This is a genomic window from Rahnella sp. RFA10(1/100) (genome assembly GCF_004195115.1).
Classification (GTDB): domain Bacteria; phylum Pseudomonadota; class Gammaproteobacteria; order Enterobacterales; family Enterobacteriaceae; genus Rahnella; species Rahnella perminowiae.
Genome location: NZ_SEWR01000006.1, coordinates 57,672 through 115,342, shown reverse-complemented (window position 1 = coordinate 115,342; position 57,671 = coordinate 57,672). Strand labels below are relative to the sequence as shown.

General features: G+C 50.4%; 54 protein-coding genes and 2 tRNA genes (2 of these 56 cut by a window edge). 19 read left to right on the top strand and 37 right to left on the bottom strand.

All coding sequences use genetic code 11. From position 1 onward, the window contains the following. The 16 genes from ETV65_RS17845 to rlmE form a co-directional block, all read right to left on the bottom strand. A protein-coding gene (locus ETV65_RS17845; protein WP_129954347.1) for a DEAD/DEAH family ATP-dependent RNA helicase crosses the window boundary here: on the bottom strand, positions 1 to 1,115 show its 5' portion. 799 nt of this gene lie to the left of the window's left edge; 1,115 of the gene's 1,914 nt are visible here — the first part of the coding sequence; its start codon is at positions 1,113 to 1,115; its stop codon lies off the left edge, out of view. 185 nt (positions 1,116 to 1,300) lie between these two features. Continuing rightward, the gene (gene nlpI, locus ETV65_RS17835; RefSeq protein ID WP_129954345.1) at positions 1,301 to 2,185 is read right to left on the bottom strand and encodes a lipoprotein NlpI; all 885 of its coding nucleotides are present in this window, start codon (positions 2,183 to 2,185) and stop codon (positions 1,301 to 1,303) included. Positions 2,186 to 2,314: 129 nt separating this feature from the next. Continuing rightward, positions 2,315 to 4,438, bottom strand: coding sequence for a polyribonucleotide nucleotidyltransferase (pnp, locus tag ETV65_RS17830; protein WP_129954343.1), 2,124 nt, complete (start codon positions 4,436 to 4,438; stop codon positions 2,315 to 2,317). A gap of 273 nt (positions 4,439 to 4,711) precedes the next feature. Further along, positions 4,712 to 4,981: a 30S ribosomal protein S15 gene (gene rpsO, locus ETV65_RS17825; RefSeq protein WP_014333706.1), complete on the bottom strand. Its 270-nt coding sequence runs from the start codon at positions 4,979 to 4,981 to the stop codon at positions 4,712 to 4,714. A gap of 122 nt (positions 4,982 to 5,103) precedes the next feature. Next, positions 5,104 to 6,048 (bottom strand): tRNA pseudouridine(55) synthase TruB, encoded by a 945-nt coding sequence (gene truB, locus ETV65_RS17820; protein WP_129954341.1) that lies wholly within the window; start codon positions 6,046 to 6,048, stop codon positions 5,104 to 5,106. Then, positions 6,048 to 6,461, bottom strand: a complete 414-nt coding sequence (gene rbfA / locus ETV65_RS17815; protein ID WP_014333704.1) for a 30S ribosome-binding factor RbfA — start codon at positions 6,459 to 6,461, stop codon at positions 6,048 to 6,050. Before rbfA ends, truB begins: the two co-directional genes overlap by 1 nt. Before the next feature lie 77 nt (positions 6,462 to 6,538). Next, positions 6,539 to 9,232: a translation initiation factor IF-2 gene (infB, locus tag ETV65_RS17810; protein ID WP_129954339.1), complete on the bottom strand. Its 2,694-nt coding sequence runs from the start codon at positions 9,230 to 9,232 to the stop codon at positions 6,539 to 6,541. Positions 9,233 to 9,256: 24 nt separating this feature from the next. After that, positions 9,257 to 10,765, bottom strand: a complete 1,509-nt coding sequence (nusA, locus tag ETV65_RS17805; RefSeq protein ID WP_013573819.1) for a transcription termination factor NusA — start codon at positions 10,763 to 10,765, stop codon at positions 9,257 to 9,259. A 23-nt stretch (positions 10,766 to 10,788) separates the two neighbouring features. Continuing rightward, entirely contained in the window at positions 10,789 to 11,241 is a 453-nt protein-coding gene (rimP, locus tag ETV65_RS17800) for a ribosome maturation factor RimP (RefSeq protein ID WP_014411570.1), read from the bottom strand. A gap of 216 nt (positions 11,242 to 11,457) precedes the next feature. Then, positions 11,458 to 11,534 (bottom strand) — tRNA-Met (locus ETV65_RS17795). Between the two features lie 59 nt (positions 11,535 to 11,593). Further along, positions 11,594 to 11,680 (bottom strand) — tRNA-Leu (locus ETV65_RS17790). 85 nt (positions 11,681 to 11,765) lie between these two features. Further along, entirely contained in the window at positions 11,766 to 12,101 is a 336-nt protein-coding gene (secG, locus tag ETV65_RS17785) for a preprotein translocase subunit SecG (RefSeq protein WP_129954337.1), read from the bottom strand. A gap of 235 nt (positions 12,102 to 12,336) precedes the next feature. Further along, positions 12,337 to 13,677 (bottom strand): phosphoglucosamine mutase, encoded by a 1,341-nt coding sequence (glmM, locus tag ETV65_RS17780; RefSeq protein WP_129954335.1) that lies wholly within the window; start codon positions 13,675 to 13,677, stop codon positions 12,337 to 12,339. A gap of 2 nt (positions 13,678 to 13,679) precedes the next feature. Beyond that, positions 13,680 to 14,519, bottom strand: coding sequence for a dihydropteroate synthase (gene folP / locus ETV65_RS17775; protein ID WP_129954333.1), 840 nt, complete (start codon positions 14,517 to 14,519; stop codon positions 13,680 to 13,682). 125 nt (positions 14,520 to 14,644) lie between these two features. Beyond that, a complete protein-coding gene (gene ftsH, locus ETV65_RS17770) occupies positions 14,645 to 16,588 on the bottom strand; it encodes an ATP-dependent zinc metalloprotease FtsH (RefSeq protein ID WP_129954331.1) in 1,944 nt (647 codons plus the stop codon). A 56-nt stretch (positions 16,589 to 16,644) separates the two neighbouring features. Then, positions 16,645 to 17,274, bottom strand: coding sequence for a 23S rRNA (uridine(2552)-2'-O)-methyltransferase RlmE (rlmE, locus tag ETV65_RS17765; RefSeq protein WP_014333696.1), 630 nt, complete (start codon positions 17,272 to 17,274; stop codon positions 16,645 to 16,647). Positions 17,275 to 17,456: 182 nt separating this feature from the next. Between rlmE and yhbY the strand changes: the two genes are divergently transcribed. Next, a complete protein-coding gene (gene yhbY / locus ETV65_RS17760) occupies positions 17,457 to 17,753 on the top strand; it encodes a ribosome assembly RNA-binding protein YhbY (protein WP_013573813.1) in 297 nt (98 codons plus the stop codon). 180 nt (positions 17,754 to 17,933) lie between these two features. Here the strand turns inward: yhbY and greA are convergent, their stop codons facing one another. Then, the gene (gene greA, locus ETV65_RS17755; RefSeq protein WP_129954329.1) at positions 17,934 to 18,410 is read right to left on the bottom strand and encodes a transcription elongation factor GreA; all 477 of its coding nucleotides are present in this window, start codon (positions 18,408 to 18,410) and stop codon (positions 17,934 to 17,936) included. Positions 18,411 to 18,693: 283 nt separating this feature from the next. On the opposite strand from greA, the gene dacB reads away from it, so the two are divergent. Genes dacB through pmrB form a run of 3 tightly spaced genes read left to right on the top strand, consistent with a single transcriptional unit; the run spans position 18,694 to position 21,886 of the window. Further along, positions 18,694 to 20,127, top strand: coding sequence for a serine-type D-Ala-D-Ala carboxypeptidase (dacB, locus tag ETV65_RS17750; protein ID WP_129954327.1), 1,434 nt, complete (start codon positions 18,694 to 18,696; stop codon positions 20,125 to 20,127). A 20-nt stretch (positions 20,128 to 20,147) separates the two neighbouring features. Continuing rightward, the gene (gene pmrA, locus ETV65_RS17745) at positions 20,148 to 20,810 is read left to right on the top strand and encodes a two-component system response regulator PmrA (RefSeq protein ID WP_129954325.1); all 663 of its coding nucleotides are present in this window, start codon (positions 20,148 to 20,150) and stop codon (positions 20,808 to 20,810) included. Beyond that, complete coding sequence (gene pmrB / locus ETV65_RS17740) at positions 20,807 to 21,886, top strand: two-component system sensor histidine kinase PmrB (RefSeq protein ID WP_129954323.1); 1,080 nt, start codon at positions 20,807 to 20,809, stop codon at positions 21,884 to 21,886. The genes pmrA and pmrB overlap by 4 nt, the downstream gene beginning before the upstream one ends. 82 nt (positions 21,887 to 21,968) lie before the next feature. Here the strand turns inward: pmrB and cgtA are convergent, their stop codons facing one another. From cgtA to rplU, 4 genes are all read right to left on the bottom strand, one after another. Next, on the bottom strand, positions 21,969 to 23,141 hold the full coding sequence (cgtA, locus tag ETV65_RS17735; RefSeq protein ID WP_129954321.1) for an Obg family GTPase CgtA: 1,173 nt from the start codon (positions 23,139 to 23,141) through the stop codon (positions 21,969 to 21,971). A gap of 33 nt (positions 23,142 to 23,174) precedes the next feature. After that, complete coding sequence (locus ETV65_RS17730; RefSeq protein ID WP_129954319.1) at positions 23,175 to 24,131, bottom strand: DMT family transporter; 957 nt, start codon at positions 24,129 to 24,131, stop codon at positions 23,175 to 23,177. A gap of 85 nt (positions 24,132 to 24,216) precedes the next feature. Beyond that, positions 24,217 to 24,474 carry a 50S ribosomal protein L27 gene (rpmA, locus tag ETV65_RS17725; RefSeq protein ID WP_013573805.1) on the bottom strand — a complete coding sequence of 86 codons (258 nt, stop codon included), beginning with the start codon at positions 24,472 to 24,474 and terminating at the stop codon, positions 24,217 to 24,219. Between the two features lie 18 nt (positions 24,475 to 24,492). After that, complete coding sequence (gene rplU / locus ETV65_RS17720; RefSeq protein ID WP_013573804.1) at positions 24,493 to 24,804, bottom strand: 50S ribosomal protein L21; 312 nt, start codon at positions 24,802 to 24,804, stop codon at positions 24,493 to 24,495. 259 nt (positions 24,805 to 25,063) lie between these two features. On the opposite strand from rplU, the gene ispB reads away from it, so the two are divergent. Further along, positions 25,064 to 26,035 (top strand): octaprenyl diphosphate synthase, encoded by a 972-nt coding sequence (gene ispB / locus ETV65_RS17715; RefSeq protein WP_129954317.1) that lies wholly within the window; start codon positions 25,064 to 25,066, stop codon positions 26,033 to 26,035. A 52-nt stretch (positions 26,036 to 26,087) separates the two neighbouring features. Here ispB and ETV65_RS17710 read toward each other — a convergent pair whose 3' ends face one another. Then, positions 26,088 to 26,447: a DNA-binding protein gene (locus ETV65_RS17710; RefSeq protein WP_129954315.1), complete on the bottom strand. Its 360-nt coding sequence runs from the start codon at positions 26,445 to 26,447 to the stop codon at positions 26,088 to 26,090. A 668-nt stretch (positions 26,448 to 27,115) separates the two neighbouring features. On the opposite strand from ETV65_RS17710, the gene ETV65_RS17705 reads away from it, so the two are divergent. After that, on the top strand, positions 27,116 to 27,388 hold the full coding sequence (locus ETV65_RS17705; protein ID WP_129954313.1) for a helix-turn-helix transcriptional regulator: 273 nt from the start codon (positions 27,116 to 27,118) through the stop codon (positions 27,386 to 27,388). 44 nt (positions 27,389 to 27,432) lie between these two features. On the opposite strand, the gene mdh is transcribed toward ETV65_RS17705, so the two are convergent. Further along, positions 27,433 to 28,371, bottom strand: a complete 939-nt coding sequence (gene mdh / locus ETV65_RS17700; protein WP_129954311.1) for a malate dehydrogenase — start codon at positions 28,369 to 28,371, stop codon at positions 27,433 to 27,435. 463 nt (positions 28,372 to 28,834) lie between these two features. On the opposite strand from mdh, the gene argR reads away from it, so the two are divergent. The 3 genes from argR (at position 28,835) to yhcN (ETV65_RS17685) (ending at position 30,486) form a co-directional block, all read left to right on the top strand. Next, positions 28,835 to 29,305: a transcriptional regulator ArgR gene (gene argR / locus ETV65_RS17695; protein ID WP_095923673.1), complete on the top strand. Its 471-nt coding sequence runs from the start codon at positions 28,835 to 28,837 to the stop codon at positions 29,303 to 29,305. Positions 29,306 to 29,757: 452 nt separating this feature from the next. Next, complete coding sequence (gene yhcN / locus ETV65_RS17690) at positions 29,758 to 30,021, top strand: peroxide/acid stress response protein YhcN (RefSeq protein ID WP_129954309.1); 264 nt, start codon at positions 29,758 to 29,760, stop codon at positions 30,019 to 30,021. A gap of 201 nt (positions 30,022 to 30,222) precedes the next feature. After that, on the top strand, positions 30,223 to 30,486 hold the full coding sequence (yhcN, locus tag ETV65_RS17685; RefSeq protein WP_129954307.1) for a peroxide/acid stress response protein YhcN: 264 nt from the start codon (positions 30,223 to 30,225) through the stop codon (positions 30,484 to 30,486). A gap of 308 nt (positions 30,487 to 30,794) precedes the next feature. Here the strand turns inward: yhcN (ETV65_RS17685) and mpl are convergent, their stop codons facing one another. Next, positions 30,795 to 32,180 (bottom strand): UDP-N-acetylmuramate:L-alanyl-gamma-D-glutamyl-meso-diaminopimelate ligase, encoded by a 1,386-nt coding sequence (gene mpl / locus ETV65_RS17680; RefSeq protein WP_129954305.1) that lies wholly within the window; start codon positions 32,178 to 32,180, stop codon positions 30,795 to 30,797. A 167-nt stretch (positions 32,181 to 32,347) separates the two neighbouring features. Here mpl and fbp point away from each other — a divergent pair, with 167 nt between their 5' ends. Then, on the top strand, positions 32,348 to 33,352 hold the full coding sequence (gene fbp / locus ETV65_RS17675; protein ID WP_129954303.1) for a class 1 fructose-bisphosphatase: 1,005 nt from the start codon (positions 32,348 to 32,350) through the stop codon (positions 33,350 to 33,352). A gap of 125 nt (positions 33,353 to 33,477) precedes the next feature. On the opposite strand, the gene ETV65_RS17670 is transcribed toward fbp, so the two are convergent. Next, positions 33,478 to 35,049 (bottom strand): methyl-accepting chemotaxis protein, encoded by a 1,572-nt coding sequence (locus ETV65_RS17670; protein WP_129954301.1) that lies wholly within the window; start codon positions 35,047 to 35,049, stop codon positions 33,478 to 33,480. Between the two features lie 316 nt (positions 35,050 to 35,365). On the opposite strand from ETV65_RS17670, the gene ppa reads away from it, so the two are divergent. Next, positions 35,366 to 35,896: an inorganic diphosphatase gene (gene ppa, locus ETV65_RS17665; protein WP_129954299.1), complete on the top strand. Its 531-nt coding sequence runs from the start codon at positions 35,366 to 35,368 to the stop codon at positions 35,894 to 35,896. A gap of 116 nt (positions 35,897 to 36,012) precedes the next feature. Here ppa and ETV65_RS17660 read toward each other — a convergent pair whose 3' ends face one another. The 3 genes from ETV65_RS17660 to ETV65_RS17650 are packed head-to-tail and all read right to left on the bottom strand — an operon-like array spanning position 36,013 to position 41,946. Then, positions 36,013 to 36,366 (bottom strand): gamma-glutamylcyclotransferase, encoded by a 354-nt coding sequence (locus ETV65_RS17660; protein ID WP_013573790.1) that lies wholly within the window; start codon positions 36,364 to 36,366, stop codon positions 36,013 to 36,015. A 31-nt stretch (positions 36,367 to 36,397) separates the two neighbouring features. Beyond that, positions 36,398 to 40,213, bottom strand: coding sequence for a translocation/assembly module TamB domain-containing protein (locus ETV65_RS17655; protein ID WP_129954297.1), 3,816 nt, complete (start codon positions 40,211 to 40,213; stop codon positions 36,398 to 36,400). Continuing rightward, positions 40,210 to 41,946, bottom strand: a complete 1,737-nt coding sequence (locus ETV65_RS17650; RefSeq protein WP_129954295.1) for an autotransporter assembly complex family protein — start codon at positions 41,944 to 41,946, stop codon at positions 40,210 to 40,212. Before ETV65_RS17650 ends, ETV65_RS17655 begins: the two co-directional genes overlap by 4 nt. Positions 41,947 to 42,214: 268 nt before the next feature. Here ETV65_RS17650 and msrA point away from each other — a divergent pair, with 268 nt between their 5' ends. Together msrA and ETV65_RS17640 are read left to right on the top strand one after the other, a co-directional pair. Further along, positions 42,215 to 42,853, top strand: a complete 639-nt coding sequence (gene msrA, locus ETV65_RS17645) for a peptide-methionine (S)-S-oxide reductase MsrA (RefSeq protein ID WP_129954293.1) — start codon at positions 42,215 to 42,217, stop codon at positions 42,851 to 42,853. 227 nt (positions 42,854 to 43,080) lie between these two features. Further along, complete coding sequence (locus ETV65_RS17640; RefSeq protein WP_129954291.1) at positions 43,081 to 44,430, top strand: hemolysin family protein; 1,350 nt, start codon at positions 43,081 to 43,083, stop codon at positions 44,428 to 44,430. A 113-nt stretch (positions 44,431 to 44,543) separates the two neighbouring features. On the opposite strand, the gene ETV65_RS17635 is transcribed toward ETV65_RS17640, so the two are convergent. Then, positions 44,544 to 44,750, bottom strand: coding sequence for a DUF1107 domain-containing protein (locus ETV65_RS17635; protein ID WP_014333674.1), 207 nt, complete (start codon positions 44,748 to 44,750; stop codon positions 44,544 to 44,546). 303 nt (positions 44,751 to 45,053) lie between these two features. Between ETV65_RS17635 and ETV65_RS17630 the strand changes: the two genes are divergently transcribed. Then, the gene (locus tag ETV65_RS17630) at positions 45,054 to 45,611 is read left to right on the top strand and encodes a YtfJ family protein (RefSeq protein ID WP_129954289.1); all 558 of its coding nucleotides are present in this window, start codon (positions 45,054 to 45,056) and stop codon (positions 45,609 to 45,611) included. 36 nt (positions 45,612 to 45,647) lie between these two features. Here the strand turns inward: ETV65_RS17630 and cysQ are convergent, their stop codons facing one another. Further along, complete coding sequence (gene cysQ, locus ETV65_RS17625) at positions 45,648 to 46,394, bottom strand: 3'(2'),5'-bisphosphate nucleotidase CysQ (protein WP_129954287.1); 747 nt, start codon at positions 46,392 to 46,394, stop codon at positions 45,648 to 45,650. Between the two features lie 198 nt (positions 46,395 to 46,592). On the opposite strand from cysQ, the gene ETV65_RS17620 reads away from it, so the two are divergent. Next, positions 46,593 to 48,542: a bifunctional 2',3'-cyclic-nucleotide 2'-phosphodiesterase/3'-nucleotidase gene (locus tag ETV65_RS17620; protein WP_129954285.1), complete on the top strand. Its 1,950-nt coding sequence runs from the start codon at positions 46,593 to 46,595 to the stop codon at positions 48,540 to 48,542. A 124-nt stretch (positions 48,543 to 48,666) separates the two neighbouring features. Further along, positions 48,667 to 49,332, top strand: coding sequence for an iron-sulfur cluster repair protein YtfE (gene ytfE / locus ETV65_RS17615; protein WP_129954283.1), 666 nt, complete (start codon positions 48,667 to 48,669; stop codon positions 49,330 to 49,332). Positions 49,333 to 49,397: 65 nt separating this feature from the next. Here ytfE and fklB read toward each other — a convergent pair whose 3' ends face one another. Next, the gene (fklB, locus tag ETV65_RS17610; protein WP_129954281.1) at positions 49,398 to 50,018 is read right to left on the bottom strand and encodes an FKBP-type peptidyl-prolyl cis-trans isomerase; all 621 of its coding nucleotides are present in this window, start codon (positions 50,016 to 50,018) and stop codon (positions 49,398 to 49,400) included. Positions 50,019 to 50,273: 255 nt separating this feature from the next. On the opposite strand from fklB, the gene ETV65_RS17605 reads away from it, so the two are divergent. After that, complete coding sequence (locus tag ETV65_RS17605) at positions 50,274 to 50,996, top strand: LysM-like peptidoglycan-binding domain-containing protein (protein ID WP_129954279.1); 723 nt, start codon at positions 50,274 to 50,276, stop codon at positions 50,994 to 50,996. A 98-nt stretch (positions 50,997 to 51,094) separates the two neighbouring features. On the opposite strand, the gene rplI is transcribed toward ETV65_RS17605, so the two are convergent. The 5 genes from rplI to yjfP form a co-directional block, all read right to left on the bottom strand. Beyond that, positions 51,095 to 51,547, bottom strand: coding sequence for a 50S ribosomal protein L9 (gene rplI, locus ETV65_RS17600; RefSeq protein WP_129954277.1), 453 nt, complete (start codon positions 51,545 to 51,547; stop codon positions 51,095 to 51,097). A gap of 39 nt (positions 51,548 to 51,586) precedes the next feature. Continuing rightward, positions 51,587 to 51,814: a 30S ribosomal protein S18 gene (gene rpsR, locus ETV65_RS17595; RefSeq protein ID WP_002210155.1), complete on the bottom strand. Its 228-nt coding sequence runs from the start codon at positions 51,812 to 51,814 to the stop codon at positions 51,587 to 51,589. Positions 51,815 to 51,818: 4 nt separating this feature from the next. Next, entirely contained in the window at positions 51,819 to 52,136 is a 318-nt protein-coding gene (gene priB / locus ETV65_RS17590; protein WP_013573777.1) for a primosomal replication protein N, read from the bottom strand. A gap of 5 nt (positions 52,137 to 52,141) precedes the next feature. Continuing rightward, positions 52,142 to 52,534, bottom strand: a complete 393-nt coding sequence (gene rpsF / locus ETV65_RS17585; protein WP_013573776.1) for a 30S ribosomal protein S6 — start codon at positions 52,532 to 52,534, stop codon at positions 52,142 to 52,144. Positions 52,535 to 52,684: 150 nt separating this feature from the next. Then, positions 52,685 to 53,434 carry an esterase gene (gene yjfP / locus ETV65_RS17575; protein WP_129954273.1) on the bottom strand — a complete coding sequence of 250 codons (750 nt, stop codon included), beginning with the start codon at positions 53,432 to 53,434 and terminating at the stop codon, positions 52,685 to 52,687. 278 nt (positions 53,435 to 53,712) lie between these two features. On the opposite strand from yjfP, the gene ETV65_RS17570 reads away from it, so the two are divergent. Together ETV65_RS17570 and bsmA are read left to right on the top strand one after the other, a co-directional pair. After that, a complete protein-coding gene (locus ETV65_RS17570) occupies positions 53,713 to 55,662 on the top strand; it encodes a methyl-accepting chemotaxis protein (RefSeq protein ID WP_129954271.1) in 1,950 nt (649 codons plus the stop codon). Between the two features lie 96 nt (positions 55,663 to 55,758). Continuing rightward, complete coding sequence (gene bsmA, locus ETV65_RS17565; protein WP_129954269.1) at positions 55,759 to 56,070, top strand: biofilm peroxide resistance protein BsmA; 312 nt, start codon at positions 55,759 to 55,761, stop codon at positions 56,068 to 56,070. A 7-nt stretch (positions 56,071 to 56,077) separates the two neighbouring features. Here bsmA and ETV65_RS17560 read toward each other — a convergent pair whose 3' ends face one another. After that, positions 56,078 to 57,671, bottom strand: partial view of an isovaleryl-CoA dehydrogenase gene (locus ETV65_RS17560; RefSeq protein WP_129954267.1) — the 3' portion only. 38 nt of this gene lie beyond the right edge of the window; 1,594 of the gene's 1,632 nt are visible here — the last part of the coding sequence; the start codon falls outside the window, past its right edge — the gene reads right to left on this strand; the stop codon is at positions 56,078 to 56,080.

Below are 57,671 nucleotides of genomic sequence, written 5' to 3'. Positions count from 1 at the left end.
ACTTCCGGAATGGTCAGCTTCATGGTGCGTTCAATGTTACGCAGCAGACGACGCTCACGGTTCTCAACGAACAACAGTGCGCGACCTGCACGGCCTGCACGGCCGGTACGACCGATACGGTGAACGTAAGATTCTGAGTCCATCGGGATGTCGTAGTTAACCACCAGGCTGATACGTTCTACGTCGAGACCACGTGCTGCCACGTCGGTTGCGATCAGAATGTCCAGACGGCCATCTTTCAGACGTTCCAGAGTCTGCTCGCGCAGGGCCTGGTTCATGTCACCGTTCAGCGCAGCGCTGCTGTAGCCGCTACGTTCAAGTGCTTCAGCCACTTCCAGCGTCGCGTTTTTGGTACGTACGAAGATAATCGCCGCATCAAAATCTTCTGCTTCCAGGAAACGTACCAATGCTTCGTTTTTACGCAGACCGTAAACAGACCAGTAACTCTGGCTGATATCAGGGCGCGTGGTCAAGCTTGACTGGATACGCACTTCCTGAGGATCTTTCATGAAGCGACGGGTAATACGACGGATAGCTTCTGGCATGGTTGCAGAGAACAACGCGGTCTGATGTTCAGCCGGGATCTGCGCCATGATGGTTTCGACGTCTTCGATGAAGCCCATACGCAGCATTTCATCAGCTTCGTCCAGCACCAGGCCGCTCAGGTTAGAGAGGTTCAGCGTGCCACGTTTCAGATGGTCCAGCAGACGACCCGGAGTACCCACAACAACTTGTGGTCCCTGACGCAGAGCGCGCAACTGGACGTCATAGCGCTGGCCGCCATAAAGGGCAACCACATTCACGCCATGCATGTGTTTAGAAAAATCGGTCATTGCTTCAGCAACCTGAACCGCCAGTTCGCGGGTCGGGGCCAGAACAAGAATTTGTGGTGCTTTCAGTGAAGCATCAATGTTATGCAGCAGCGGTAAAGAGAATGCGGCTGTTTTACCGGAACCTGTCTGAGCCATGCCCAGAACGTCGCGGCCATTTAACAGGTGAGGAATACACTCAGCCTGGATTGGTGAAGGTTTTTCGTAGCCCAAATCAGTCAGGGCAGAAATGATCGGAGCAGACAGCCCCAGGTCAGCAAAAGAGGTTTCAAGCTCAGTAGTCATGTACACGTGCCTCATTAATAATGGCAGCCAGTCTACATAACTCGTCGAGAAAATTTTCAGTCATTTTCATTGAAAAGTGTGAACCGGCTCAAATTAGATTATAAAACGAACAAAGCAACCCTCGCCCGTAAAGGCGCTAAAAAATGGTAAATACCATGATTTAAAAGGCTGATTGGTGTCGTCAGCTATTGCTGGTCCGATTCTGATAGGTCGTCTTGCTCATGGCCCAAAAGCGCCAATTCCAACAATGCATAGCGGTGCTCAACAAAGTTATGAACGTTGTTAGCTACCGTCAGTTTGAACAGTGCCGCAGCGCTGTTCTTGTCCCCCAGACTTAGGTAATGTTTACCTAAATAGAAGTCAGTTTCACTGAGATGCTCAGCGAGCGAAGTGTTATCCGTTGCTTCTGCCTTGAGGCGTTCCATCAGCGTAGATTCGCTGATTTTGCCCAGGTAGAATTCGACGATATTCCATCCCCATTGCCCTCTGTCCGCTTTGTCATAACGCTGTTGAAGCGCTACCTCGGCATCCTTCGGATTGATTTCTCGCTCCGCAAGATAAAGCCATAACGAACGGAAGGGATCATTTGGATCGTCTCGATAAAACGCCTGCAGATCATCCTGCGCTAACGAGAATCGGCCACCGTAATACAGTGCGATACCTCGGTTCAAACGCGCGTAGTTGTAAGTTGGATCAAGCTCTAGTACAGAATCAAACGCTTCATAGGCAGCATCGAAATTGCCTGCCTGCGTTAAGTAAATCCCCAGGTAGTTAAAAACTTCTGGCATATCAGGACGAATAGACAGCGCTTGTGAAAAATCATTTCGCGCCAGTGCTCTTAGCCCGAGACTATCATACAGCACACCGCGCTCATATAATAGCTGTGCTCTCTCATCATCGGTTAATGACCGACTGGCAAGTATTTGTTCCATGCGTGCCAGGATGACTTCCTGCTGCAACGTCGGTTGCAACGGAATCGCCAGAACTTCATTTTTACGCCAATCATGGTTGCTGCATCCTGCCAACATAAGTGCTGTCGCAACATAACACCAGCGCAAGAAAGGCTTCATTTCTACTCCCGGAGACAAACATTGGATGAACATCCTGTCATCCGCTTGCTTAACACAAACGCGTCCTGCGTCCGTGAGACGAACAGCTCCTTTCCAGATGGAAAGGAGCTGTAAAACTTCTGTTACAGATTATTCTGCTGCAGGTTGCTCAGTTGTTTCGTCCTGAGTAGGTGCGGTAGCTTCTTTGATGCTCAGACGCACACGACCCTGACGGTCAACTTCGAGAACTTTAACCGGAACTTCCTGGCCCATCTGCAGGTAATCAGTCACTTTCTCTACACGCTTGTCAGCGATTTGAGAAATATGCACCAGACCTTCTTTACCGCCGCCGATGGCAACAAATGCGCCAAAGTCTACGATACGGGTCACTTTACCCTGATAGATACGACCCACTTCGATTTCAGCAGTGATCTCTTCGATACGACGAATAGCGTATTTCGCTTTCTCGCCGTCGGTTGCTGCGATTTTCACAGTACCGTCATCTTCGATTTCGATCGTGGTGCCGGTTTCTTCGGTCAGCGCACGGATCACAGAACCACCTTTACCGATCACGTCCTTAATTTTGTCCGGGCTGATCTTGATGGTGTGAATACGCGGAGCAAACTGAGAGATATCGCCACGTGGAGTGCTGATAGCCTGTTCCATCACGCCCAGGATATGCAGACGCGCACCCTTAGCCTGGTTCAGAGCCACCTGCATGATTTCGCGGGTGATACCTTCGATTTTAATGTCCATCTGCAGCGCGGTAATACCGTCGCGGCTACCGGCCACTTTAAAGTCCATGTCGCCCAGATGATCTTCGTCACCCAGAATGTCGGACAGAACGATAAAGCTTTCGCCTTCTTTAACCAGACCCATTGCGATACCGGCAACAGCGGCCTTAATCGGAACACCTGCATCCATCAGGGCCAGAGATGCGCCGCAAACAGAAGCCATTGAGGATGAACCGTTGGATTCAGTGATTTCAGAAACCACACGCACGGTGTACGGGAAGTCTTCTGGTTTTGGCATCATCGCCAGCACGCCACGTTTAGCAAGACGGCCATGGCCAATCTCACGACGTTTTGGCGAGCCCACCATCCCGGTCTCACCGACTGAGTACGGAGGGAAGTTGTAATGGAACAGGAAGCTGTCAGTTTTTTCGCCCATCAGCTCATCCAGGTTCTGTGCATCACGGGCAGTACCCAGCGTTGCAGTCACCAGCGCCTGAGTTTCACCACGGGTGAACAGAGCAGAACCATGGGTACGTGGCAAAACGCCAGTACGCACATCCAGACCACGGATCATGTCTTTTTCGCGACCATCGATACGCGGCTCGCCACGCAGCACACGGCTACGAACCACATTCTTCTCGATGCTGCCCAGGATGTCAGAAATTTCGCCAGCATCCAGGGATTCGTCTTCAGCTTGCAGAGCCTGAACAACGTCAGCTTTGATGACATTGATCTGGTTGTAACGTTCTTGCTTCTCGGTGATCAGGTACGCATCACCCAGACGGGATTCAGACAGTGCAGCGACGCGAGCATGCAGCTCAGCGTTAACGGCTTCTGGCTGCCAGTCCCATTTTGGCTTACCGGCTTCAGCAACCAATGAGTTGATGTTGTCGATAACAATTTGTTGTTGTTCGTGGCCAAAGACGACCGCGCCCAGCATCTGATCTTCACTCAGTACTTCAGCTTCAGATTCAACCATCAGAACCGCGCCCTGAGTACCTGCCACAACCAGATCCAGACGGCTTGTTTTCAGCTCATCAGCGGTTGGGTTCAGAACATACTGGTCGTTGATATAACCAACGCGTGCCGCACCGATCGGGCCATTGAATGGAATACCAGACAGGCTCAGGGCAGCAGATGCACCGATCATCGCAACGATGTCAGGGTTAACTTGTGGGTTCAGGGAAACCACAGTCGCGATAACCTGAACTTCATTCAGGAAGGAGTCCGGGAACAGCGGGCGAATCGGGCGGTCAATCAGACGTGAGGTCAGTGTTTCGCCTTCGCTTGGACGGCCTTCGCGACGGAAGAAGCTGCCCGGGATACGACCAGCAGCGTAAGTACGCTCCTGATAGTTAACCGTCAGCGGGAAGAAACTCTGACCTGGTTTAGCTTTTTTCTGGCCAACAACGGTCACGAATACCGCAGTATCGTCCATGCTAACCATAACAGCGGCAGTAGCCTGACGAGCCATCATGCCGGTTTCCAGCGTAACGGTGTGCTGGCCGTATTGGAATTTACGAATAGTCGGATTAAGCAATGTAATATCCTTTTGTATGACGCGCAGCTGTTATGACAGCAGTTCACGCCGATAAATATCCGAGCTTCTCACTACATTCTCGCGACTAATGACAATCCTTATATACCTGGCAATGTGGTAATAAAGTCTCTCATTAGCCGCGCGAAAACATCTGTAACGGAAGTTCATGTTCTTAGAATAACAGTAGAAACCGCAGCCATACAGTACCCTGATTTGGCTGCGCTTCCTAGAATAAAGGGGCCTATTGGCCCCTTTACACTGAAACTCGCTTGATTAGCGACGCAGACCCAGACGTTCGATCAGGCTGGTGTAACGTGCTACATCTTTACGCTTCAGGTAGTCCAGCAGTTTACGACGCTGAGAAACCATACGCAGCAGACCACGACGGCTGTGGTGATCTTTTTTGTGTTCTGCAAAGTGACCTTGCAGATGGTTAATTTGAGCAGTCAGCAGAGCAACCTGAACTTCGGTAGAACCACTGTCGTTAGTGCCGCGACCGAAGTCGGAAACGATCTGAGCCTTAGCTTCAACGCTTAGAGACATAATCTTACTCCAAAATATTATAGATAATTAAACGGGTGCCGATCTCTAATTCAGCAACCCAATGCATAAGCTGCGCTATTCTACCCTTTGCTATATATGATCGCAAGGTAAGCAGAAAGCGCTTAATCGGTGTATTCAACAACCAGACGACGAGGCGCAATACGACCCTCATCATCAATTTCTCCTACACCGATAAACTTACGTTCTTCGCCTTCAGTGATGCGAACCATACCGCTGACGGGCGCACCTGATGCCTGAACAGGTTGGCCCTGTTTGACATATCCGGCCACCATAGGTAACAGGTTCACTTCCGGGAAGTCTTCACATGCGCTATCCATCGGCAACAACAAAGGATCCAACAGCAAGCGCGGCTCAATACCCTGCTCTTCTGCCTGAGCGATCAGCTCATGGAGTTTTTCCAGGGTGACCATTCGCTCTGAAGGATAAGTTGCCACCTGCAGACGACGCAGATAAGTCACATGCGCACCACAACCCAACTTCTCACCAAGATCATCGACGATAGTGCGGATGTAAGTGCCTTTTGAGCAATGAATCTCCAGCTCAACGTCAAAGCCTTCCCAGCGTATAAATTGCAATTCATACACCGTAATGCTGCGTGATTCTCGCGGAACTTCGATGCCCTGACGGGCATATTCGTACAGCTTTTTCCCTTCATATTTCAATGCGGAATACATGGAAGGAATTTGCTGAGTTTCCCCGCGGAAACTGTCGAGTGCGTCGTCAAGTTGTTGCCGGGTGAACGTCATTTCACGTTCACAAATGATGGCACCTTCAGCATCTGACGTATCGGTGCGTTGCCCCATGCGGGCAATCACGCGATAGCGTTTGTCCGAATCAAGCAGGAACCGGGAGAATTTAGTCGCTTCGCCTAAACACAGTGGCAGCATACCGGTGGCTAAAGGATCAAGCGCGCCGGTATGGCCTGCGCGGTTAGCGTTATAAAGGCGTTTAACCTTTTGCAGGGCATCGTTAGAAGACAAGCCTAAAGATTTGTCCAGTAGCAGAACACCGTGTATATCACGGCCGCGGCGACGTGGGCGACTCATTATGCTTCCTCGTCATCGCCTGCAGCGGAACGGCGTTCAGCATCGTTCTTCACGACATTAGTCACCAGATTGGACATACGCATACCTTCAACCAAAGAGTTGTCGTAAGCGAAAGTCAGCTCCGGTACTACACGTAAACGCATCGCTTTACCGATCAGCGTACGAATGAAACCTGACGCGTCCTGCAAGGCTTTGATGCCATTTTTGACACGATCAGGATCGTGATTATCAGTGGTCAGCACATCCAGGAAGGTGACGAACACTTTGGCATATGCCAGGTCGCGTGAGACTTCTACGCCTGAAACTGTCGCCATGCCTACGCGTGGGTCTTTGACTTCACGCTGTAAGATGATGGCGATTTCTTTTTGCATCTCCTGAGAGACGCGCTGAGTACGGCTAAATTCTTTTGCCATGAGGCTTTCTCCTTACTTGCTCCAGACAAATAAGGGGGCGCAAGGCCCCCATCTGGATATCAGCGACTTCGCAAACGTTAAGCGATAGTACGTTTGATCTCGATGATTTCGAAGACTTCGATCACATCACCAGTACGCACATCGTTGTAATTCTTAACGCCGATACCACATTCCATGCCGTTACGGACTTCAGCAACGTCATCTTTGAAGCGACGCAGGGATTCCAGTTCGCCTTCATAGATCACCACGTTTTCACGCAGCACACGGATTGGGTTGTTACGCTTGATCATACCTTCAGTCACCATACAACCTGCAATAGCGCCGAATTTAGGTGACTTGAATACGTCACGAACTTCAGCCAGGCCAATGATTTGCTGTTTGTATTCTGGCGCCAACATACCGCTCATTGCCTGTTTGACTTCATCAATCAGGTTATAGATAACGGAATAGTAACGCAGATCCAGGCTTTCACTTTCAACAACGCGGCGGGCAGACGCATCTGCACGGACGTTGAAGCCGAGGATGATCGCGTTAGAAGCAGCAGCCAGTGTCGCATCAGTTTCGGTGATACCACCGACACCCATACCAACGATCTTAACTTTAACTTCGTCGGTGGACAGGCTCTGCAATGCATCAGAGATTGCTTCACAAGAACCCTGGACATCTGACTTCAGAACGATGTTCAGTTCAGAAACTTCACCTTCGGTCATGTTCGCGAACATGTTTTCCAGTTTAGATTTCTGCTGACGAGCCAGTTTAACTTCGCGGAATTTACCCTGACGATACAGCGCAACTTCACGTGCTTTTTTCTCATCACGTACAACGGTAACTTCATCACCCGCAGCCGGCACACTGGACAGACCCAGCACTTCGACAGGGATAGAAGGACCCGCAGACGTAATGTCACGGCCCATTTCGTCACGCATCGCACGGACACGGCCGTATTCGAAGCCACACAGAATGATGTCGCCTTTGTTCAGCGTACCTTCCTGAACCAGCACGGTAGCAACCGGACCACGACCTTTGTCCAGGAAGGACTCGATCACAACACCACTTGCCATACCGCTACGCACCGCTTTCAGTTCCAGAACTTCGGCCTGCAGCAAGATAGCTTGCAGCAGATCGTCGATACCAGTACCGACTTTCGCAGAAACGTGGATGAACTGAGATTCGCCGCCCCACTCTTCCGGCATAACGCCGTACTGAGACAATTCGGTACGAACACGGTCCGGATCAGCATCTGGTTTATCAATTTTGTTTACCGCAACAACGATTGGCACGCCAGCCGCTTTCGCATGCTGAACAGCTTCGATGGTTTGCGGCATCACGCCGTCATCAGCGGAAACAACCAGAACCACGATATCTGTTGCCTGAGCACCACGAGCACGCATAGAAGTAAACGCGGCGTGTCCCGGGGTATCCAGGAAGGTAATCATGCCGTTTTCAGTTTCTACGTGATAAGCACCGATGTGCTGAGTAATACCACCGGCCTCACCTGCGGCGACTTTCGTGGAACGAATATAGTCGAGCAATGAGGTTTTACCGTGGTCAACGTGGCCCATGATGGTCACAACCGGAGCGCGAGGCTCAGCAGCTGCGGAAGCACCTGTGTCACGATCGCTCATCAGCGCTTCTTCCAGCTCGTTCTCACGACGCAGGATAACTTTATGGCCCATTTCTTCTGCAACCAGCTGAGCAGTTTCCTGATCAATAACCTGGTTGATGGTCGCCATAGCGCCCAGTTTCATCATAGTTTTGATGACCTGAGAACCTTTGACGGCCATTTTGTTTGCCAGTTCGGCAACAGTAATGGTTTCGCCCACCACGACATCACGGTTTACGGCAACCACAGGCTTGTTGAAGCTCTGCTGCAGCGTGCTTGGTTTGCGTTTGCCTTTACCATTACGGCCAACAGCACGGGCTTCTTCGCGATCCGCTTTAGATTCGGACAGCTTGTTGCCTTTTTTCTGTTTAGTCGCTTTGCCACCGCGGGTACGGCTACGACGATCGCCTTCAACTTTGGCATCATTCTCGTCTTCGGCCGCACGTGCATGCGTAGAAGTGGTGACATGGTAGTCAGCAGATTCTGATTCGCTCGGCGCAACAGTTTCAGTCCAGACGCCAGAATCAGCCATTTTACGGGCTTCTTCTGCAACGCGTTTGGCGTTCTCTTCAATCTTACGCTGGGCTTCTTCTTCCGTTTTGCGTTTCAGCTCTGCGGCTTCAGCTTCACGGCGTGCTTTATCTGCCTGAGCTGGTTTGGTTACTTCATCGGTATTTTGATTGGTCACTTTATCTTTTTCCGCTGCGTCACGCTTAGCTTTATCAGCGGCCTCACGTTTAGCTTGCTCTTCGGCGGCGCGTTTGGCTTTTTCCTGAGCTTCGCGCTGGGCTTGCTCTGCTGCTGCACGCTGTGCCTGTTCTTCCGCGTCACGCTTCGCCTGCTCTTCCGCTTCTGCCTGGGCTTGTTCTGCCTCGGTCATATCACGTTTAACATAAGTGCGTTTCTTGCGGACCTCGATTTGCACCGATTTACTCTTCCCGCCGGTGCTCGGAATATTCAGTGTACTACGCGTTTTGCGTTGTAACGTCAGTTTGTTTGTCGCACCTGGGTTTCCACCATTGAGATGCGCCAATAAAGTTTCTTTTTCTTGCTGGGTCACAGAGTCAGCTTCGGACTTCGAGATCCCTGCATCAGCAAATTGCTGTACCAGGCGATCAACCGGAGTCTGAATTTCTGCCGCCAGCGATTTTACAGTTACATCTGTCATGCTGTTCCTTCCTGCTACAGTTTATTACGCGTTGTCGCCAAACCAGCAGATATTGCGCGCGGCCATGATAAGTTCACCAGCCTGCTCGTCAGTAAGACCTTCAATATCAGCCAGATCGTCGACACCTTGCTCGGCAAGATCTTCCAGCGTACAAACCCCTTGTGCAGCCAGTTTAAATGCCATACTACGTTCCAGACCCGCCAGGTTAAGCAGATCGTCAGCAGGCTTTTTGTCACCGAGACTTTCTTCCTGAGCTAAAGCCAGCGTGGTCAGCGCTTCTTTTGCGCGTTCGCGCAGCGCATCCACGGTGTCTTCATCCAGGCCGTCGATTTCAAGCAATTCATTAACTGGCACATAAGCCAGTTCTTCAAGCGTAGAGAAACCTTCTTCAACCAGCACCGTGGCGAAATCTTCATCAATGGCCAGGTATTTGGTAAAGGTATCAATCGCAGCGTGTGCCTCAGCCTGATGTTTGGCTTGCAGGTCGTCTGCTGTCATCACGTTCAGTTCCCACTTGTCATCACCACGATGCTGTTTCAACAATTGGGAAGCCAAACGCACGTTCTGGCCATTACGGCCAATCGCCTGTGCCAGGTTGCTGGCTTCAACGGCGATATCCATGGTGCATTTATCTTCATCAACCACGATGGAAGCGACGTCTGCCGGTGCCATTGCGTTGATAACGAACTGCGCAGGATTGTCATCCCAAAGGATAATATCAATGCGCTCACCGCCCAGTTCGCTGGAAACGGCCTGAACGCGTGCACCACGCATGCCGACACAAGCACCGACAGGGTCGATACGTTTGTCGTTAGTTTTTACGGCAATTTTCGCACGGGACCCAGGATCACGGGCAGCAGCTTTAATTTCAATCAGCTCCTCGCCAATTTCCGGCACTTCGATGCGGAACAGTTCAATCAGCATCTCGTTTCGTGAACGGCTGACAAACAGCTGGGCACCACGTGCTTCAGGGCGGACATCATACAACACGCCACGAATACGGTCACCAGAGCGGAAATTTTCACGAGGAAGCATGTCTTCACGCAGGATAACAGCTTCAGCGTTGCTGCCTAAATCCAGTGCAATACTGTCGCGGTTAACTTTCTTAACGACGCCAGTAACGATTTCACCTTGCTGCTCACGGAACTGATCAACCACCATCGCGCGTTCTGCTTCACGTACTTTCTGTACGATGACTTGTTTAGCAGTCTGTGTGGTGATGCGGTCAAAAGTGACCGATTCAATTTGATCTTCAATATATCCGCCGAGGTCGATTGACGGATCTTCGTATTGTGCAGCTTCAAGGGTGATTTCGCGGGTCGGCTGGGTCACTTCGTTCACTGCCACCCAGCGACGGAAAGTATCAAAGTCGCCGGTTTTACGGTCAATGCTGACGCGGACTTCGATTTCCTGCTCGTATTTTTTCTTGGTCGCCGTTGATAATGCAATTTCCAGCGCTTCAAAAATCTTCTCGCGCGGGAGGGATTTTTCATTAGAAACTGCTTCTACAACAGCCAGAATCTCTTTGTTCATCCTAGTTGCCTCTTCCAAACTCTTTAAAAGTGGGGTACCAGGTTCGCTTTCTGGATGTTGCTCAGTGCGAACACTTCATCTTTCCCTTCCACTGTCACCGTGATCATTTCGCCTTCGACAGCTTTAATGATGCCCTGCCATTTGCGGCGGTTTTGCACTGCCATACGCAAAACAACACTGACTTCATCGCCAAGAAAACGTTGATAATGTTCAGCGGTGAACATAGGACGATCAAGGCCTGGAGAGGAAACTTCCAGGTTGTAGGCGACAGTAACTGGATCTTCAACGTCCAGCACAGCGCTCACCTGGTGGCTGACATCAGCACAATCATCAACATTGATCCCGGCGTCACTATCAATATAGATGCGCAACGTCGATTGGCGAGCCCGAACGAACTCGATGCCCACCAGCTCAAAGCCAAGTGCCTCGACTGGTGCTGTAATCAGCTCTGTTAATTTTTGTTCTAATGTGGACAAGCCCACCCCCAAGACATAAAAAAAGGGCTAAATAGCCCAGTGATTCTGTTGCCAAATAACAAAAAACCCCGATAAATCGGGGCTTTATGCAACTGGACCCTATTCGCCGCATAGCGGCTTCGGTACAACTTTCGCAAAGTGTTGTTTTCAAATTGAAGCTGCAGAACATCACAGGAAGATACTGAAAGTCTATTTGAAATAAACACTTAGGGAAAGTGGTTGCGGGGGCCGGATTTGAACCGACGACCTTCGGGTTATGAGCCCGACGAGCTACCAGGCTGCTCCACCCCGCGTCCGAAAACGTGGCAAATACTACGCCGATAACCGCTAAAAAGCAAGTTATCATAAAGATTGGTACCGAGGACGGGACTTGAACCCGTAAGCCCATTCGGGCACTACCACCTCAAGGTAGCGTGTCTACCAATTCCACCACCTCGGCACTCTTTTTTTTCACAATCGCTTATACTGTCCAAGCACAAGCCACTGTTTCAAAACCTGTCTTCTATCTTAAAGAAGTTTACTGCTTAATGAGGAACGTCACTGTTAGGCGCTGCTGGAGCTGCCGGCGTAGTGGTCTGCTCAGTTTTAGCTGGCTGACTCAGGTTCTCCCACTCACTGCCTTTTTGGCCTTTATTGGTGCTCATGTTCCCGAGAATCAAACTAATGATAAAGAACAGTGCTGCCAAAATGCCTGTCATACGGGTCATGAAGTTACCGGAACCACTCGAACCGAACAATGTGCCAGAAGCACCTGCTCCGAAAGAGGCTCCCATATCAGCGCCTTTACCTTGTTGCAGCATAACCAGAGCGACAAGCCCGATTGCTACGATAAGGAAAATCACCAGAAGAGCGTCGTACATAGTAGTACCTGTATCCTCGCGGGTTCACCGCATGCCAATTGCTTCTCACCATTTAGCAGGTCATCAAAGGACCCACTGAAGCGGGTGTGAATACTAACCAAAGCCGTATTGCCGTGCAAGGGCAATTTTCATCAAATTGTTCGTTTGCGGAAAAAAACGGCAAATCGGCATGAAACCTGCTGCCCGAACGTCCGGCAGCAAGAAATCCACCGAAAATTTACCGTTTTTTATCGGCTTACGCTTTGACCGCTTTTACGGCATCAGCAATGCGGTTGGCCAGTTTTTCCACCAGTTGTGCGTCTTCCCCTTCCACCATTACGCGCAGCAGAGGTTCGGTACCTGATTTACGTAACAGCACCCGACCGCGGCCGGCCAGCTGTTTCTCAACGTCTGCCGTCACTTGCTTGACGTCATCAGATTCCAGCGGATCATGTTCACCGGCAAAACGGACGTTGATCAGGATCTGCGGAAGCAATTTCATGCCGCTGCAGAGGTCATGCAAGCTCATGTGGTTGCGCACCATGGCGGTAAGCACTTGTAACCCTGCCACAATGCCATCACCCGTCGTGGTTTTATCCAGCAGAATGATATGGCCAGAGTTTTCAGCACCAATGCGCCAGCCTTTTTCTTGCATTTTTTCCAGCACGTATCGGTCGCCCACTTTCGCCCGCGTAAAGGGAATACCGAGCTGTTTGAGCGCCAGCTCGAGACCCATATTGCTCATCAGCGTGCCGACCGCACCGCCTTTCAACTGCCCCTGACGAAGCCCTTCACGCGCAATGATGTAAAGGATTTGGTCACCATCAACTTTGTTGCCTTCATGGTCAACCATAATCAGACGGTCACCATCGCCGTCAAATGCCAGTCCGACATCTGCTTTTTCAGCCAGAACGCGCTGCTGCAACTGACGGACATCCGTTGCGCCGCACTCTTCGTTGATGTTCATGCCATCCGGCTCACAGCCGATAGCGATAACTTTTGCCCCAAGTTCACGCAACACACTGGGTGCAATATGGTAAGTGGCCCCGTTAGCGCAATCGACCACAATTTTCAGGCCGTTCAGGCTCAACTCTGTCGGGAATGTTCCTTTACAGAATTCGATGTACCGACCAGCTGCATCCACGATTCTGCTGGCTTTACCCAGTTCGGCGGACTCAACACAGGTCAATGGTTTTTCAAGCTCTGCTTCAATCGCCTCTTCAACCTCGTCAGGCAATTTGGTCCCGTCGATAGTGAAAAACTTGATGCCGTTGTCGTAGTAAGGGTTATGCGAGGCTGAAATGACAATGCCAGCTTCTGCACGGAAAGTACGCGTCAGATAGGCAACGGCAGGCGTTGGCATCGGGCCGGTGAAAGACGCCGATAAACCTGCCGCCGCGAGACCGGCCTCTAACGCGGATTCCAGCATGTAACCCGAAATGCGGGTATCTTTACCGATGATCACTTTCCGCGAACCGTGGCGTGCTAATACTTTGCCCGCAGCCCAGCCCAGTTTCAGAACAAAATCAGGGGTAATCGGGGTATCGCCCACTTTTCCGCGGATGCCATCTGTCCCAAAGTATTTACGGTTACTCATAATTAATTTTTATCCCTTGCAGAAAGTGTCGCTTCAACGATACGCATCGCTTCAACGGTTTCTTTCACATCATGTACGCGCACGATCCTGGCACCTTGCATGGCGGCAATCACAGCACAAGCCACACTTCCTGTAACCCGTTTTTCCGGGGAGACATGCAGAAGTTGCCCCACCATGGATTTCCTCGACATCCCTACTAACAACGGTATGCCAAAGTGATGGAAATCAGCCAGCCGTGCGAGCAACTGATAGTTATGCTCTAAATTTTTACCGAAACCGAAGCCCGGGTCGAGCAGCAATTTCTCTTTTGCAATGCCAGCGTTCACACAACGTGAAATTTGTTCAACAAAATACTGTTCCACCTGTGCAACAACATTATCGTAATGCGGGGCATGCTGCATCGTTTTGGGTTCCCCCTGCATGTGCATCAGACAAACAGGCAAACCGGTTTCGGCTGCAGCCTGTAGCGCACCGGGTTCCTGAAGCGAACGAATATCATTGATCAGATGCATACCCGCATGTGCCGCTTCCCGGATCACGCAGGCTTTTGAGGTATCAACAGAGATCCAAACATCAAAACGCCGTGCAATGGCTTCAACGACCGGCACCACACGGGCCAGTTCTTCATCCTCACTGACTTCTGCTGCACCAGGACGAGTCGATTCGCCCCCAATGTCGAGAATGGATGCGCCTGCATCAACCATTGCCTGAGCATGTCTGAGGGCAAGATCAAGTGTGTTATGTCGCCCGCCATCGGAAAATGAATCCGGGGTAACATTCAGGATCCCCATGACCTGGGGGAAAGTGAGGTCCAACCTGGACTCTCTGGCTGTGAGGTGCATAAATCACGTCCCTTCTGATCAATCAATAAAGGCCTTTTCAAATTTCGTGGTAAAGAATGCACGCATAAAAAACCCCGGGCAAGCCCGGGGTTGAGTGTTATCAGCGTTATTTTCCAATCAACAGCTTATTTGCCGCTGAATTGCTCAAACATCGTGTTACCAGGATTCGGTGTACGAGGTTCGTCAACAGGCGTTGGCGCTTTCGGGGCACCGCCGTCGCTGGAATTGCTGTTACCGTTTTTGCCGTTAGCGTCGTCCCAGCCAGCTGGCGGGCGAACTTCAGTACGGTTCATCAGGTCATCAATTTGTGGTGCATCGATGGTTTCATATTTCATCAGGGCATCTTTCATTGAATGAAGGATATCCATGTTTTCCATCAGCAAAGTACGCGCACGAATGTAGTTACGTTCAACCAGAGACTTAACTTCCTGATCAATGATGCGGGCGGTTTCATCAGACATATGTTTAGCTTTCGCGACTGAACGGCCGAGGAAGACTTCACCTTCTTCTTCTGCATACAGCAACGGACCTAATTTCTCTGAGAAGCCCCACTGTGTCACCATGTTACGGGCAATCGACGTCGCTACTTTGATGTCGTTTGACGCACCGGTAGACACTTTCTCTACACCATAGATGATCTCTTCAGCAAGACGGCCACCGTATAAGGTAGAAATCTGGCTTTCCAGTTTCTGACGACTGGCGCTGATCGCATCACCTTCAGGCAGGAAGAAAGTCACACCCAATGCACGGCCACGAGGAATAATGGTCACTTTGTGCACAGGATCATGTTCCGGAACCAGGCGACCAATAATAGCGTGACCCGCTTCGTGATAGGCGGTGGATTCTTTCTGCGATTCGGTCATCACCATGGAACGGCGCTCAGCACCCATCATGATTTTGTCTTTGGCTTTTTCGAACTCGACCATTGACACCACACGTTTGTTACCCCGTGCAGAGAACAACGCGGCTTCGTTAACCAGGTTCGCGAGATCTGCACCGGAGAAACCCGGTGTACCGCGGGCGATCACCGAAGCATCAACGTCAGTTGCCAATGGCACACGACGCATATGAACTTTAAGGATTTGTTCACGGCCACGAACATCTGGCAAGCCAACAACAACCTGACGGTCAAAACGACCCGGACGCAGTAACGCAGGATCCAGGACATCCGGACGGTTGGTTGCAGCAATAACGATGATACCTTCGTTACCTTCGAAGCCATCCATCTCAACCAGCATCTGGTTCAGTGTCTGTTCACGTTCATCGTGACCTCCACCTAAACCTGCACCACGCTGACGGCCTACGGCATCAATTTCATCGATGAAGATGATACATGGAGCTGCTTTCTTCGCTTGTTCGAACATGTCACGCACACGTGATGCACCCACACCCACGAACATTTCAACGAAGTCAGAACCGGAAATGGTAAAGAACGGGACTTTGGCTTCGCCGGCAATCGCTTTAGCCAGCAAGGTCTTACCCGTACCCGGAGGACCTACCATCAGAACGCCTTTAGGAATTTTACCGCCCAGTTTCTGGAAACGGCTTGGTTCGCGCAGGTAATCTACCAGCTCGCTTACCTCTTCCTTCGCTTCGTCACAACCTGCAACGTCGGCAAAAGTCGTTTTGATTTGGTCTTCCGTCAGCATGCGGGCTTTGCTTTTACCAAAGGACATAGCCCCTTTGCCACCGCCGCCCTGCATTTGCCGCATAAAGAATATCCAGACGCCAATCAGAAGCAGCATCGGGAACCATGAAATAAAGATAGTCGCCAGGAAACTCTGCTGTTCAGGCGGTTCTCCAACAACTTTCACGTTTTTGCTCAGCAGCGTATCCAGCAATTTAGGATCATTAACCGGAATATAGGTTGTGTATTTGCTGCTGTCTTTTTTGATAACGTCAATCGCACGTCCATTGATACGTACTTCACGGACCTGGTCTTGGGCCACTTCGGTTGTAAAGGTAGTGTAATCTACCTTGTTACCATTTGATTCGCTGGGACCAAAACTCTGAAATACAGACATCAATACAACTGCGATGACTAACCAGAGGATCAGGTTCTTCGCCATGTCACTCAAGGGATTAACCTCATATTACAACTGTGTTAACAAACAGCGTTAGGGAACTACAGTTTCCGCCCTGTCGCTACGATGTACACTTCTCGCGAACGTGCTCGGGAAGCGTCTGGCTTACGAATCTTCACCTTCGTAAACAGGGAGCGAATTTCCCGCAGGTATTCATCAAAGCCATCTCCCTGAAACACCTTCACCAGGAAACTTCCGCCTGGTGCTAATACATCCCGACACATATCCAATGCTAATTCAACCAGATACATCGATTTTGGAATATCGACTGCCGGAGTACCGCTCATATTAGGGGCCATATCGGACATGACCACCTGAACCTTGTTTTCTCCCACGCGTTCAAGCAACGCTTTGAGAACTAATTCATCACGAAAATCCCCCTGAAGGAAATCGACTCCAACAATAGGATCCATAGGTAAAATATCACAGGCGATGATACGCCCTTTGTTACCGATTTGTGTCACAACATACTGTGACCAACCGCCGGGAGCTGCCCCTAAATCCACGACTGTCATACCCGGTTTAAACAGCTTATCGCCTTGCTGTATTTCATCAAGTTTAAACCAGGCACGGGAACGCAGCCCTTTTTTCTGTGCCTGCAGCACATATTTATCGCTAAAGTGTTCCTGCAACCAGCGACTGGAACTTGCAGAACGCTTTTTATTAGACATTATTTATTAACCATATAGTTTTCCAACCACCCTGAGTTAGAGCTTTTGGAACAAGCTGTTAGCATCATGACGTCTATGGCTAAGTCAGTATTATTGCCTCCCCGAAGCAGTCCGGGTTGGTGATATACATGAGATGGCGGTAGAATGACCCGTTTTCAATCCCAACTTAAGCAAAAAAGACGATGAATCTTAACAATAAACAAAAACAGTACCTGAAAGGCCTCGCGCATCCACTCAAACCGGTTGTTATGCTGGGCAACAACGGGCTGACTGAAGGTGTGCTCGCCGAAATTGAACAGGCGCTGCAACATCACGAACTGATCAAGGTTAAAGTCGCGGCAGAAGAACGCGAAACGAAGTCCCTGATCGTAGACGCGATTGTGCGTGAAACCAAGGCGTGTAATGTGCAAGTCATCGGCAATATGCTGGTACTTTATCGCCCTTCCACCGAAGACCGCAAAATTATCTTACCGCGTTAATCTATTAAGGTTTAACGAAAAGCGCTGTAGATTTTCGGAAAGGTGCCACGAAATCACGTTCAGGGGAAGGTCTGAGCAGGCCTTTTTACTTTAGTTTTCAATTTACTGTGAAGCAATTCACTGCATGAACGTGAGAATAACAGGGCGAAACGTCTCGTTTCGCCCTTTTTAATGCAGATTTTAAAGGTATTCGACCTTCAATACTTCAAACTCGACATCACCACCCGGCGTTTTGATCACAACAACATCATCCTGTTCTTTGCCGATCAAACCGCGTGCAATCGGGGAATTTACAGAAATCAGATTTTGCTTAAAATCAGCTTCATCATCTCCCACGATACGGTATTTCTGCTCTTCTTCAGTGTCCAGGTTCATGACACTCACGGTAGCACCAAAAATTACCCGGCCAGTGGCAGGCATCTTGGTCACATCAATGACCTGAGCATTCGACAGCTTAGCTTCGATTTCCTGGATACGGCCTTCACAAAAACCCTGCTGTTCGCGGGCGGCATGGTATTCAGCATTCTCTTTCAAATCGCCGTGTTCACGTGCAGTCGCGATATCAGAAATGATTTTCGGGCGGCGGACGCTCTTCAGATGGTCCAGTTCTTCACGTAATCTCTCTGCGCCACGCAATGTCATCGGAATCGGTTTCATATATTCATTACCTCTAACTTGGTCCTTTCGGTAAACACCGTCCTGATTGAATCAGGTAAGAAATTAAGTCAGTTCTTTTGACCGACTCTCTCTGGCGAAAAACAAAAAAAACCTCACCCGGAGTTGCCACCAGGCCAGGAATCATTTTGCATTTTGATTCGTATTTTAACGTAGAGTTCCTTGAGGATCATCGTTTACTTTCAGCCACGTTGCGCCTGGGTTCGTAGCATCGTAGTATGGCACCACATTTATCCTGCCGTTACTCAGAGCCTTTACCAAAATAATGCGTTTTTTACGAATTGTCAGTGGATTAGCATGCGCGTTTGTTCTGAATACAAATGCGGCTCAGATCGAAAACTACACAGAATATCTGCCTGATGGCACGAATCTGGCGGTCCTGGTACAAAAAATTGGTGCCCCTGCACCTGCGATCGATTATCACGGTACTCAGATGGCGCTGCCTGCCAGCACCATGAAGATCCTGACGGCGCTGGCTGCGCTGTTGCAGCTAGGGCCTGATTTCCGCTTCACTACCACACTCGAAACGCCAGGTTCAGTTTCTGACGGTGTGCTCAAGGGAGATCTGGTCGCGCGTTTTTCGGGCGACCCGACCCTGAAGCGTCAGAATATTCGGAATATGGTCGCTGTTTTGAAAAAACAGGGCGTCAAAGAAATCAGCGGCGATGTGATCATTAACACTTCCGTGTTCGCAAGCCATGATAAAGCTCCGGGATGGCCATGGAACGACATCACCCAATGCTTCAGCGCCCCCCCGGCAGCCGCGATTGTCGACAGAAACTGTTTCTCGGTATCACTGTATAGCGCACCTAAACCTGACGAAAACGCGTTTATCCGCGTGGCCTCATATTATCCCGTACACATGTTCAGTGAAGTCCGCACGCTGGCAAAAGGCTCACCGGATGCGCAATATTGTGAACTGGATGTCGTACCGGGTGAATTCAACCGATACACTCTTACAGGTTGTCTGACACAACGCAGCGAGCCTTTACCGCTGGCTTTCGCTATTCAGGACGGAGCCAGCTATGCCGGTGCGATTCTCAAAGACGAGCTGCTGCAGGCGGATATCCAGATTGATGGTACGCTGAAACGTCAGACCCAGCCGACGCCAGCGGGTACTGTACTGGCGCAAACCCAATCGGCACCGCTGCATGACCTGTTGCATCAGATGCTTAAGAAATCAGACAACATGATCGCCGATACGGTATTCCGTACCATTGGTCATCAGCGTTTTGGCGTACCGGGAACATGGCGGGCGGGTTCAGATGCTGTTCGTCAGGTTTTGCGCCAAAAAGCAGGCGTGGATTTAGGCAACTCTATCCAGGTGGATGGTTCCGGCCTTTCACGTCATGATTTATTGTCACCGGCCACAATGATGCAGGTGCTGCAATACATCGCCCAACACGATAAAGAATTAGATTTTATATCGATGCTGCCTTTAGCGGGTCATGACGGAACCTTGCAGTATCGCGGCGGCCTGCACGAAGCAGGTGTGGACGGCAAAGTGTCGGCAAAAACCGGCTCGCTGTCAGGTGTATATAACCTTGCCGGTTTTATCACCACAGCCAGCGGCCAGCGTATGGCCTTTGTGCAGTTCCTCTCAGGCTATGCGGTTCCCCCTGAAGATCAACGTACACGTCGTGCACCGCTGGTGCGCTTTGAGAGTCGTCTCTACAGGGATATTTACCAAAATAATTAACCACGGAGAAGTGCCAGACAATGAAACTGCTGATAGTGGAAGATGATGAACTTTTACGGCAGGGATTAATGCTGGCACTTACCAGTGAAAATTACGCCTGTGACTGCGCTTCTACTGCGGCGCAGGCACAAAGCCTGATCCAAACCAGCCAGTACAGTCTGGTGATCCTGGACTTAGGATTGCCAGATAAAGATGGCGCAACGCTGTTACGCCAGTGGCGTCGTCAGAACATCTCCCTGCCCGTTCTTATTCTTACCGCCCGGGATGCACTCGAAGACCGGGTCGATGGGCTGGATGCAGGTGCCGATGATTATCTGATTAAACCTTTTGCTTTAGTCGAACTGCAGGCGCGTGTTCGTGCTCTGATCCGCCGATATCAGGGGCAAAGCGACAACCAGATTTCCGTGGGTAACCTGAAAATTAATCTTTCCTCACAGCAGGCTTATCTCGGCGATACGCCGGTAGAAGTGACCCCCAAAGAATTCGCTATTTTATCACGGTTGATGATGCGTGCCGGACAGACGGTAAACCGTGAATTGCTCCAGCAGGATCTCTATACCTGGCAGGATGATTTAGGCTCAAACACCCTCGAAGTGCATGTTCATAATCTGCGCCGTAAACTCGGTAAAGAAGCCATAAGAACCGTGCGCGGTATCGGTTACAGGTTGGAAATTAGCGTATGACCAGTATGCGCCGCCGTCTGCTGGTTATGCTTGCACTGATCCTGTTCGTCACTCAGCTCACCAGTATTTTCTGGCTCTGGCATGAAAGCCAGGAGCAAATTAACCTGCTGGTTAATGACACACTTTCGGCCAAAGTCCGCAATGCTCACGTTGAGAAGGAGATTGCTGAAGCCATTGCCTCTCTGATTGCCCCTTCTTTGCTGATGATGAGCATTACCCTGTTGTTATCTTTCTGGGCCATCAGCTGGATTATACGTCCTCTTAACCAGTTACAAAAACGCCTGGAAACCCGCTCGGCCGATAACCTCTCTCCCCTGCCACTCAACAGCGAAATCAGGGAAGTTGTTGCCGTGACTAATGCACTGAATCAACTATTTTCACGACTTTCTACGACGATTCAGCAGGAGCGATTGTTCACTGCCGATGCCGCTCATGAGTTACGCACTCCGCTGGCTGGCGTCCGGCTACATCTTGAGATAATGCAAAAAAAGGGCGTGGAAGGCAGTGATACACTGATCAGCCGCATCGACCTGTTAATGCATACGATAGAGCAATTACTCATGCTTGCCCGCGCAGGTCAGAATTTTGCGAAAGGGGAATATCAGCAGGTTGATCTGATAAATCATGTCGTTGAACCACTGCGGGAAGAGTTGGGTGAAATGCTCAATGAACGTGGACAGACGCTGAAAATTCAGGTGCCACTGCATGCTGAAATACAGGGTGATGCCGTACTGCTGCGTTTGATGGTGCGTAATCTGGTCGAGAATGCTTACCGCTACGGGCCGGAAAAAAGCGATATCAACATTACCATTGTGACGCAGGATAACGGCTTTCTGATACAGATTGACGATGCGGGTCCGGGCATTGATGAGACGAAAGCCAGTGAACTGACGCAGGCTTTCAAGCGTGTCGATCAACGTTATGGGGGTAGCGGTCTGGGGCTGAATATCGTCGTCAGGATTGCACACCTGCATGGCGGTACGCTGACATTGCGAAATCGTATCGACAATGCAGGGCTCAGCGCGCAGTGCTGGTTACCGCATGTTGCACTTCAAAGCTCACTGGCACTCAACTGATGCCCGTTAATGCCTTGTAAAAAAAAGAAAAAGGCTGCCAGGGGCAGCCTTTGGTACTGAGATGAAAAGTTAATCCGCAGGATTAACGTTCGTAAATGATTTCGACACCTTCATCGTCATCTTCATCCCAGTCATCATCCCAGTCGTCGTCGGCTTCAGATTCCACTTCTGCCAGTTGTTCACGGTGATAATCATCCCACATGAACTCAACTTTTTCTGGCGCTGCCTCTTCAATTGCCATGTGCTTAGGGTTTTCGTTGATGAATTTCATCACGTCCCAGCACAATGCATTGACGCCTTCGCGGTTTGCGGCGGAGATGAGGTAATAATTACCCTCCCAGCCCAATGCGTCAGCAATTGCTTTTGCACGCGTTTCAGCTTCTTCTTTCTCAATCAGATCAACTTTATTGAACACTAACCAGCGCGGTTTTTCAGCCAGCTTAGCGTTGTATTGCTTCAGCTCGTTGATGATGACTTTAGCATTTTCGATCGGATCAGACTCATCGATCGGTGCAATGTCGATCAGGTGCAACAGAACGCGGCAACGCTCAAGATGCTTCAGGAAGCGGATACCCAGACCAGCGCCTTCCGAAGCCCCTTCGATCAAACCAGGTATGTCTGCAACCACGAAGCTTTGTTCGTGATCCATACGCACCACGCCAAGGCTTGGCACCAGTGTGGTAAACGGATAATCAGCCACTTTTGGCTTCGCAGCAGAGACGGAGCGGATAAACGTCGACTTACCCGCATTTGGCAGCCCCAGCATGCCCACGTCGGCCAGCAGCATCAGCTCAAGGGCGATATCACGCTCTTCACCTTTAGTGCCCATGGTTTTCTGACGCGGTGAACGATTCACGGAGGATTTAAAACGGGTGTTACCCAGTCCGTGGAAACCGCCTTTAGCGACCATATTAACCTGACCATTTTGCGTCATATCGGCCAGGACTTCGCCAGTACTTTGGTCAAGGACACGTGTTCCGACAGGCACTTTAATGGTGATATCTTTACCGCGTTTACCGGTACAGTCGCTGCTCTGACCGTTAGTACCGCGCTCAGCACGATAAGATTTCACAAAGCGGAAATCGATCAGCGTATTGAGGTTCTCATCAGCAACCAGGTAGACATCGCCGCCATCGCCGCCATCGCCGCCATCCGGGCCGCCACGTGGAATGTATTTTTCGCGGCGGAAGCTGACGCACCCGTTACCGCCATCACCGGCCACAACCAGAATCGTGGCTTCATCAACAAACTTCATTTGTACCGTCTCCGTAAATCATTCGCCGGGCAGCTAACGTTTAGCTACCAGGTTTTGCTCTGTCCGACGTGGCCACCATCGATGGCCAATTGCGGAAAACATTGCACCTGCCACCACCACAAATGCACCAAGATACCCAATGAAATTAAGCACCGGTGCAGCAAAAAAGTCAGGCCAGGCAAGTGCCAATAAATCTGAAAATAGCAGGGTAAACAGCGGAGTGAGTGTTACTAAAGCACTCACCTGAGCCGCCTGCCATCTCGCCATCGCTTCCGCTAAGGCGCCATATCCCACTAAGGTATTCGCGCCGCAAAACAACAGACAGGCAAACTGCCAGCCGCTGAGCTGTGAAAGCACCGCCGGGCTGGCCAGCGGGAGCAATGCGATAGAACATAAAGTGTACAGCAAAAACAGGATTTGCGGTGAAGCCAGTTGGCGCAGCAATACCTTTTGCGCCACACCGTATATCACCCAGACCATCGCTGCCCCGACGCCAAAAATCACACCCAGAGTGTAATCTGTCAGACGGGTAAAAATTTCAATCAGGCTGGTATTGAAAAACAATATCAGCCCGAAAATTAGCATAAGAGCGCCAATGACCTGCGTCACGCGCATCCTTTCTTTGAGGATGATAACGCTGGCCACCATCATACCGACCGGAGAAAGCTGGCCGATAACCTGCGACGCCGTTGGACTGAGAAACTGCAAAGAGGAACTAAAAAGCACAAAGTTTCCCAGCAATCCGCAGGTGGCGACCAGCACTAAGATCAACCAGCGCGGGCGGCTGAAAATCGCTTTAGAGGGCAATCGGCGTCTTACCGCCAGAATGCAACCCAATACGATCGCAGCTATCGAAAACCGATACCAGACCACGGTAAAGGGATCCATTACCACTAACACCTGCTTCAGGGCTATAGGCAAAGAACCCCAACTCATGGCAGTAATCAGCGCCAACAGAATCCCGACAGGTGCCTGCGATTTCGTATCCATATCCCGCCAGAATGGGCTAACCAGAATGTAAAAAGCCCCGCAACGAATTGCGGGGCTTACATCTATTTACTAAGACGCGAAAAACTTATTCAGCTTCGATGCTGATGTACTTACGGTTTTTCGGGCCTTTAACTTCGAACTTGACTTTACCGTCAGCCAAAGCAAACAGAGTGTGGTCCTTGCCGCAACCCACGTTGATACCCGCGTGGAATTTGGTGCCGCGCTGACGAACGATGATGCTGCCTGCCAGTACTGCTTCGCCGCCAAAGCGTTTTACGCCCAGACGTTTAGCTTCTGAATCGCGACCGTTACGTGTGGAGCCGCCAGCCTTTTTGTGTGCCATTGTTCCGCTCTCCTAATCTTAAGCGCTGATGCCGGTGATTTTAACGTCAGTGAACCACTGACGGTGGCCCTGCTGCTTACGATAGTGTTTACGACGACGAAACTTAACGATTTTGACCTTTTCGCCACGACCGTGAGCAACGACTTCAGCTTTGATTACACCGCCAGCAACTAAAGGCAGGCCGATGTTGATTTCTTCACCGTTTGCAATCATCAGAACCTGATCGAATTCGATAGCTTCGCCAGTTGCAACGTCCAGCTTCTCCAGACGAATAGTCTGTCCTTCGCTGACACGGTGTTGTTTACCACCACTTTGGAAAACCGCGTACATATAAAACTCCGCTTTCCGCGCACTCAACTTTGTATAGTCCAGAGGGCGCTATAAATATTCACAATAGGGCGCGAATTCTACGCAAAAAATCAGCATAAGACAAGAGCACAATCACGACAAAAGAAGAAAAAAAGCGCAGTTCTTCCGATAGCATTTATCTACACTGTTTTTCAAGTACAATCCCCTTTACAGTTAGCGCCATGTGCCAATGTGAGCCAGACCTCATTGCGGTGAAGAGAACAACAGCTGAAAAAACACAATGAACCTAGAACAGATTATTGATCTTACCCAGGACGACATGGCTGCCGTCAACGCATCCATCCTTGAACAGTTGAATTCAGAGGTTTCTCTCATCAATCAACTGGGATATTACATCATCAGTGGCGGCGGCAAACGTATCCGTCCGATGATAGCAGTACTGGCAGCCAAAGCACTATCCTACAAGGGCGATAAACACATCACGGTTGCCGCCCTGATTGAGTTTATTCATACCGCCACACTGCTGCATGATGATGTGGTCGACGAATCAGATATGCGTCGGGGAAAAGCAACGGCGAACGCTGCATTTGGCAATGCCGCCAGCGTACTGGTCGGCGATTTTATCTACACCCGCGCCTTTCAAATGATGACTGATCTGGAATCGCTTCCTGTTCTGGCTCTGATGGCAAAAGCGGTTAACGTGATTGCAGAGGGTGAAGTGCAGCAATTGATTAATTGCAACGATCCCGACATCACAGAAGCCAGTTATATGCAGGTGATTTACAGCAAAACGGCGCGTCTTTTTGAAGCCGCATCGCAAGCCTCTGCCATGCTGGCGGGTGGAAGCAGCGAGCAGATTACCGCCTTGCAAGATTATGGTCGTTATCTGGGCACGGCGTTCCAGCTAATTGATGATTTGCTCGATTATGATGCTGATGGCGAAACGCTGGGTAAAAACACCGGCGATGACCTTGATGAAGGCAAACCCACCCTGCCCCTTCTGCATGCAATGCGGCACGGCGATGCTGAGCAATCTGCTATGATCCGCAAAGCTATTGAAGAAGGTAACGGGCGTCATTTACTGGAGCCTGTGCTGGCAGCCATGCATCAGTGGGGCTCTCTGGCTTATACCCGCCAGCGTGCCGAAGAAGAAGCTGACAAAGCAATCCGGGCGCTTCAGGTACTGCCTGAGTCCGAATACCGCTCAGCGCTTGAAGGCCTTGCGCATATGTCTGTAAAACGCGATTTCTGACATTTGCCTGTCGTGCCTGCTGATTCTGGCAGGTACGACAGGCACTATTGTGCTAGTTTTTTTCAGGCTCACGTAATCTGTTGAGCAACTCAGATATCCCTTCCCTCACAATGAATGAAATGATCGTTTCACGTTCAGGTTCTCTCAGTTGCTTATAACTCTCAATCCAGATCGCCAGTGGGTCCTGATGTGATGTATAAACATATTCAGCAGAACTCTCATTCATTGATAAGCTGGCGGCGGCATTACCGGGCAAACTGTCGATGTGATATTCCACTGCACGTCCCTGAACACCCAGCCTGCGGCGTTTAATCCAGCACAATCTGCGAGCCATCCCATGGACACCTTGGGTTGACGTCGGCAGTCCTTCTTTTCCGGTCAGTTCCTTTGCTGCAAACCACTCTTTTTTCATAACATTCCTTGTTTCTTATTAAGTCAGTAAGAAAGATTGTTGTTATACATCCATGAGAGTAATACCAATATTTTCTGGTAATGAGCGTTTATATAAAGGATGGTACTAACACAAGTCATTTAGAAAAACATCTATTTGACAGAAAGAAGATATTCAATTTTCAGGAGTGAGTCTATAGATGTATTTAAATGCTTCCATGAATTATGTTTATCAAACATCGGTCAGGATGGTTAAAATTTTTTTTCGGAAAGCAGGTTAAATAAAATCTTAGAAAAAATTTAAAATCAAAAATAGATTATTTAAAAAAATCATATATAACAAATGGATACATTAAATTAAAGATAAAAAAAACCCTCCTGAAATATAACAAAACCCTCTGAATTTTTATCTTTCATCAACGTAAAAAATGAATTAGGTCAAAAAAAGCACACATCAGTTACGTTTTCATTTTAATGTTATTCAATGTAAATATTATAAACCGATACAAATCACAAAAAGCAAAAGGAATTTACTTGTTTGTCTAAATCAAAATAAGAATGTATTTTCTAAATAAGTAAAATAATGGATTTTAGGAAACATTGATATGGTTGATATAATGAGTGCACTCAGTATTGAAATCTATGTTTAATAAAATATTTATTGAAAGTCATTTTCAGAAGGAAAATATCATGACGACAAGGAATGAAGACTGGCATCAGGCAGATATTATTGCAGCACTGAGAAAGAAGGGCACCACACTCGCAGCAGTATCACGATCAGCAGGCCTGAGCTCTTCGACACTTTCTAATGCATTATCACGGCCGTGGCCAAAAGGAGAATTGCTTATCGCTGGTGCTTTGGGTGTCCATCCCTCGCTGATCTGGCCTAGCCGGTATTTTGATCCCAAAACCTCACAAATCATCGAACGCCGTTGCCGTCCGACCCATGAAACACCGCGTTAAGAAAAGCAAAAGCCGCCAGTTAACCCGGCGGCTTTGTTCAATGATCACTTATTAATAAACTGTTCACCGAGCTCAATATCTTTGCGAAGAATATCCAGCATAGAATCCAACGATTGTTGTTCAAACGCACTGAGCTGACCGACATCGATAAGTTCTGCAATACCATTTTTGCCTAACAGAACGGGTTGTGCGAAAAATCGGGCATGATCGCCTTTACCTTCCACATAAGCACATTCCACCACATTATTTTCACCCTGCATCGCCCGTACCAGTGAAAGTCCGAAGCGTGCAGCCGCCTGCCCCATCGAAAGCGTCGCAGATCCGCCACCGGCTTTAGCTTCCACCACTTCAGTCCCGGCATTCTGAATACGTTGAGTCAGAGAAGCAATCTCGCTTTCAGTGAAAGAGATATCAGGGATCTGGGACAATAAAGGCAGAATCGTCACACCAGAGTGGCCGCCGATAACCGGCACTTCGATATCTTCCGGTGGCTTACCCTTCAGTTCAGCCACGAAAGTATTGGAGCGGATGGTATCCAGGGTCGTTACGCCAAACAGTTTGTTTTTGTCGTAGACACCAGCATTTTTCAATACTTCCGCAGCAATCGCGACTGTGGTATTTACCGGGTTAGTAATGATGCCGATGCAGGCTTTCGGGCAGGTACTGGCAACTTGTTGGATCAGATTGCGCACAATCCCGGCATTCACATTAAACAGATCTGAACGATCCATACCCGGTTTACGTGCCACCCCCGCAGAAATCAGGACGATGTCGGCTCCTTCCAGAGCGGGTTTAGCATCTTCACCACAGAAACCTTTAATTTTAACCGCGGTAGGGATATGGCTGAGATCGACGGCGACACCCGGAGTGACCGGTGCGATATCATATAATGAGAGTTCGGAACCGGAAGGTAGCTGGGTCTTGAGCAGAAGCGCGAGGGCCTGACCGATACCACCCGCAGCACCTAGAACTGCAACTTTCATCCTATACTCCTTTTTTATCATTAACTTATAAGTGTCGTGGAATTAATTGGGTGTGACCTTAATCACTTACGCCGTTAAAAACAATCGCTTACCTGCAGAGAATCTGAGGTGGGTCGTTTAGAAAGTAAAAAAACACCTCCTGGTCGACCTTTTCCGCTTTTAATCACTTTTTATCGGAAAGCTTCATCATTAAAAGTAGCACCACAAAATAGGCCAGGTTAATAAATGGTTAAATTCGGTCCAATGTGAGAGCTGAATCGAGATCATGAGAGTAAACTCTTGTGCAATATAGCTCAGCCGTAATGCAAAATTTTGGCATATTCATGAAATCATCGTGGGAAATTCGTCACTTACATTCCTTGTCGCAAGCTTAATTAATGATTTTTGCAGTTAACCTCTGTTGCATAAAAATTCAATTATCTGCATAATCAGCCCCACTATGATTCAGAGACCAGGGTGCAAAATGCGTAATCCTGCTAAACAGGAAGATTTGATCAAAGCCTTCAAAGCGCTGTTGAAGGAAGAGAAATTCAGTTCTCAGGGCGAGATTGTTGTCGCTCTTCAGGATGATGGTTTCGAAAATATCAATCAGTCAAAAGTCTCAAGGATGCTGACAAAATTTGGTGCCGTCAGAACCCGTAATGCGAAGATGGAAATGGTGTACTGCCTGCCTGCTGAGATTGGCGTGCCGACAACGACCAGCCCTCTGAAAAATCTGGTACTGGATATCGATTATAACGATGCCGTTGTGGTGATCCGAACCAGCCCGGGAGCCGCACAACTGATCGCGCGTTTACTTGACTCCCTGGGGAAATCCGAAGGGATCCTCGGAACCATTGCCGGCGATGATACGATCTTCACGACACCGGCCCGCGGATTTAGCGTCAAACAATTACACGATGCGATTCTTAGTTTGTTTGAGCAAGAGCTATAGGGCTGCAACATTTTGCTCCTTTTGACGCCCTCATTCTGTGCCTGAGGTCAGAAGATCACTCCCTCTGACCTCATTCAATACACTTTCCTTCATTGATTACTGCCTTTGCGTTTATCAAAACAGCCGCCGGCACACCCCCATTTCGGTTAAATTCCGTCACAAACCACGCCATCCCGTCACATAAAGTTTTCCAGTATGTGATTCACAGCAAAAATAAGCACAAATAGTCAAATTCATTCAACTTATTGATTTTACGAAAAATTAACCTAAAAAGACCATTTTTTACTCTTTTTTTATGCTTTTTTGTTATTAAAAATACAAATAGTTGACATATAACAACCCAAATTACTATTAGCCCGCTATTAATTTATGCCGTGACTAGATGTATACTCATTTCCGTGGTGTGAAGCACCAGTTGTTAGAAACATAATAAAATCGACGAGGTCAAAATCATGAAAGTTAAAACTACTATCGCAACATTAAGCATTCTCTCTGCATTGTCATTTGGTGTTTTTGCAGCACAACCTGTTACGCAAGAACAAGCTTCAACAATGCAGCCAACAGGCATGATCAGCGTCAGTGGCGTAGCCGGCGCCCCATCAGATATCCGTCAGGCGCTGTCAGATAAAGCCGATACCAAAGGTGCTAAAGCATTCCGGGTTATCGAAGTTCGTGAGGAAGGTAACTACCACGCGACCGCAGAAATTTACCAATAAGTTCAGGTAAAAGAAGCGAAGGGGCCTGAATGACTCAGGCCCGCGCAATGCGCACTAAGAAGGATTTGTCACTGCACCATCTACGTTCCCGCACGCTTTACGTGCTCCTGAACCCGATATTACAGCCCTGATAAATCCAAACCTCAATTGACGTTGCTCTCTGATGAAAAGCACCAACGTCTGTATATTCAGGAAAATATCATGAAAATTATTACCACTATTGCCGCACTTAGCCTGTTGTCTGCTGTTTCTTTTGCTACCTCTGCCGCGCAGCTTGTCACAAACCAGCAAGCAGAAAATCTGCGACCTATGGGCACGATTAGCGTCAGTGGCGTCAACGGCGTGCCAATGGATATCCGCCAGCAGTTGTCTGATAAAGCTGAAAGCAAAGGCGCGAAATCTTTCCGTGTGATCGAGGCTTATAACAACGGCGCTTATCACGCGACAGCAGAAATCTATCAATAAGATTTCTGAGTTTCTCACTGAGATAAAACCACTGTTTGAGTATTTATTGAATTAGCGTTACCGGGTTTCAACAGCCACAAACCAGTGATAATGAGCGCTGTTGAGGCTGGAAAGAGAGTTGACACTGCCACTGCCTGACTCTCTTGCTAACGATACCCTCGTCGTCCTGTCCGACGACACCCTTTGGCCCTCAACTTTTCGAGGGCTTTTTTTTTGCCCGTTAATGACTTGAATGACTTGCTCCGGCCACTCACAGACATAAAAAAAGCACAGCGGCTGCTGTGCTTAACTCTCATAATGCGCCAGGATTATTGCTCCGGGACGGTTTTCGCTTTCACAGCCAGTGCCGCTAACAGCTTTTCATGTATGCCACCAAATCCGCCATTGCTCATGACCAGAATATGATCGCCAGGCTGCGAGGCCTTAATCACCATATCCACCAGAGAATCGACATCTGCACTCCAGTGAGCTGGCTGAATACAATGTTCAGCCACTTCGGCCACCTGCCAGGGAATGTGCTGTGGCTGTAAAAGGAAAACTTCATCAGCACGGCCCAGCGAAGGTGCCAGTTCATTTTTACTCATGCCCATTTTCATGGTATTTGAACGGGGCTCCAGCACCGCCAGAATACGCGCAGTTCCGCCGACTTTGCTGCGCAATGCAGCAAGCGTCGCCAGTATAGCCGTCGGATGGTGAGCAAAATCGTCGTACACGCAGACGTTATTTTCTACGCCGCGCAATTCAAGGCGACGGCGGGCATTAATGAAATCACCAAGTGCCCTGCAGGCATCTTCCGGCTTCACACCCACATGGCGTGCAGCAGCAATCGCCATCAGACCGTTATGCATGTTGTGCTCGCCAACCAAACTCCAGTTCACCTGCCCGACGGCTTCGCCATGCAGATAAACCTCGAAAGTGCTGGAATCCGGCGTCAGTTTTTTCGCATCCCATACACAATTTTCGGCATCACCGACAAATTCCTGCTCACTCCAGCACCCCATTGCCATCACTTGTTTCAGCGGCGTGTCGTGCTCAGGCAGAATGATTTTCCCCTTGCCTGGCACCAGACGTACAAGATGGTGGAACTGTTTCTGAATCGCTTTCAGATCATCAAAGATGTCAGCGTGATCGAACTCAAGGTTGTTGAGGATCAGCGTACGCGGGCTGTAATGAACAAATTTGGAACGTTTATCGAAGAACGCACAGTCATATTCGTCGGCTTCCAGCACCATAAACGGGCTGTTGCCCAGACGCGCGGACACCTCAAAATTGCCCGGAACGCCGCCGATGACATACCCGGGTTCATAACCACAAGCCTCCAGGATCCACGTGACCATGCCGGCAGTGGTGGTTTTACCGTGCGTCCCCGCAACAGCAATGACCCAGCGCTCTGGCAGGACATGATCATGTAACCATTGCGGGCCCGAGACATAAGGGATCCCCTGCTCCAGCACGGCTTCGACGCAAGGATTACCGCGCGTCATCGCGTTGCCGATGATCACCAGATCCGGTTGAGGATCTAACTGGGCAGGATCGTACCCCTGGATCAGGTCGATTCCCTGATTTTCCAGCAGCGTACTCATCGGTGGATAAACGTTATCGTCCGAACCGGTTACCTGATGCCCCTGTGCACGTGCCAGCATCGCCAGCCCGCCCATAAACGTGCCGCAAATCCCAAGAATATGAATGCGCATATATTTTCCATTAATGCCTTTAAGTCAGCCGCTATTCTAACGCTCAGAATCCTCCAGAAGAAATGGATTTGCCTATGATTCATCCATATATTTGGGCTAAACTGCTCACGTTCTTGTGAAATTTTTATTAACGTACCGTTATCTATCCTCGATTCAGGGAAAGTGTCATGAAAACGTTAGGCGAATTTATTGTTGAGAAGCAGCAAGATTTTCCACATGCAACGGGTGAACTCACGGCGTTACTTTCAGCAATAAAACTCGGCGCTAAAATCATTCACCGTGATATCAACAAAGCGGGTCTGGTCGACATTCTGGGTACCAGTGGTGCAGAGAATGTGCAGGGTGAAGTACAGATGAAGCTTGATCTGTACGCCAATGAAAAATTAAAAGCCGCAATGAAGGCGCGTGGTGAAATTGCCGGTATCGCATCGGAAGAAGAAGATGAGATTGTCATTTTCGAAGGTGAACGCGCTGAAAACGCAAAATACGTCATTTTGATGGATCCGCTGGATGGTTCTTCAAACATCGATGTTAACGTCTCTGTCGGAACAATTTTCTCGATTTACCGCCGTACTACCCCGCTGGGCCAGCCGGTAACAGAAGCTGACTTTCTGCAACCGGGGAACCGCCAGGTTGCCGCAGGCTATGTGGTGTATGGATCCTCCACCATGCTCGTTTACACCACCGGCGCAGGCGTGCATGCCTTTACCTATGATCCTTCACTCGGTGTTTTCTGTCTCTCTCATGAAAAAGTCTGTTTCCCTGAAAAGGGCAATATGTACTCAATCAACGAAGGCAACTACATTAAATTCCCGCTTGGCGTTAAAAAATACATCAAGTATTGCCAGGAGCAGGATGAAGCGACGCAACGCCCTTATACCTCACGCTATATCGGCTCGCTGGTGGCAGATTTCCACCGCAACCTGCTGAAAGGTGGCATCTATATTTATCCAAGCACGGCCAGCCATCCGAACGGAAAACTGCGCCTGCTGTATGAATGCAACCCAATGGCTTTCCTGGCCGAGCAGGCAGGCGGTAAAGCCAGTGACGGTAAAAACCGTATTCTGGATATCATCCCGCAGAAACTGCATGAGCGTGCACCCTTCTTTGTAGGCAACTGTTCGATGGTTGAAGACGCAGAACGCTTTATCGCCCAGTTCCCGGATGAATAACTGAACGACATATCAGAATCATCACAACATGAGCGTGGTCGCTGTGTAGCTTCGCATTGACCTGAATGTAAAAAGGTGACCTTAGGGCCACCTTTTTTATTGTTTACTGTTCAGGATTTCTGTTCTCAGAAATGATCGGCGCGATTGAGTTTAAATACCGCCATGCTTTTTGCCAGTAACTGCGCCTGCTCTTCCAGTGAACGCGTGGCTGCTGTCGCCTGCTCCACCAGCGCGGCATTTTGCTGCGCCACCTGATCCATCTGTGTAATCGCCACGTTCACCTGTTCGATGCCGTGCGTTTGTTCTGTCGTCGCGATAGAAATTTCACGCATCAGGCTGGTCACACGCGTCACTTCGCCGGAGATTTCCAGCATAGTGTCTGCAGCGGATTTCACCATCTCTGAACCTTCAGCGACCCGGCTTTCAGAATCCACGATCAGTTCTTTAATCTCTTTGGCAGATTGAGCACTGCGTTGCGCCAGGCTTCGCACTTCACCCGCCACCACGGCAAAGCCGCGGCCCTGCTCACCTGCACGCGCAGCTTCAACCGCCGCATTCAGCGCCAGAATATTGGTCTGGAAGGCAATGCCATCAATGACCGTAATAATATCGCCGATACGTTTTGAGCTCTCTGTGATGCCCTGCATTTTATCCATGACCTGATGGACGACCTCACTGCCTTTATTCGCAATCAATGACACACTTTGCGCCAGCTGATTAGCCTGGTCAGAGTTTGCCGCATTCATGCGAACGGTTGAAGTCAGCTGTTCCATACTCGCGGCAGTTTCCTCCAGCGACGCGGCAGATTCTTCGGTACGCTGCGCCAGGTGGACGTTACCGGCAGCCAGCTCGCGCGAGCCGACATCGATCTGATTTCCGGCATCACGTACGCGACCGACAGACAATGCCAGTGAATCCTGCATCTGCTTCATCGCTTTCAGCAGACGCCCCATTTCGTTATTACGGGAATCATCTATTTCGTGGGTCAGATCGCCCCTGGCGATATATTCAAGCTGCGCGATAGAGAAATTCAGCGGATGTATAATGATTTTTTGCAACGCGAACCACGCCAGCACAGCGATAATCAGCGCGATGATAAAACTCGTGATAATCACCGTCAGCTGAATACGTGCATTGGCGCGGGCCTGTTCGATCCGCTGACGGGTGTTATCTACGGCGTAGGTACGGAAATCCGCCAGCGCTTTATCATAAGCATTGCTGTAAGGCGTGATTTTATTTTCCAGCACATCGTAATAGCCGTCTGCACTTTGCGCCTGGATTGCTGCCAGCAGCGGCATTAATCCGTTAGCTTTATAGGCATCATAGGTTTTCTTCACCGCATCGGATAAATCTCTGCCCTGCTGAGTATCATCCTGGATGCTGACAAATTTCGCCAGATCGGCATCGGCTTGTTGGATATAACCGGCAATGCGGTTTGCTGTATTTTTCGCATCATCCATCATGCCAATTTCCAGCTGACGCACCGCCACACCGCTGGCAACACGCGTGCGCAGCGAAAAACTGTAGCTGTCGGCCAGTGAACCCAGTTCATCGCCCTGAAGCTGGTTAATGTGTTGCAGCGAAATCGCACTTTGCCGGATGGCATTTGCACCCAGTACGCTAACCAGCAACAGAATCAATGTCATAACTACCAGCAGGCCAATCAGACCGGCTTTTACGCTCAACTTATTCAACATACGGTGTTATCCAGCCATTCAGGTGAAAAGGAGTTGCATCAGATGGGTAGGGATCAGGTTAATCCTGATTTTTTGTTTGAATATTGTTATCGGCAATAGTTTGAATATCTTGATAAGAAAGGGAAAAACAGGCAGTTACGCGGAAAAATGTCAGGCAAGTAAATTTTACTGCCAGGACGGAAGATTCAGCCGGGGTTGAACAGCAGGTCATGCCGGGGAATGCGCATATACGATTCGATGAAAAGGGCGGGAAATCGCGGGAGAGTTGGCTATAATGTGCAGCACTCTATTCCTGGTTCAACGAAGGAAACCAACAATGAGCTTACTGAATGTGCCGGCAGGCAAAGAACTGCCAGAAGATATCTACGTAGTGATCGAAATCCCTGCAAACGCAGACCCAATCAAGTACGAAGTAGACAAAGACACCGGTGCACTGTTTGTAGACCGTTTCATGTCTACTGCGATGTTCTACCCGTGCAACTACGGTTACATCAACCACACGCTGTCTCTGGATGGCGACCCGGTTGACGTTCTGGTTCCAACACCATACCCGCTGCAACCAGGTTCTGTGATCCGTTGCCGTCCGGTAGGCGTTCTGAAAATGACGGACGAATCTGGCGAAGATGCGAAAGTTGTTGCGGTTCCGCACACCAAACTGAGCAAAGAATACGATCACATTAAAGATGTGAATGACCTGCCAGAACTGCTGCGCGGCCAGATCACCCACTTCTTCGAGCAATATAAAGCGCTGGAAAAAGGCAAATGGGTCAAAGTTGACGGTTGGGCAGATGCTGCTGCAGCAAAAGCTGAAATCGTGACCTCTTTCGAACGAGCTAAAAACAAATAAGTTTTCTGCCGTTTGAACGACCAACGTTCGGATAAAAAAACACCGCCAGATGGCGGTGTTTTTTTATGTATTAAGCGCTGTCAGACAACGATTATTTTAAGACGACCTTGCTCAGATTACTCACTTACTGCTTCGTTACGCTTAACCCAGTCGCCACCCTCAATTCTCGGCACACCATCCAGTGAGCGAATGTAGAGGTAAATCCAGGCGCTGCCATAAGGTGTCGAAATCAGCTCACGACGATAATCTTTCGTATTACTTTTCAGCTCATCTAACTCAGCCATAATGGACGAGTTAATGCGGTAAACTTCGCAATAGACTTTGCCTTCCCCTGGTATAACAGCAGGATAATGACCCAGATTATACAGGGCGTACCCTTCCAGCTCATGGTCACCCAACCATTGAGCATTCGTCATCCAATGACTGTTGCCTTGCTTGCGTCGTAAGCTACCGTAAACAATTATTCGCATGTTTATATTCGTATAGTAAAAGTCACATGAATTAGAACTCAAACTGATAGAGCAAATCCAATGCCTGATCGATGCCCGATACCGCCTGCAGGTAAAGTTTGGGCATCAACCGGTAGCGCAGGGTGAGCGTTGCCAGTGAGTCGAATATTCCGACGCCATATTTCACCTGTAAGCCCGGCAAAACATAACCACTGACCACGACCTGAGAGCTGTCTCCCACGCCCTGAGTATCCAGCGCCAGATTGCTGACACCGAATGCCTCGCCGATTTTACCCACAAGTTTACCACTTTGCGCAACCCCTAACCCGATAAGGGCTGAAGTCATTGCGCCGCTGTCTCCTCCGGAGTTGTCTAGTCCTTGCCCGCGAAGCAGGTAGGACAAGGCTTCCTGCTGCGACATCGCCGGATCTGAGAATATTTCAAGTTTAGGCGCATCAGCCTCACCGGTCACTCTCAAACCAGCCACTACATCATTTTCTGTCGCATCCGGGTTGCGGATCGCTTCCAGATTCAGTAGCGGTTGGTCCGCCGGACCGGAAAACAGCAACTGGCCTTTACGCACAATAAGATCCTGCCCGTAGGCGTGGAAGCGTCCGGACGGAATATTAATTTGCCCGTTCAGTCCCAGACCTCGGCTGTCCTGTGCCACTTTCAGCGCACCTTCCAGCCGGGCCTTCAGGCCAAAGGCATCGAGGCGGACATCTTTACCAATGTTCACCATCAGATTGCTATTGATCGGAATAGAGGCTGAAGCCGGTGCGATCGGCTGACGCTGATCGTTGAGCATCACTTCATCCGACGATACGCCTACAGCGCTTTCCGGTAACTCCTGCACCGTAATGCGCGCCCAGGGAATATCTACCGTTCCGTTTAACGAGAACAACTGCGGTGTGGCATCAAACACTAAATCCGGCGAAACGTCCAGACGGACCATCGGCGGCACGGAAACCCGCACTTTGTTGCCACGGGCCGCAATCCGGGCGCGCCAGGCGTTAAGCTCACTCCAGTCGGCGTTACCGTTCAGTTCGAGCTGGCCCTGTGCCGTTTTGATTACCCCTTCCATGATGGAAGACATGCCGTTGAAATTGATGCCTATATTGGCATCAGTGATATCAAACGGCATAAATTGCGCGTCAAAATCCACATCGGTTAGTGCCAGTTTGCCGAAGACCAGCGGCTTCTGTGCATTGCCGCCGAGACGCAGACTGGCATTCAAAATACCCGAGGCTTTTTCACCGTCCATCAGCGCGGGCTGCAGCAAGTCCATTGAGATACGGGCAATATTCACATTACCGCTGAGGTTACGTTTTCCCTGCGGATCGGCAATCTGGATGCTGCCGTCAAGCTGACCGTTGTGAGTGATTTTAATCAGCCAGTCGAGACTGGCACGCCCGTTGTTCAGCCCGGCGTTCAGATTCAGCGTATCAAATGCTACCGGCAGCGGGCTGCCCTGTACCAGTTGCTGAACTTTGACACCTTTACCCACCAGTGAAACGCTGGCCTGCGGCAGACCACCTTCCGCTTTCCAGCTCACATCGGCTTTCCCACTGAAAACACCACTCAGTTGTGTGTCATCCGTCAGGAAAGGTTTGATCATCGCCAGGTCAAAACGGTTGAGTACCACACTCGCCTGTCCGCTGGCACCGGCATCAATTGTTTTCGGCACACATAAATCCGCGTTCGGGTTTTGCCAGCAATGCGGGCCAACGGTAATTCGCTGCTCTTTATTGAAATAATCCAGTGCAACCGAACGGTTCAGACGCCACTGTCCGACCGGGGTATCAAACAAAGTATTGGTGATACTGCCTTTCCATTCCTCGGTCGCACGGTCAAAACTACCGTTCAGCGCCAGGTGACCTGAAACCGGTTTGCCCTCAACTTTTAACGTCAGTTCATGTTTTTTCTCGTCACCTTTGGCATCGAGATTGATATCGGTAATATCCAGCGCATCCTGTTTAAGCTGCTGAACACGCACGGCAAGGTTGCCCTGGATCTGATCGGTAGAGCTGACATCGCCTTTAATATCCACGCGGCGCACCGTCAATGCCTGCCATTTCAGACCCGTCGCGGTCAGATCCGCCAGCAACTTCGGTGCCTTAAGATCCCCGCGCAGTTGCAGCATTCCCTTCACTACGCCGCCCAGCCCCGGTAAAGCGCCATCAAGATGCGGCGCGTCCACTTTGGCGTCCAGATCCCAGGTATCGCTGAGTGTGCCTTTTACATCCAGATTGTTGCGGCCCAGTTCCAGGTGCAGTTGTGGAATATCCCACTGACCGTAACTGTTTCCACGCACGTTACCCTGCGCCTTAACGGCGTTTTGCTTAACATTCCCGGTCAGGTCCAATACGGGGATCTGCATCTGCCACGTACCGCCATACAGGCTGCCGCGCGTGGTGATTTTGCCCTGCAACTTCGACGGCCAGTCCGGATATTGTTTGGCTGTGTTAATGCCGGTCAGCTTCAGTTCACTGTTCCAGCTGATGGCTTTACTCCAGTCCACCACACCGGTCAGGTCGGCATTCCCTTCCAGCGCGGCCAGACGCAGTAACTTCAGCCTGAACTGCTCAACATTGCCTGTACCGTCAAGCGTCAATGTGGCAGGCGGGATCTGAGCGCCTTTGAAATCGGAACGTAGCGAAAGTGCATAACCGGTCGCTTTACCGCTGACGTTAAACGTGAAACCTTTCATCTGATATTGCGGTGTACCAGTCAGCGGCCATTGCAGTGCATCGCTGCTGAGTTTCAGGTCCAGCGGCAATCCGGCTTCTGCCAGTTGCGTTTGCAGCGCAAGCTGAGCACGGACCGGGCCGGAAAGATTCAGACCAACATCCAGCTTATCGCGCAGCCCGCCCGCCACTTTCAGTTTGATCTTCTCGCCTTTCAGCGGATCGATATTCACGGCGGTATTGACGGTCATTTCAACCGGCCAGTTCTGGTTGAGTGTCGCCTGCCCCACACCATCCACCGAGCCCTGCGGCGAGCGAACGATCAGTTTATCCAGCGTCACACGCTGATTTTGCGTACTGGCTTTCAGCTCGAAACGGGTGATCAGCACATCAGTGTCACCGGTGAGGCGCAGGTTTTCGGCGAGAATTTGCTGAATATCCAGATCGACCGGCAGACGGAAATCAGGAAGCTCAGGCAGCAGCGGTTTGGCGAACAATGCCTGCAAGGTTTCACCCAGCGGCTTCTCCGGCACGACCGCCGCCGGTTCCGCTGGTTTGCCGGTCGCTTTTTCGACGGCTTTATCCTGCGCGGCCTGTACCACTTCCGGTAACGGGCTGACCGGCGTTTTCGGCAGCGCAATCAGTAACCCGCCAATGCGCGTGGGCATCAGTTGGATTGCGCGGCCTTCCCAGCGGGCCCCTGTACGGAATGACGCCAGAGAAATAGCCCGGTCATCCAGCGTGATATTAATGTTATCCAGCGTCAGTAAGCGCAACGTGATCGGATACGGCGTGCTGAGATTGGTCAGCGGCTCGCTGTTTTCGGGCTCAGGTTGTGCGGCGGCGGGTGTCATTTTTTGGGTATTGACCACCACATTAACGTCTTTAACCCGCAACGCATTGACGCACAGCGCGCTGTTTTTCAGGCAGGAGAAATCAAGGGAGAGGTGAAACTCCCCGGCTTTGACATCGACGCCCGGCATTTCGTAATGCACACCTTTCAGCGTCAGGTCACGCCATCCACCTTCGGTACTGGCAATGTTCAGCCCCGGCACAAAGCGGTTAGCGCCGTTGATTAACAGATGCAGGCCGGTTTGTGTGCCGACCAGAAAGGCCACCAGGCTGATTAACAACACCAGGAAAATCAGGAATCCCAGGCAGATCTTTTTAAATAAACTCATAATTCCGGACCCAAGCCGATATAAAACTGCAATCCATGCTCATCTTTGTCACCCACAGGGGCGGCAACATCGAGTTTCACCGGGCCGATCGGTGAAGCCCAGCGCACACCCACACCCGCACCGGTTTTGAAATCGTTTTGTGTAATGTCATTAACCGCCTCGCCGGAATCGACAAACACCGCACCCCACCATTTTCCGGTTACGTTGTACTGATATTCCACCGAACCGGTGCCCAGATAGGACGCACCGGTCAGTTTGCCTTCGTCATCCCGCGGAGAAATGGATTTGTATTTGTAGCCGCGAATGCTGCGGTCACCCCCGGCGAAGAAGCGCAGGGACGGCGGCACACGCTCAAAATCGTTGGTTTCAATCCAGCCGAGATTGCCACGAAATACGAAACGATGTTTGTCAGCCAGCGTACGGATCCAAACGTTTTGCGCCTGAACGACTGCAAAATCGACGTCAGACCCCCAGGTGGTGTTGGACACATCAAGAGAATAACGCTGGGAATCGCCCCAGGTTGGCATCAGGCCGCCGCGCTGACGCGTGCGGTTGAGACTGACGCCCGGGTAGATCAACATGGTGGTATTGGTGACGCTACCCTGCGTAAAGTGATCGAGGCTCCAGCGCAGATTGACCGCATGTTGCCAGCCGCTGGAAAGATCCCAATAACGCGCCAGGTTCACCGTCGTGGAATCTGAATTGGTATCGTTAAGATCTTCACGTTTGAAGCCGCCCTGCACCAGATAGTATTGTTCCAGCGGGGATTTCAGCAGCGGAATTTTATAACTGAGATCTAAAGATTGCTCCGGTCCGGAAAGCGTGGTTGAGGTTTCAAAACTCTGCCCGCGATCGTTAACCCACGGTTTCTTCCAGTTGGCCGTCACCCGCGGGCCGATGTCCGTGGAATAACCGATACCGGTTTCGATCGTATTTTCGGTACGCGGTGACACCACGGCATTCAGCGGCAAAGTTTTCGTGGTTTTGGCATCAGTAAAATCTGGGGACACGACAACGGAATTAAACCACCCGGTAGCAGACAGGCGACGGTTAAGTTCAGCCAGTTGCGCGGTGGTGTAATAATCGCCCTGATGGAATGGCACCAGATTTTGCAGATATTCATCACGGATCTGCGATCCCTGATAATGGACGTCACCGAAGCGGTAACGCTCACCGCTGTCGAACTGAATGTCCCAGAACGCTTTGTGTTCATCTTCGATGACGCCCAGCTGGCTTTTGCGCATCGTGGCGTCAAAATAGCCTTTGCGCAGGGCAATGCCGGTCAATGCGCTTTTGAAATTGTCGTACGTCCCGTGGTTTAAAATCGTCCCTACCGCAGGTACATCGCGCTGTTTGAGCTGTTCGAATTCATTATCTTTTTCCGCCTGCCCTTCAATCACTACGCGGGTGCCAGCGATCTTCACGGGTATTCCCGGTGTCACTTTGGCAATCAAAACCGGACGCCCCGGCGGCGGCGTTTCACGGTAATCAAAATCGATGGTCGGCGAATAATACCCCAGTGGCCGTAAACCCTGCTCAATGGCGGTACTCACACGGGCACGGAACCGTCCGTTAGCCCCGACTTCATCGCTTTGAATTGATGATAAACGAACGCGGACGTTCCTTTCTAAATCGCCATCCAGGCCTTCCAGTTGCAAACGCACCTTCGCTGCCATGGAAAGTGAGGGGGCCAGCAGTACCAATAACAAACCCAGTTCACGATATCGTGGCACACGCACTCCTGCTAAATTTTACTGTCCTGTTAAAATATCAGATGCCCGCCGGAGATAATCCGCCCGTCTTTGGCAGATTCATCTTTTTAACGTCTGATGAAAGCATTTTAGTGCTAATCCTCTGAAAATGTTCAACGACGAAGCAACGTCCTCCGTATTGTGTGCAAAGACGCAATCAGATACAACTAACACTGACCTGTGGTCGTTGTTATTCGTACCAACTTTTTGTTACAAACCTCGTTCACTAAAGCAACAACTGGAGTTTCCCGTGGTGCAACTTTCCGATAAAACGCAGTCTGTCACTCAGGCAGAAGCGTTACCTGGCCGTACAACCCCTATGCCGGTGGCGACCCTTCATGCAGTAAACGATCATTCAATGACACATGTCCCTGATAACATGGAAGTCGCGATTTTTGCGATGGGCTGCTTCTGGGGTGTAGAACGTTTGTTCTGGCAACAAGAAGGGGTTTACAGCACAGCAGCCGGTTACAGCGGCGGTTTCACACCGAACCCGACCTATCGGGAAGTGTGCACTGGCCAGACAGGCCATGCGGAAGTCGTGCGTGTGGTCTTTGACCCGGCGGTGATCAGCTACGCAAAACTGCTGCAGATTTTTTGGGAGAATCACGACCCGGCGCAAGGCATGCGTCAGGGCGGCGATATCGGCACGCAATATCGCTCCGCGCTGTATGTGCTGAGTGCAGAACAGCAGGATCAGGCGCTGGCAAGCCTGGCGAGTTTCCAGCAAGCGATGGACGAAGCGAACGATAAACGCACCATCACCACGGAAATCACCGAAGCCCTGCCGTTCTATTATGCAGAAGACGAACATCAGCAATATCTGTTTAAAAACCCGGAAGGCTACTGCGGATTAGGCGGCATCGGCGTCTGTCTGCCGCCGCAATAATGCGGCATTTTTAAGCGCTGGCGGCAGTCTCAGTGCTGCTGCTATACTATGCGGGTCACAAATGTGGCACTTGAAACTATTTCTGGCAATTATCTTTGTTTTTCATTCTTAACGCTTTTTTCTTCTGAACAACTTTTTAATGGTTTTCTTAAAATGGTGTTCTTTAAGCAACAAAAATAATGAGTGCCTTTCCCTGCCGGTTAAGTTCGGTGTTAAACGGATAGATTATGTTAAACAGTATCTTACTGATTCTCTTATTAATCGCGATCAGTGCCTTTTTCTCGCTGTCTGAGATATCGCTGGCTGCTTCCCGCAAGATAAAACTTAAACAGTTGGCAGACGAAGGAAACGTCAATGCCGCCCATGTTATGAAATTACAGGCGACGCCTGGTTTGTTCTTTACGGTTGTGCAAATTGGCCTCAATGCCGTCGCGATCCTTGGTGGTATTGTGGGTGATGCCGCATTCTCCCCTGCTTTCCAGACGTTTTTCATCCGCTTCATGTCGCCTGAACTGGCGGATCAAATCAGCTTTATCTGTTCCTTCGTGTTGGTTACCAGCTTGTTTATTCTGTTTGCTGACCTGACACCGAAGCGCATCGGTATGATTTCACCTGAGTCGGTTGCCGTCCGTATAGTCAACCCGATGCGTTTCTGTCTGATGATCTGCCGCCCGATGGTGTGGTTCTTCAACGGAATGGCCAATACGATCTTTCGCATTTTCAAACTACCGATGGTGCGCAACGACGACATCACCTCCGACGATATTTATGCGGTGGTAGAGGCCGGTGCGCTGGCGGGTGTGCTGCGTAAGCAGGAACATGAGCTGATTGAAAACGTGTTTGAGCTGGAATCCCGCACTGTACCGTCTTCCATGACATCACGTGAAAGCGTGATATTTTTTGACCTGCGTGAAAGCGAAGAAAGCATTAAAGAGAAAATCGCCACCCACCCGCATTCCAAATTCCTGGTATGTGACGGTCATATTGATCAGGTTGTCGGTTATGTCGATTCGAAAGATTTACTGAACCGCGTGCTGGGTAACCAGAGTTTAATGCTGAGCAGCGGCGTGCAGATTCGCAATGCGCTGATTGTGCCGGATACCCTGACGCTCTCCGAAGCGCTGGAAAGTTTCAAAGCGGCGGGTGAAGACTTTGCCGTTATCCTCAATGAATATGCGCTGGTAGTTGGCATAATCACGCTTAATGACGTGATGACAACCCTGATGGGTGACCTTGTCGGTCAGGGCATGGAAGAACAGATTGTGGCACGTGACGAGCATTCATGGCTGATCGAGGGGGGGACACCTATCGAAGACGTGATGCGCGTACTGCATATCGAGGAATTCCCGCAATCCGGCAACTATGAAACCATCGGCGGCTTTATGATGTTCATGCTGCGTAAAATCCCGAAACGCACAGACTTTGTGAAATTCGCCGGCTATAAATTCGAAGTGGTCGACATCGACAGCTACAAGATTGATCAGTTACTGGTGACGCGTATTGTCGATCAACCGGTGACCCCTCTGTTGCCAAAAACGCCGCAGGAAATTAAAGACGAGAAGAAAGCGCAGGGGTAAGGCGTTTTTTTGCAAGCATGGAAAATTCAAATATCAGAAACACTAACGGCTCCTGCAGGGAGCCGTTTTTTTTTGCGTACGCTGCGAAATCGCAGTGACAACACGCAAGGCCATTAGCCCATTTCTGTCTGTAAATGCGTAACCTGCCGGTTAACTTCAGACATCACGCTAAAATGGCGCTTATCACGAACCTTGGGCAACAAAATCTTGCCATGGTCAAACTCAAAAGCGCCGACGTCCTTGATATACAAACGTCCACGAAACAGTGTCTTAACGTACTTTGCGACTTTCATCGGATTGTAACGCTGGAAAATTCTCATTTTTCTATTGTTCTCCGTTAAATCACTACAGTACCGGCCACGTCGCAGGGCGACAGATACCGGGACAGAAAAATATAGTGAAGAGACCTATAACATAGCAGGGCAGTCAGGCATTGCCAGTGGATTTAACTGCTTTTACATTGCTTTTCAGTATTGTCTTAAACCCTGACATTCAAATGCAGTATAACCCTGCCTTATGTGGCAATTTTGTAACCAGCAACACAAATTTAACATACCAACAGGACAGACCACTTACAGCGTCCTATGATTGGCGTGACTGTTCTTTTGTGCCCCGGAGAATCTATGCTTTTAAGAAGTCTTTTTGTGATCAGTTTTATGACATTTTCGCTTTTTGCCTCTGCCCACAACTTTACCGTGGGTCAGCGTCTGGCACCGGTCGGGGTGGATGATAAAGGCGAACTTAATGACATTAATGATGTGTTCAGTTACAGCAAATGGAACAGCGCCAAACTGCCTGGAAAAGTGCGTATCGTGCAGCACATGGCGGGAAGAAGCAGCGCTAAAGCGTTGAATGAGCCATTGATCAGCGCCATCAGAGCAGCAAACTTACCGCATGACCGTTACCAGACCACCACTATCGTCAATACTGACGATGCAATTATCGGCACCGGCCTGTTTGTGCGCAAAAGCATTGAAAGTGGCAAACGTGAATTCCCGTGGTCGCAGGTGATTGTCGACAGCAACGGCGTGGTGAAAAAGGCGTGGCAACTGCAACCGGAAAGCTCGGCGGTAGTGGTGCTGGATAAAAACGGAGTGATTAAATTCGCTAAAGACGGACAATTGTCGCCGCAGGATGTTCAGCAGGTGATTATGTTGGTGGATAGCCTGGTAAAAGAATAAAACGTGAAAACCCCGGCCACAAACCGGGGTGTCATATCAGAATAAAGACACTCTGAAGCCCGGATTCAGGAACGACTCGCGTGGCACGTAGTTCAGCGTCTGGCCTTTCCAGTCATGTACCTGCGCTCCGGCTGCCAGCGCGACAGCATGTCCGGCACCGGTATCCCAGATATTGGTCGGCCCGAAGCGCGGATAAAGCTGCGCAGCCCCTTCAGCCACCAGACAAAACTTCAGTGACGAGCCAATCGCCACAGTCTGATGCTCGCCCAGTTGTGCCAGATAATCCTGTAATTCAGGGTCATTACTGAAGTGTGAACGGCTGACAACCACCAGCGGCGGATGTGCTTCTTTCACGGCAATCTGCTGACGCACGCCCTGCTCTTCTTTCCAGGCTTTGCCTTCTGCAGCGCTGTACATCACTTGGGTCACCGGCACGTACACCACGCCTAACACCGGAATACCGTCTTCGATCAGCGCAATATTCACAGTGAATTCACCGTTACGTTTCAGGAATTCTTTGGTGCCATCCAGCGGGTCAACCAGCCAGTAGCGTGTCCAGGTCTGACGTTCGCTCCAGCTTTGCGGATCTTCCTCCGACAGCATCGGCGTTTGTGGATCCAACCTTTGCAGGCCGGCTTTAATCACGTGGTGCGCGGCAATATCGGCTGCCGTGACCGGTGAATCATCTTTTTTATGGCGTGCGTCGAGCGGTTGTTCACCGTCATACACCGCCATGATCGCGTCACCGGCATCGCGCGCTAACTGACAAATCTGCTCTAACATCGTTTACCTCAGGGCATTAATTCTCATGACTAAAGCCTAGTTTTTTTTACTACGAATAGCTATCCCGTAATGTAGTCAGCCCATAAAGTTGTTATATCTCACATTTATCCATGACAGCTGATTACATTCTCATCAAACTTTGAGATACATATCCGGTTTTTCTTTACGGGCATCATCCCTTTCTCTGGAGGCAAGGCAATGAATAAGCGTCATCTGACGTTATCCCTGCTGGCGGCACTGACGGCGGCATCCGTTCAGGCGTCACAGGTGGATCTGCGCATTATGGAAACTACGGACCTGCACAGCAACATGATGGACTTCGATTATTACAAAGATAAACCGACCGATAAATTTGGACTGGCGCGCACTGCGAGCCTGATCCATGCGGCACGTAACGAAGCAACCAACTCAGTATTAGTCGACAATGGTGACATCATTCAGGGTAGCCCGCTGGGCGATTATATGGCGGCAAAGGGCCTGAAACAGGGCGACGTCCACCCCGTATATCTGGCAATGAATACACTCGGTTACGCCGTAGGCAATCTCGGCAATCACGAATTTAATTACGGTCTGGATTATCTGCAAAAAGCGCTTGCAGGTGCAAAATTCCCTTACGTGAACGCCAACGTGATTGATGTGAAAACCGGCAAGCCCCTGTTCACGCCGTTCCTGATCACCGAAAACGCGGTAAAAGACAGAGAAGGTAAATCCCATAATCTGCGCATCGGCTATATCGGTTTCGTGCCGCCGCAAATCATGGTTTGGGACAAAGCCAATCTGCAGGGCAAAGTCACCGTGGCGGATATCACCGAAACCGCTAAAAAGTGGATCCCGGAAATGCGTAAGCAAGGTGCCGACATTATTGTCGCTATTCCGCACTCCGGCCTGTCGGGCGATCCTTATAAAACCCTGGCAGAAAACTCGGTCTATTACCTGAGCCAGATAAAAGGCATCGATGCCATCCTGTTCGGCCACGCGCACGCCGTTTTTCCGAGCGAAGAATTCGCCAGCATCAAAGGCGCGGATATCAGACAAGGCACGCTGAATGGCGTTCCTGCCGTCATGCCGGGCATGTGGGGCGACCATTTGGGCGTCGTGGATATGGTACTGAACAACGACAGCGGCAGTTGGAAAGTCGAAACCGCCAAAGCCGAAGCGCGCCCGATTTACGATAAAGAGCAGAAGAAATCGCTGGCGGCGGAAGATCAGGGTCTGGTGAAAGTACTAGCCTCCTCTCACGACGCAACGCGTAAATTTGTCAGTAAGCCAATCGGCAAATCCAACGACAATATGTACAGCTACCTGGCGCTGGTTCAGGACGACCCGACGGTACAAATCGTCAATAATGCGCAGAAAGCCTATACCGAACATTTCATTCAGGGCGACCCGGATTTAGCCGGTCTGCCGGTACTGTCTGCTGCGGCGCCGTTTAAAGTCGGCGGCCGTAAAAACGATCCGGCCAGTTTCGTGGAAGTGGAAAAAGGCGAACTGACTTTCCGTAATGCAGCGGATTTGTATCTGTATCCGAACACGCTGGTGGTGATGAAAGTCACCGGGCAGGAAGTGAAAGACTGGCTGGAATGCTCCGCCGGGCAGTTTAATCAGATTGACGTGAACAACACTAAACCGCAGTCGCTGATCAACTGGGACGGTTTCCGTACTTATAATTTCGACGTCATCGACGGCGTGAATTACCAGATTGATGTCAGCCAGCCGGCGAAATTCGACGGTGAATGCACGCTGATCAATAAAGATGCGGAACGTATTAAAAACCTGACCTACAACGGTAAGCCGATTGACCTGAAAGCCACCTTCCTGGTTGCCACCAATAACTACCGGGCTTACGGTGGGAAATTCGCAGGTACCGGCGATACGCACATCGCGTTTGCGTCACCGGATGAAAACCGTTCTGTGGTTGCGGCCTACATCGGCGCCGAAACCAAAAAAGCGGGCGCAGTCACGCCAACGGCAGACAACAACTGGAAGCTGGCGCCAATTCAGGCATCGCAGCCTCTGGATATCCGTTTCGAAACCTCTCCTGGTGAGAAAGCTGCAAACTTCATCAAAACCCACGCTCAATATCCGATGACGGCAACAGGCCCGGATGCCATCGGTTTCGAGATTTATCGGGTCGATTTGCAAAAATAATGCTCCCTTTAAACGCCCCGCCTGGGGCGTTTTTTCTTCCTGTACTTCCTTTGAGCTATAGCCGTGACTTAAACATGCATTTATAATGCATGTTATAGATTCTTTCATTTAACGAGGCTTCATCATGGACTATCGCGACCAACCCCTTGGCGCTCTGGCTGTTGCCATTCCGCGTGCTACACGTTTGTTCCGTCAGTACGATCTCGATTTTTGCTGCGGTGGTAAACAAACCCTGTTGCGCGCGGTTACCAAAAAAGAGCTGGATATTCATCTCATCGAACAACAGATTGCTGAAATTGCCCAACTGCCGGATACCTCTACTGACTGGAAAACCGCACCGCTGGCGCAAATTATCGATTTTATTATTCCACGCTACCATGACCGTCACCGTCAGGAGTTGCCGGAACTGATTCTGATGGCCGGCAAAGTGGAACGGGTACACGGTGACAAATTACCTTGCCCGCACGGACTGGCGGTTCAACTGCAACTGATTCTGGAAGAGCTGACCAGCCACATGATGAAAGAAGAACAGATCCTGTTCCCAATGATACGCGGCGGAATGGGCCGTCAGGCCGCCGGTCCGATCTCAGTCATGGAACGTGAGCACGATGATGCGGGACAGATTCTGGAAGAGATTAAACGCCTGACCAATGGTGTAACGCCGCCTGACGGGGCGTGTGTGACCTGGCGGGCACTGTACGCCGGTATCAACGAATTTATCACCGACCTGATGGAGCATATCCATCTGGAAAACAACCTGTTGTTCCCGCGCGCGCTGCGTGGCGAATAAGTCAGGTTTCAGCAACAGAAAAGGGCGCATAAGCGCCCTTTTCTGTTGCTGTTATCCCTGAGGAATTACAGAATTTCCAGCAGCTCAACTTCAAAGATCAGTGCGCTGTATGGAGGGATGGAAGCACCCGCACCACGTTCACCGTAAGCCAGGTTATGTGGGATATACAATTCCCATTTAGAACCTACCGGCATCAGGGTCAGTGCTTCGATCCAGCCTGCGATAACACCATTGACCGGGAATTCAGCCGGTTCACCACGCTGTACGGAACTGTCGAACACAGTGCCGTCAATCAGTTTACCGGTGTAGTGAACACGTACACGATCCTGGCGGCCCGGGATTGAACCTTCGCCCTGAGTGATGACAGAGAATTGCAGACCGGATTCGGTGCTGCTCACGCCTTCGCGCTGTGCATTGGCCGCCAGAAATTCCTGCCCCTGAACAGCCAGAGCTTCCTGACGTTCACGACGAACAGTATCAGCACGTTCGTGGACTTCACGCAGCGCACGGTGAACCACGTCAACAGGAACGGCTGGCGTATTCCCTTCCAGCGCATCGCGTAAGCCTGCCAGCAGTGCGTCAGGCTCTAAGCCCTGCAAACCTGATTCCTGCAATTGTTGACCGACCTGCAGGCCGATACCGTAACTTGCCTGCGCTTCTACGCTGTCAAATGAAGGGGTAGTCATGAAATTTCCTTAGCTCTTAAAAATATCGAAGGCGCAGCATAGCAGCGCAAGGCTTTTGGGTAAAATCCTCTGTAAGGCAACATGACAGCAGACGCAGTTCCTTCCCCTTTTCGGGAAATTTTTCGCATTTGATAGCCTTCAGGGCATCGTTTGGGTGATATTTGTGCTTTGTCCCTTTCCGCATCAAGCAGTTAAACAGCTATACTAGGCAGCAACAGGCAGTCGACATTACGACAGTTAACAAGAGAGGTCGTCATGGGCAGAATCCCGCCCAGGAGAAGGAAAGCCATCCGTATTTATCAACCCATGTTGAGATCCTGGATTGCCATTATGAAAAGGCCGATGCGCGATACCACAGCGCCGCAGAGTGAAAGTGAGAGTGAAAGTGAGAGTGAAATCACGTCTGCAGAAACGGAGACCGGAACTTCCGCCTCAACCCGGGGCAAAACGCTGCTGAGCAAAATCTGGCATATGAGTGACGATTTTCACTGGTTGTCGCCCCTGCCATATGCACACCGCCGCGGCATTATTCTCGCTGTCCTGGTGATTCTGCTGGCGTTGTTGTGGCCGTATACGCCAGAAAATACCTATACACCGTCGCAATCGCAACAACCGACCAGCATCCCCATGCAGGCCGATTTGCGTAACGATCAGGGTCGTACTACGCAAATGGCGCAGCCTGAGCCTGTTCAGCCGCAGAGTAATGACAACAGCGGTACATGGCGCAGTTATCAGGTGCAATCGGGTCAGACGCTGGCACAGTTGTTCCGCGATAATAATATGGCGGTCAATGATGTATTTTCGATGGCACGGGTAGAAGGAGCGGACAAACCGCTGAGCACTCTGAAGACCGGGCAGGAAGTGAAGATACAGCGTGATGCACAGGGAGTGGTCATGGCCCTGCAAGTGACAACTGATCAAAATGTTACGGTGACATTTACCCGTCAGCCGGACGGCAGTTTCCAGCGCGGCAACTGATCCGTTTTTTATCCTTTCCCTGTCTGTACATTTTCCTGAACGCAGAAAAGCAAAACGCCGGCACAAGGCCGGCGTTTCACGGGTTAACTGACGCGTTATTACGCTTCAGCAACCACAACTACGTTCAGTTTAGCGAATACGTCGCTGTGTACCTGGAACTCAACTTCGTGTTCACCAGTGGTACGCAGAACGCCATTCGGCAAACGAACTTCGCTTTTAGCAACTTCAACGCCAGCAGCAGTTACTGCATCAGCGATATCGCGGGTACCGATAGAGCCGAACAGTTTGCCTTCGTCGCCTGATTTAGACGCGATGGTTACTGAACCCAGTTCGTTGATTTTAGTTGCGCGAGCTTCAGCAGCGGACAGAACGTCAGCCAGTTTAGCTTCCAGCTCTGCACGGCGTGCTTCGAAAAATTCAACGTTTTTCTTGGTAGCAGGAACAGCTTTGCCCTGTGGTACCAGGAAGTTACGAGCGTAGCCCGCTTTAACGTTAACTTGATCACCCAGGCTGCCCAGGTTTGCTACTTTATCAAGCAGAATAACTTGCATTACTTTATCCTCTCAAAGTCGTTAATAGACAGTGGCCGATTACTGATGACGATCAGTGTATGGCAACAATGAAAGGTAGCGAGCGCGCTTGATGCAACGAGCGAGCTGACGCTGGTATTTTGCACGAGTACCGGTAATACGGCTCGGGACAATTTTACCGCTTTCGGTAATGTAGTTTTTCAGTGTAGCGATGTCTTTGTAATCAATCTCTACAACGCCTTCCGCGGTGAAACGGCAGAACTTGCGACGACGGAAATAACGTGCCATTAGGCTAGTCTCCAGAATCTATCAAATCAATCTGCTCGGCATGTAACACCACTTTATTCAGACCATTGCGCCCTTGATGGCAGCTAATGAATCCGGTAACAGTGAGTTGCGTGCCGACCGTTATACTGTGAGTTAATGCTTGTGACGCTTGTCCACTGACAACCACGGGCATTCTGCACCATGCTTGTCGGTTGAATCCGGCTTCCTGCTGCGATGATTTATGCTCTAGCACAAACTGGCAATGCGGAATGCCCGAAGGACTGACTTTACGAATGGGGGTCTTGCACACAGTGCCTGACAACACCAGACGATTCGCCGTCACGGCAATTACTCTTCAGAATCCCCAGCTTCAGCATCATCATTAGCTTCAGCAAAATCTTCACGACGATCACGACGTTCGTCTTTTGCTTTAACCATTGGAGATGCTTCAGTTACCGCGTGTTTAGTACGCATAACCATGCTACGGATAACGGCGTCGTTGAAGCGGAAGTTAGTTTCCAGCTCATCGATCGCTTCCTGCGGCGCTTCAACGTTCAGCAGAACGTAGTGCGCTTTGTGCAGTTTGTTGATCGGGTAAGCCAGTTGACGGCGGCCCCAGTCTTCCAGACGGTGAATCTGACCCGCAGCGTTAGTGATTACTGCACTGTAACGCTCGATCATGCCCGGAACCTGTTCGCTTTGGTCAGGGTGAACCATAAAAACGATTTCGTAATGACGCATCGAATTGCTCCTTACGGATTATTCAGCCTCCTGTCAGGGTCAACCGCGGCCCATGGAAGCAAGGAACGTGTTTGTGTGCGGTCGAAAAAATGACGCGCAATTATATGTACAGCCTGTGGGAAACTCAAGGAGAAAGGCAGATTAATTTCTTTACAGCTTTTCGGCAAAGAAAGCTGTGGCTTCAGCCAGCGCATGAACAGAGACTTTATGCTTTGCACCGGCCTCAGAAATAAAAGTCAGATGGGTATCCGCGCCACTTTCAGCCAACTCCTGCCGCAAACGCTGGCTTTCGCCAAACGGCACCACATCATCTTCTTCACCATGCCAGACAAACAAAGGAATATCTGCGATTAATGCTGCTTTACCGCTGAAATCCAGACGCAGTAAAGGCGCAATCTCGCGTTCAAATATGTCACGCTGCACAATGCCACCGGCATTGTAAGCAGGGAAAAGATGGTGGGATAAACGCGCAAAATAACCAGAACCCATCAGGTTTGCCGCCGCTTTAATCCACGGGAATTTGATCAGCGCTGCCATGGTGGTCATGCCGCCCATAGAAACGCCGCCGACGCCTAAACGCTGCGGATCCGCCAGACCCCGTCCGACAAACGCTTCTTTTAGCAAGGCCAGCTCATCAATATTGTTCTGTAAAATATGCCAGAAATTCGCCAGACAGCGCTCTTCACTGTGTTCCGCACGTGCGCCGTGCATTAACGCATCAGGCAGGATCACTCGAAAACCCGTTTTCGCCAGTGTGTAGCCGAAATACGAGTAAATCTCTTTAGAAGACAGAAAACCGTGATAGAAAAAAATCGTCGGGAGTTGCTGCTGATACTGGCCGGCGGGCACGGCATGAATCACCTGGATCCCGTCAATATTTTCTTCGTACATCTCAACCATCGTATCTTCCCCTGCGTATTTAGAAAAAATTTCGGTCTCTGTCGGTGTTGATATTCTACGGGTCTGAAAAATCGCGACCACAACCTTTTTCGTATGGTTTATAACCCGTTATTCGAAACCCGCTTTTTCAGTGGGCCAGCCTTAATCCAAATTCACACATTCGCATTTATTTCATTGATTCAGATCAATTTAAAATGAAATAAATAGTTACATTTGAACATTAATCCTTTCCCGTTCTCCGCCGTTAGTGCGCTATCAGAAGCTAACGGGAAAAAACCATGAAAAAAACATCAAAACGTGCATTTCGACGGTGGAGCATTGGCGCAAAACTGGCCAGCATCGCCTCTCTGCTCGTCGGAACCTTATTTATTATTTTCACTTTGTCACTGACGCATTCTGCCGGAAAGCAGGTCAGTGAACTGACCGTTAACGCCATTTCTGAACAGGTCACCGGCGTGGTAGATATGATTGAAATGTACAACGCCAGCCTGAATGCGGAAGTGGACAGCTATACGCGTCTGTTCAGTCATTTTCTGCCGTCGGATTTCGAACTGGACACTACCAGCCCGATCATGGTGGGTAATCAGTCCACACCGGTCATTAAAGCAGGTGGTACGCCACTGAATCTGGACAGTAAAATCCCTGATGATTTTCTGGCACGCACCGGCGCAATTTCTACGATATTTGCCCGACGCGGCGATGACTTTATCCGCGTAACCACGTCCCTGAAAAAACAGGACGGCAACCGCGCTATTGGCACGTTGCTCGACAATACCAGCCCGGCTTATGCACAGATCATGGCCGGACAATCCTTTAACGGGCTGGCGACGTTATTTGGTAAACAATACATTACCAAATACCAGCCGGTGCGCGATGCGCAGGGCAATGTGATCGGGATTTTGTTCGTGGGTGTCGATATCACGGCAGAATATGCCGATATGCGCCAGAAAATCCTGTCCAAACGTATTGGTGAGAAAGGGTATTTCTTTGTGCTCAACAGTGCACCGGGGAAAGATCGGGGTAAATATCTGGTTCATCCGACCGGGGAAGGTAAAACCCCTGCGTGGCCTGACGGCGAGTTACAACAGGTCATGTCGCAGCCAAAAGGCCAGCGCGAATACACGGATGCGGCCAGCCAACATCAGCAATTTATGGTATATGCGAATGTTCCGGCCTGGCATTGGGTGGTCGTGGGCAGCACAGATAAAAACAGCCTGATGGAACAGGTCAACAGTACGCGCAATCAGTTTCTGCTGATAAGCCTGCTGGCGCTGGCGTGTTTTGCGGCTCTGTTTATCGGACTGACCCGCAAACTGGTCAGCCGCCCGCTGAGCGAGGTCGTGCGTATCGCACAACAATATGCCAGCGGGGACCTGCGTGCGCGCGCTGAGACGCAGCGCATCGATGAAATTGGTGCACTGATGCATGCCATTGACGGTATTGGTCACGGGCTGGAAAAAATTGTCGGCGAGGTACGGCAGGTTTCGTCTGAAATCATGATGAATACCCAAGGATTAGCGCACGACAGCGATCAGATCACTCAGCAAATCGGCACACAAGCCAGCAGTCTTGAAGAAACATCGGCCAGTATGGAGCAGATTACCGCTACCGTTCAGAACACCGCGGACAACGCCACACAGGCCACACAGCTGGTGCAACAGACCGATAAAGCGGCCACCGTTGGCGCGGAGGCGGTGAATCAGTCGGTCATGAGCATGGAGGCGATTAAACACGCTTCAACGCGCATCGCGGATATCACAACCGTTATCGAAGGCATTGCCTTCCAGACTAATATCCTGGCCCTTAATGCCGCCGTAGAGGCCGCCAGAGCCGGTGAGCACGGACGCGGATTTGCGGTTGTCGCCTCGGAAGTCAGGGCACTGGCGCAGCGCAGTTCAAATGCCGTGAAAGAGATTGAAAATCTGGTCGCAGATTCCCTGAATAAAGTCGAAGACGGCCATCAGAGCGCGGCCAAAACGCAGGCAAACATGAGCAATATCTTACAGGGCATTAATCAGGTAAAAGTGCTGATGAGCGATATCGATGTGGCAGCACACGAACAGTCTTCCGGTATTTCGCAGGTAAATATTGCCATTATGCAGATTGGCAAAGCGACGCAGGAAAACGCCACACTGGTGGAAAATTCCCAGCAAACTGCGGCGGCACTCAGTGAACAAGGTCGCCATCTCTCACAACTGGTCAGCGTCTTTAAAATTTCCGAACGATAGAATGCGAGTCTGCGCGGCAATAAATGCCACGCAGACTCGCCAGCATACCGGTGAAAGGGCTACACTTTGATCATTACCCTTTTACCGGAAATCACGATGACATTTCTCCGACGCCCTGCCCTGCTGCTTTTACTGGTGGCACTGAATGGTTGCAGTCATCTGACGCAAACCGTACCGGTTGCACCGCCTGCACCGACGGACAAAGCGCAGGAAATTACCCGGGCGCAAACCTCCACGCTGACCAAAATTGGTAATGTTACTGCTGACGTGATTGGCAGCCCGATGGATGCCGAAGCCGAAATCCAGCGCAAAGCCGACGCTGCGGGTGCCCGTTACTACGTGATTATGTTTAACAGCGAAACCATCATGCCAGGCCGCTGGTATTCTCAGGCCATACTTTACCGCTAAACGTTCGTTATTCAGCGCCGATGGCGCGGTTGAGCAGTAACTGACATAGCCGTTCCGGCAGCCGTGTTTCTCCGCGCGGATCCAGCACCATGCGACACCACGCATCTGCCACCGGTGGCGACGCAAACGCCAGCATTTGCGTCGCTGTCATCAGGTTACATAGCTGGCCGGTCAGCCAGCGCCCTTGCGCTTCTTCCGGCGCATGCAGCCGGTGTAAAAACTGGCGTGACACCCGGTCAAAGATGCGGTTTTGTCCGCGCACCTGCTGCAAAATCTGCTGAACCATTTCCGCACTGGCAGGCAGCTTTTTCAGCGTGCGCAGCACATCAAGACACATGATATTTCCCGACCCTTCCCAGATACTGTTGACCGGCATTTCGCGATACAAACGCGGTAACTCGCTATCTTCGCAATAGCCAATCCCCCCCAGCACTTCCATCGCCCCGGCTACAAACGGCATCCCCTGACGGCAGACTTCGAACTTCGCCGCGGGCGTGAGCAGGCGGCATAACAATTGTTCCGCCGGATTATTGCGCTCTCCGCAAGCAGTAGCCAGACGCATCAGTAGCAGAGTTTGCCCTTCCAGATATAACGCCATCCGGCTGAGTGTCTGACGCATCATAGGCTGTTCGGTTAAGGGTTTACCAAACACCTGTCGCTGGAACGCATGATACAACGCTACGGACAATGCCCGGCGCATCATGGCGTGGCTGCCCAGCGCACAGTCAAACCGTGTATGACCGCCCATTTTGAGGATATGACGAATGCCTTCACCTTCCTCTCCCAGCAACCAGCCAGTGGCGTTCTGAAACTCCACTTCACTGCTGGCATTCGAACGGTTACCGAGTTTGTCCTTCAGCCGCTCAATGCGGATAGCATTGCGTGACCCGTCAGGCAAAATCCGTGGCAAAAAGAAACAGGAAAGTCCGCCACCTGCCTGCGCCAGCACCAGATGTGCATCACTTTGCGGCACGGAGAAAAACCATTTGTGCCCCACCAGGTGATAAGGTTTTCCGCTACCGCGGCCTTCCAGCGCTGTCGCCCGCGTGGTGTTACTGAGCACGTCCGAGCCCCCCTGTTTTTCCGTCATGCCCATACCGATCAGCACGCCTTTCTTCTGATCGCCGGCTTGCAGATGCGGATCATAACGGTCAGATAACAGGGGTTTCATCCAGCCACTGAAATCCGGCGGAAGATATTTTTGCAGCAGCGGGATCGCACCAAATGTCATTGTCACCGGACATAGCGTCCCCGCTTCAACCTGGCCGTGAAGAATAAAACGCGCTGCACGCGCCACTACTGCTCCCACCCGCGCATCTTCCTGCCACGGTAAATTGTGCACACGGTTGGCGATCAGCCCCTGCATCAGCAGATGCCATGCCGGGTGGAAACGCACGTCATCAAGACGCTCGCCGGTAGCGTCATAGCGCAAAAGATCAGGCGGATTAGCATTCGCCAGCCTTCCCAGCTCAAGCGATTCCGCAGAACCTAATTGTTGCCCGAGGGACGCCAGCACATCTGCATCCCAGCCCGCCTGCTGGCGGGAAACCGCTTCACGCAGCGGCGTATCGGAAAGAAATAAATTACTGTTACTCAGCGGC

What these genes read in the sequence shown, in the direction of transcription:
- ETV65_RS17730 (WP_129954319.1), bottom strand. Translation starts at nt 24,131, where the DNA reads ATGGATACGAAATCGCAGGCACCTGTCGGGATTCTGTTGGCGCTGATT.
- nlpI (WP_129954345.1), bottom strand. Translation starts at nt 2,185, where the DNA reads ATGAAGCCTTTCTTGCGCTGGTGTTATGTTGCGACAGCACTTATGTTG.
- rplI (WP_129954277.1), bottom strand. Translation starts at nt 51,547, where the DNA reads ATGCAAGTTATTCTGCTTGATAAAGTAGCAAACCTGGGCAGCCTGGGT.
- fbp (WP_129954303.1), top strand. Translation starts at nt 32,348, where the DNA reads ATGAAAACGTTAGGCGAATTTATTGTTGAGAAGCAGCAAGATTTTCCA.
- ETV65_RS17710 (WP_129954315.1), bottom strand. Translation starts at nt 26,447, where the DNA reads ATGAAAAAAGAGTGGTTTGCAGCAAAGGAACTGACCGGAAAAGAAGGA.
- ETV65_RS17570 (WP_129954271.1), top strand. Translation starts at nt 53,713, where the DNA reads ATGAAAAAAACATCAAAACGTGCATTTCGACGGTGGAGCATTGGCGCA.
- ETV65_RS17705 (WP_129954313.1), top strand. Translation starts at nt 27,116, where the DNA reads ATGACGACAAGGAATGAAGACTGGCATCAGGCAGATATTATTGCAGCA.
- yhbY (WP_013573813.1), top strand. Translation starts at nt 17,457, where the DNA reads ATGAATCTTAACAATAAACAAAAACAGTACCTGAAAGGCCTCGCGCAT.
- rlmE (WP_014333696.1), bottom strand. Translation starts at nt 17,274, where the DNA reads ATGTCTAATAAAAAGCGTTCTGCAAGTTCCAGTCGCTGGTTGCAGGAA.
- rpsR (WP_002210155.1), bottom strand. Translation starts at nt 51,814, where the DNA reads ATGGCACGTTATTTCCGTCGTCGCAAGTTCTGCCGTTTCACCGCGGAA.
- secG (WP_129954337.1), bottom strand. Translation starts at nt 12,101, where the DNA reads ATGTACGACGCTCTTCTGGTGATTTTCCTTATCGTAGCAATCGGGCTT.
- rbfA (WP_014333704.1), bottom strand. Translation starts at nt 6,461, where the DNA reads ATGGCAAAAGAATTTAGCCGTACTCAGCGCGTCTCTCAGGAGATGCAA.
- rpsF (WP_013573776.1), bottom strand. Translation starts at nt 52,534, where the DNA reads ATGCGTCATTACGAAATCGTTTTTATGGTTCACCCTGACCAAAGCGAA.
- ETV65_RS17620 (WP_129954285.1), top strand. Translation starts at nt 46,593, where the DNA reads ATGAATAAGCGTCATCTGACGTTATCCCTGCTGGCGGCACTGACGGCG.
- infB (WP_129954339.1), bottom strand. Translation starts at nt 9,232, where the DNA reads ATGACAGATGTAACTGTAAAATCGCTGGCGGCAGAAATTCAGACTCCG.
- ppa (WP_129954299.1), top strand. Translation starts at nt 35,366, where the DNA reads ATGAGCTTACTGAATGTGCCGGCAGGCAAAGAACTGCCAGAAGATATC.
- fklB (WP_129954281.1), bottom strand. Translation starts at nt 50,018, where the DNA reads ATGACTACCCCTTCATTTGACAGCGTAGAAGCGCAGGCAAGTTACGGT.
- argR (WP_095923673.1), top strand. Translation starts at nt 28,835, where the DNA reads ATGCGTAATCCTGCTAAACAGGAAGATTTGATCAAAGCCTTCAAAGCG.
- ispB (WP_129954317.1), top strand. Translation starts at nt 25,064, where the DNA reads ATGAACCTAGAACAGATTATTGATCTTACCCAGGACGACATGGCTGCC.
- ytfE (WP_129954283.1), top strand. Translation starts at nt 48,667, where the DNA reads ATGGACTATCGCGACCAACCCCTTGGCGCTCTGGCTGTTGCCATTCCG.
- ftsH (WP_129954331.1), bottom strand. Translation starts at nt 16,588, where the DNA reads ATGGCGAAGAACCTGATCCTCTGGTTAGTCATCGCAGTTGTATTGATG.
- dacB (WP_129954327.1), top strand. Translation starts at nt 18,694, where the DNA reads ATGCGTTTTTTACGAATTGTCAGTGGATTAGCATGCGCGTTTGTTCTG.
- cysQ (WP_129954287.1), bottom strand. Translation starts at nt 46,394, where the DNA reads ATGTTAGAGCAGATTTGTCAGTTAGCGCGCGATGCCGGTGACGCGATC.
- pmrB (WP_129954323.1), top strand. Translation starts at nt 20,807, where the DNA reads ATGACCAGTATGCGCCGCCGTCTGCTGGTTATGCTTGCACTGATCCTG.
- mpl (WP_129954305.1), bottom strand. Translation starts at nt 32,180, where the DNA reads ATGCGCATTCATATTCTTGGGATTTGCGGCACGTTTATGGGCGGGCTG.
- cgtA (WP_129954321.1), bottom strand. Translation starts at nt 23,141, where the DNA reads ATGAAGTTTGTTGATGAAGCCACGATTCTGGTTGTGGCCGGTGATGGC.
- ETV65_RS17635 (WP_014333674.1), bottom strand. Translation starts at nt 44,750, where the DNA reads ATGAGAATTTTCCAGCGTTACAATCCGATGAAAGTCGCAAAGTACGTT.
- ETV65_RS17640 (WP_129954291.1), top strand. Translation starts at nt 43,081, where the DNA reads ATGTTAAACAGTATCTTACTGATTCTCTTATTAATCGCGATCAGTGCC.
- ETV65_RS17655 (WP_129954297.1), bottom strand. Translation starts at nt 40,213, where the DNA reads ATGAGTTTATTTAAAAAGATCTGCCTGGGATTCCTGATTTTCCTGGTG.
- truB (WP_129954341.1), bottom strand. Translation starts at nt 6,048, where the DNA reads ATGAGTCGCCCACGTCGCCGCGGCCGTGATATACACGGTGTTCTGCTA.
- pmrA (WP_129954325.1), top strand. Translation starts at nt 20,148, where the DNA reads ATGAAACTGCTGATAGTGGAAGATGATGAACTTTTACGGCAGGGATTA.
- yhcN (WP_129954309.1), top strand. Translation starts at nt 29,758, where the DNA reads ATGAAAGTTAAAACTACTATCGCAACATTAAGCATTCTCTCTGCATTG.
- folP (WP_129954333.1), bottom strand. Translation starts at nt 14,519, where the DNA reads ATGCACCTCACAGCCAGAGAGTCCAGGTTGGACCTCACTTTCCCCCAG.
- ETV65_RS17670 (WP_129954301.1), bottom strand. Translation starts at nt 35,049, where the DNA reads ATGTTGAATAAGTTGAGCGTAAAAGCCGGTCTGATTGGCCTGCTGGTA.
- bsmA (WP_129954269.1), top strand. Translation starts at nt 55,759, where the DNA reads ATGACATTTCTCCGACGCCCTGCCCTGCTGCTTTTACTGGTGGCACTG.
- greA (WP_129954329.1), bottom strand. Translation starts at nt 18,410, where the DNA reads ATGAAACCGATTCCGATGACATTGCGTGGCGCAGAGAGATTACGTGAA.
- mdh (WP_129954311.1), bottom strand. Translation starts at nt 28,371, where the DNA reads ATGAAAGTTGCAGTTCTAGGTGCTGCGGGTGGTATCGGTCAGGCCCTC.
- yjfP (WP_129954273.1), bottom strand. Translation starts at nt 53,434, where the DNA reads ATGGTTGAGATGTACGAAGAAAATATTGACGGGATCCAGGTGATTCAT.
- nusA (WP_013573819.1), bottom strand. Translation starts at nt 10,765, where the DNA reads ATGAACAAAGAGATTCTGGCTGTTGTAGAAGCAGTTTCTAATGAAAAA.
- ETV65_RS17630 (WP_129954289.1), top strand. Translation starts at nt 45,054, where the DNA reads ATGCTTTTAAGAAGTCTTTTTGTGATCAGTTTTATGACATTTTCGCTT.
- ETV65_RS17605 (WP_129954279.1), top strand. Translation starts at nt 50,274, where the DNA reads ATGGGCAGAATCCCGCCCAGGAGAAGGAAAGCCATCCGTATTTATCAA.
- glmM (WP_129954335.1), bottom strand. Translation starts at nt 13,677, where the DNA reads ATGAGTAACCGTAAATACTTTGGGACAGATGGCATCCGCGGAAAAGTG.
- ETV65_RS17660 (WP_013573790.1), bottom strand. Translation starts at nt 36,366, where the DNA reads ATGCGAATAATTGTTTACGGTAGCTTACGACGCAAGCAAGGCAACAGT.
- rpsO (WP_014333706.1), bottom strand. Translation starts at nt 4,981, where the DNA reads ATGTCTCTAAGCGTTGAAGCTAAGGCTCAGATCGTTTCCGACTTCGGT.
- rpmA (WP_013573805.1), bottom strand. Translation starts at nt 24,474, where the DNA reads ATGGCACACAAAAAGGCTGGCGGCTCCACACGTAACGGTCGCGATTCA.
- yhcN (WP_129954307.1), top strand. Translation starts at nt 30,223, where the DNA reads ATGAAAATTATTACCACTATTGCCGCACTTAGCCTGTTGTCTGCTGTT.
- rplU (WP_013573804.1), bottom strand. Translation starts at nt 24,804, where the DNA reads ATGTACGCGGTTTTCCAAAGTGGTGGTAAACAACACCGTGTCAGCGAA.